This is a genomic window from Sporichthyaceae bacterium (assembly GCA_036269075.1).
Taxonomy (GTDB): domain Bacteria; phylum Actinomycetota; class Actinomycetes; order Sporichthyales; family Sporichthyaceae; genus DASQPJ01.
The window spans coordinates 1-57313 of record DATASX010000004.1; the positions used below are offsets into that span (position 1 = coordinate 1).

Consider the following 57313-nt stretch of genomic DNA (forward strand, 5'->3'; position numbering starts at 1 on the left):
ACTCCGCGTCGCAGCAGATCCGCCGCACCGCGGCATCGGAGAGATGCTCACCGCTCGCGGTGCTGGCCAGGGGCGCGTCGCCCAGGGTGATGACCAGGTGCGGGCGGACCCCACGCGCGGTCGGCAGCTCACCATGGCGCAGGGTCATCGAGACCAGGTCGACCAGCGCGTCAGCCCGACGTAGAGCGGGGTCACGGGGGTCGCGTTCCCCGTCGGGTCCGGGCTCGGGGCCGGCGAGCGGTTCGATCGCGGCCTGCAGCAGGGCCAGGTTCTCCTCGGCGTCGGTCCACTTCAACGTGCCGGTCCCGTCACCGTTGCGCAGCAAGTACGCGGCACGCTTGGCCTTGGCCCTGTCCTCAACCGGTTCCAGCCCGTCGGGATCCAGGTAGTGCGCCAGGACCTTCTCCAACCCGCGCATCTCCGCGGAGTTCAGTTCCCCGGCCCGTTCCAGCAGGAAGGTCTCGACCTCGACCTGCTGCTGCACCGTCGCCGTACGGGCCAACCGCTGCACGACCTCGACGATCGCCCGGGCCTGCTCCCAGTCGAGATGCCCGGCGGCCAAGGCCCCCCCGGTCTGCTGCCGCTGCTCATTCAGCGCCTGCGCCATCCGCGCGGTCACCGTCGCCTCGCCGGGCGACATCGTCAGCACCGAGCGCAACCAGGCCCGGGAATCCACCGCCCCGACCGCGGCGGGCATGCCTCGCTGCTCGCCCTCGGCGACCAGGCCGGCCCGCAGCCCCTGGACCTGCTCGACCAACCGGTGCACCCGACGCAGACACTCCACAAGATCGGAATCTCCCGCGCGCCAGATCTCCTCGCCGAGGAGCTTCTGCACGACCGCGAAATCGCTCTCCAGCAAGGCGATCGCCTCGACGGGAGCGGTGATTTCCATACCCCGAACATATCCGCCGCCACCGACATTTTCGCGGCCACCGATTCCTTGCACCCCCACGCCGTTGCCGGCCGACCGTCCGCAAGCGTTCCGAGACGCTGTTCCGTCGCCGGCGCATCCCCCGCCGTGGTCGGCTCAGGTGCCTCCGCTCCGCCGTTACTTCGGTGCACGTCCTATGAGGCGGACCGTTGTAGTGGCCGTATTTATCGGATCTACGTTTGTTCTCGGAATTCAGTCGTTCCCGCCGAACATGCCGCCCAGGGCCGCGCCGAGAATTCCGCCGGCGGCGGCGCCACGGAGCCCGCCGGCCGCTCCGCCGATCGCGGCGCCGGCTGCGGCGTCGGCAACCTCGCCGGTGTAGTAGCCCGACTGGAGGCCGACGCGGCCCGGCCCGGTGAAGCGGTTGAACACCAGGTTGCCGCCACCGCCGAGGAAGCCGGTCTTCAGGCCGAAGACCTGCTGCGTGTAGCCGACGCTCATCTCACGGTAGATCCAGCCACCGGGTTCGACGTCGATGACCTGTCCCGGAGCAAGGTTCATCTCGAAGGCGTTGCCGTGGGCGTGCAGCCAAAGGGTGGCAGGGCCCTGATTCGACTCGAAGCGATCGATGAAGAAGCCCTGCTGGCCGAACATCATGCTGCCGAAGCCGCCGGCTCGTTCGTAGGTGTACTCGAGGTTTCCGGTCGCGGCCAGGAACTGGTGCTCACGGACCAGGACTCCCCCGCCGGGCGGGAGGTTCAGCGTGACGATCTGGCCGGCGGAGTCGCGCGAGAACGCGATCTGGCCGGCGTTGCGCGCCTCGGTCATGAAGATCGGCATGCCGGAGATGACCCGCTTGAACGCGCCCTTGAGCTTCTTGATCGCGACGTCGACCTGCGGCTGCTTCCACAGGATCACGTGATGCTCGAAGAACACCGGCAGCGAGCCGTCGAGCGCCAGGTGCAGCACCGGCACCAACTGGCCCTCGATCCGGTAGTTCACGCCGGGGCCGCCGCCCTCGTGCACCTCGGTGGGAAGCAGCACGGGGAAACCACCGGGCTGGGCCGGGGTGGGGTAGTCGACCATCGGGACTCCTCGACGCGGGGCGGGCACTGCTCCCGACACTACAACTGTGCGGCCCGCCCCGCGGTGAACGGAGCGGGCCGCACAGGTGATTAGTGACGGTGCGTCACGGCGTCGTCGAGGACGAGGGCTTCGGTTCGGTGCTCTCCGTGGCAGACGGCGTGGGCGACGGCGACTTCGTGCTCTTCTTCGTCGCGGTCGGGCTCGGCGACGCCGAGGAGGACGGCTCGGCCGAGCTCGTGCCGGTGCTCCCGTAGGGGTTCGCCTGTGACTGGTAGTTCGAGTTCAGCAGCGCAGCCTTCGCGGCCGGGAAGGAGATCTTGTTCGGGTCGCCGTCGGAGGTGTACAGAACCGACGGGTTCTTCTTCCAGATCGGGAGGTAGTAGTCGGAGTTCAGCTCGACCGTCGGCGAGTCCGACCGCACGCGCGCGATCTTGAGCGGGTTGAACGACTTCGCGAACGGCGAGGGCGCCGGGTTCGCGCCGACCAGCATCACACCGGACAGGTTGTAGCTCTGCCCGTTGTAGGTACCTGCCGAGGCCAACGCGCGGTCGACCGGGAACACCCCGAACGGCAGCGCCATCGTCGTGATCTTGAATCCCGGCAGCGCCTTCTGGATGTCCTGGTAGTTGCCGCCGATCTCCTGCTGGACCTGCGCGTCGGAGTCCTTGCTCAGCACCGGGTGGGTCTTGGTGTGCACGCCGACGTCGTACCCGTGCTGAACCAGCCACGGCAGCACCTTCGGGTCCTGGAACGGGCTGTCGTTGACGTAGAACGTGGCGGTCGAGTGCCAGTCCGGGTGGGCCTGGCCGAAGGCCTCCATCATGCCCAGCGCCGTGTCCGGCTTCGGGTTGCCCGATGGGTCCAGGCCGGCCTGGCTGGTGGTGCCGTCGTCGAAGGTCATCACCATCGGGTGCTTCCCGGCCGGGACGTCGATCTTCCCGGCGACCAGGTCGGCCGCGGTGATCGGCCGGAAGTTCATGTCGTACAGGGTCTGCAGCTCGGCCTTGAAGTGGTCGGGGGTCTGGCTGTACTCGTCGCCCTTGGGCAGCGTGGTCAGGATCTGGTGGTACATGAACACCGGGACCTCGCCCAGCTCGTTCGCGTCGACCGAGGCGGGGTCGACCGAGCTCGCGGTCGGGGTCGCGGACGGGGTTGCCGTGACTACCGGCGCCGGCGCCGGCGGTGCTTGTGCGGTCGAACCCTTGCTGCCGCAGCCGGCGAGCAGGAGCCCGGCAGCAGCCACGGCCAGTACGGAACGGGGACGGCGCATCGTCGAATCTCCCTGCGGATCGGAATCGTTGCGCCCGATCATCTGCCGGCAATGTGCCGGTCGGGTGGATTACGCGCCGGCTTGGGACCGAGTTGTGACCGGTTGGCGGATAAGAAATTCCGGAACATGACAATTCATCCGATTTGCCGGTTCGTTCTCGCGACGGGTGATTCGCACCAAGGCCCAGGACAGCGCGATTCCCAGCGCGTAGGCCCCGAGCACATCCGAGAGCCAGTGGAACCCGGCGTACACCAGGCTGGCCCCCACGACCAACGCGACCGCGGACACCAATGCGAGACCGGCCCGACCCAAGCGACCCCGGATCAGCACCACCGCCGTCGTCCAGGTCACGATCGCGGTGGTCGTGTGGCCGGAGGGGAACGCCCCGCGGTGCATGAACGAGACGAACTGGTCGACCCGCCAGCCCGAGCTCACCGCGAGCTGACCCGCGGGCCCGCCCCGCCCGAAGGCCTCCTTGGTTCCCAGCACCACGACGCTCAACGCTGCGACGGCGATCGCCGCCACTCGGATCGGCTCCCAACTGCGGCGCCGAGCACTGAGCACACCGGCCAGCGCGAGCAGGACGAACGGCATCAGGTTGGGCTCACCCAGGTAGATCAGTCCGGTCGCTACGCGCAGCCCAGCCACCGAACGATGGACGACCAGCCAGTCGGCGATGCGGTGGTCGAGTGCAACCAGGCGGCCGCCGCGCTCGACCGCGACCGCGACCAACGCGAACGCCGCGAGGGCAAGTGTCGGGACGAGCGGGAGCCGTCGAGCACTGCGCCCGTACCGTTCCGCGACCGCAAGACTGACCACCCTTCGAACCTAGCCAGACGGGGACGGACCACCATTCCCCGATCGGCCAAGATCTGGTCAGCCGAACGCATTCGCCCGGACGGCCCTAGACCGGACAGCCCTAGAAAAGTCCCCCGCCGAGCGAACCGGACGAGTCGTCGTCGAGGTGCACGTTGACCGCGTCCCACGCCGCGTTCACCGCGGCCACCTGCGCCGACTTCGCCCCGTAGAGATCGGTGGCGGCGCTGACCACGGCCGCCCGCGCGGCAGCGTAATCGGTGCCCGAGGTGAAGTAGTGGGTCAACGCCCGGTACCAGATGTTGGCCGCGGTCTCCCGCCCGATCCCCCCGACCTTCTTGTTGTCGCAGGTCGGGCTGTCGTAGCTGATGCCGTTGACGGTCTTCTTCCCGCTGCCCTCCGAGAGCAGGTAGAAGAAGTGGTCGCCGATGCCCGCGGACAGGTGCACGTCGAGATTGCGGACCGACGAACTCCAGCAGTCCGGCGACGACTTGTCCTTCGACGGCTGGTCCATGTACCGGATAGCGTTGAGCTTGCCGTCCTTGTCGCGCCGTTCGATGAACGACGTCGAGCCGATCAGGTAGTCGCCGGGGTTGGCCGCGTTGTGAGCGGTGAACTCGACCATCGTCCCGAAGATGTCGCTGTTGGCCTCGTTCAGCCCGCCCGATTCGCCGTCGCCGCCGAGCTTGGCGGTGCGCGCGGTGACGCCGTGCGTGATCTCGTGTCCGGTGATGTCCAGTGAGACCAGCGGGCCGAGCTGCTTGCCGTCGCCGTCACCGTAAGTCATGCAGAAGCAGTCGTCGCTCCAGAACGCGTTCGCGTAGTTCTTGCCGTAGTGGACGCGGCTGAACACACCGATGCCGTCGTTGTTCACGCCGGACCGCTTGAACGTGTTCTTGTAGTAGTCCCAGGTCATGTCCGAGCCGTAGGTCGCGTCGACCGCGGCGCTCTCGCGGTTCGCGTTCTGCCCGTTGCCCCAGTCGTTGGTCTTCGAGGTGAACTGGGTGGCCGGGGCATTCGACGCGCAGAGCGAGGCCACCGGCAGGCAGTTGTCCTGGGTGTCCTCGGCGTCGCCGGTGAACGCGGCGCCCCGGGTCAGGTCCTTCAGCGCGTAGGTCCCGGACAGCAGCGCGGTCGAGAGCTTGACCTTGCCGACGTAGAGCGAGTGACCCTCACCGAGGGTGGGCTTGCCCTGCGCCTCGGTCGTGGCGCGCTGGGCCTGCGGACTCGACGCTCCCCCGCCGGAGGCCGGCCCGGACTGCCGACCGTCGGACTGCGGGCCGTCGGACTGGCTGGGCGGCTGCGGGTCGGCGGAACCGGCGGCCGGCGCGGCACTGCCACTGCCACCACCGGGCACCGGCTGGTCGGTGCGTCGCAGGCTTTGGACCTCCTCGGCGGCGTCGCGCACCTTGCCGGTCTGCGCGTCGACCAGCGTGTGCATCCGGCTCGGCGTCCCGTCCGGCTGGGTGCCGCCGGAGACGACCTCCCAGGCCAGCGCCGGACTGCCGTGCAAGGTGTCGACGACAAGGGTCGGGGTGCCGAGCAACCGCGCGACCCGGGTGCCGAGCCCGATGCCGGCAGTGGTGATCGCCGCGATCGGCGACAGTGCCGGGGTGACACCGAGGTTGTCCAAGGAACGCCGGAGGGTGGCGCTGGCGCCGACCCAACGTCCGTCCGCGATCCGGTGGACCACGAAGTCTCCGCCGAGCACCGGCAGGCCGGCGAAGGTCCGGTCCATGCGCACGAATGTGGAGCCGTCCGGGTCGACCATCACATCGGTGGCGGTGACCCCGTATTGCTTGCCCAGGCCCGCCGGACCCTGCCCGTCGTCGTCGAACCCGAGCTGGGACCCGTTGTCGCGCAGCGCCGCCAACGCCCCGGCGACCGCGTCGCCGTGATCGCCGGTATCGGCCCGGGCGGACGGACCGTGGACGGCCACCGCCGCGAGGCCCACCGCGAGCAGGCCTGTTCCGGCCGCGCCGCGGCCGGTCCACCAACGAGGTCGCATCAATTTCCTCCGTAGCCGGCGGTTCTCGGCGGACGGCCGGCGACCTGGCGGGATCGACCTGACCTACCCCCGCGGGGGCCGGAAGCCTGCACCGCGATGTCTGTCACGCTATCCCCCAATTGTTTCGAATCGTGACACTCGCACGCCGCCCACGCCATACACCTGCGCAACTCGGACAACGGATTACCCACGGCCCAAGGCGTAACACGACGATTTGTCCGGATTCCGTCAGACAACGACATTTGCACATCAACGCAAGCTTGGCGATGATGCCACGACGGTGATCGGCTACGGGGGTGGCGATTTGGGCGCCGGACGCGATTCGGTCGACCCCGAGGCGACAGTCGCGATGGTCCTCGACGGCCTGCGTTCCGGACGCGGCGATGAAGAGGTGGCTGCCGCGCACGGCACCGACCGGGCGACCTACGCGGCCTGGCGCGACTGCTACCTGGCCGGCGGACGAGCCGCCGTTGACAGGCGGCTGCACCACATCGAACGAAGCGGCCGGTTGCCGCACCTGGGCACCGTGCCGCACGTCTCGTCGGTCCCGGCCTGGCTGCGGCAGACCCGAGGCGAAGCCCGGTTGCCGGTCGTGCTGGCGGTCGTGATCGCGATCGTGCTTCAGGCGGTCCTGCCGGACAAGTTGGCTGTGCGCCCGACGTGGCTGCTGCCCGCGCTGGAGGGTGCTGCGCTGGTCGGCCTGACGATCTTCAACCCGCTACGGATGAACCGCACGCACCCGATCGCCCGGTTCGGTGGCCTGGGCCTGTGCGCCCTGATCGTGCTGGCCAACGCCTACTCGGCGCTACGGCTGATCCACGCGATCCTGGTCGGCCACGGCTCGAAGGACCCGACCGTGCTGTTCGGCAGCGGCGCCTCGATCTACGTCACGAACATCGTCGCGTTCGCGCTGCTCTATTGGGAGTTGGACCGGGGCGGCCCGGTCGCCCGGGCCGGTGCGCACGACCCGCACCCGGACTTCATGTTCCCGCAGATGGCCACCCCGGACGTGAGCCATCCGGACTGGGAGCCGACCTTCGTCGACTACGCGTACCTGTCGTTCACCAACGCCACCGCGTTCAGCCCCACGGACACGATGCCGCTGACCCGGTGGGCCAAGGCGCTCATGGCCGTGCAGTCCGCGGTGGCCCTGGCGGTGGTCGGCCTGGTCGTCGCCCGGGCCGTGAACATCCTGAGCTGAGCGCACCACCCGAACCGCCTGGCCGAACCACTTGTGCCGCGGGCCGCTCGGCCCGCGGCACAAGGTCAGGCGTGCGGGTCAGGCGTGCGGAGCCTCGCCGGTCTTGGTGGCGTCGAAGGCGCGCTGCTCGACCGACTGGGGGGTCGGCGGCGCGGCCTGCTCCTCGGGCCCGCGCATCGTCTTCTTGAAGATGTGCAGCGATTCGCCGAGCGACTTGGCCGATTCGGGCAACCGCTTGGCACCGAACAACGCCATGAACACCACGGCCAGAATCACCAGGTGCCACGGCTCGAGAGCACCACGAAACATTGGGACTCCTCCTGACCGCTTTAAACTGCTTCTTCCATCACATTACGCGCCAGAACGGCTCCGCGGTAAACCATGAGACGGTGAACGGCGTGAATGTGCGCCCGCCGTTGGACTCGGGCCGGATGCTCGCCGAGTGGCAACCGGCCCCCGGGGTCGTGTTCGCGGTCGCGGTTGCGATTGGCTGGTACCTATTCGCGTTGCACTTGCGACCGGGTAGGTGGCCGGTCACCCGCACCGCGAGTTTCCTGGCCGGTGCGCTGTCGATTCTCGCCGTCTGCTGCACCGGGATCGGGGTCTACGCCGACACGTTGTTCTGGGTGCGGGCGGTCCAGAACCTGGTCCTGCTCATGGTCAGCCCGATGCTGCTCGCGCTCGGAGCTCCGCTCACGCTGCTCCGCGACGTGCTGCCGGGGCGCGCGCGGGCGCGGTGCTCCCGGGTGCTGCACAGCCCGACCGCCCGGAGACTCACGTTCCCGCCCGCGATGGCGATCGCGCTGATCGCCCCGCTGTACGTCGTGTACCTGACCCCGCTGTACGAACCGACCCAGCGCCACGCCGTCGGCGCCGGCGCGGTCGGCGCCGGCCTGCTCGGTGCCGGATTCCTGTACTTCTGGACGCGCCTGCGCGTAGACCCGACCCCGCGCGCCGACCCGCACCTGATCACGGTGGCGATGAGCATCGCCGAGGTGGTGCTGGACGGGGCGTTGGGCGTCCGGCTGTGGCTCGGTCCGACGATCGCGGCCGGCTACTACTCCGCGGCCCATTCGTGGGGGCCCGACGCCCGACTCGACCAGACGATCGGGGCCGGGGTGCTCTGGATCGGCGGCGACCTCATCGGCCTGGTCTTCCTCGGGTTCGTGGCCCGCCGGCTGCTCGGCGAGGACAAGGAGCAGACGGCCCGGGTCGACGCCGCCCTGGACGCCGCCGAGGCCCGCGAAGCCGGCCGCCCGCAGCCAGGGGCGGAACCTGCCGCCGAGCCCACCGGTGCCCTGTGGTGGGAGACGGACCCCCGACTGGCCCACCGCTTCCGACAGCGCGGCGAGGACTGAGGCAGCGATGGACCCGACGATCCGGCCCGTGGAAGCGGGAGACACCGCGGCCGCCGCCCTGCTGCTGCACGAGTTCAACACCGAGTTCGACGAGGTCACCCCCGGCCCCGAGGCCCTGGGGATGCGGCTGGATGAACTGCTGGCCGGCGGCGACACCGTGGCGCTGGTCGGCGGCGCGGGCCCGGATGCGGTGGTGGTGCTGCGGTTCCGGCCGGCGTTGTGGACCACCGGCCAGGAGGCCTGCCTGGCCGAACTTTTCGTCCGCCCGGAGCACCGGGGGCGGGGGCTGGGCCGGGCCCTGCTGCAGGCCTCCCTGATCGCCGCCGTCGAGCGCCGGGCCGACTGGATGGAGATCTGCGTCGACGAACCGGATCTGGCCGCCCGGGCGCTCTACCAGAGCGCGGGCTTCCGCAACCGGACCGCGGACGGGAATCTCATGTTCTACTACGAGCGCGAGCTCTGACCAACCGTCAGATCCGTGCTCAGTGCGGGCGATTCGTACCCGGGAGCAGCGGCGGCAGCGGCGCGGACGGCACCGGCTCCGGTTGGGCCGGCCGGGGCCCGGCGGCCGGCGCCGGGTCGACGTTCGGGTGGTCGGCCGGGTGCAGAAGGTCCACCAGCGCCTGCGCGATCTTCCGGTGGCCGGCGGCGCTGAGGTGGTCGCCGTCGGAGGCCAGCATCGGGGTCACGTCGCGCTCCGCATGGAACAGTTTCCGGGTCGAGACGTAGTGCACGCCGGCCGAGTCGGCCGCCTTCTGCAATGCGCCGTTCGTGTACTTGGTGGCCGCGTCGGCGGCCGTGCGCTGCTTCGCGGAGTACTGGTGGCGGGCGACGGAGCCGTCCTTGAAGTCGTTCCAGTACCCGCAGACCACGATCCGGGCGCGGCTGTTGTGCTTGCGGACCTCGGCGACGACCGACTCGACGTTGCGCCGGACCGTCAGAGCGACCGGGGCGTAGTTCTTCTCCACCGAACCGCCGCCGGAGACCGTGCCGAACGCGGGGAAGAAGTCGTTGGCGCCGGTGAAGATCACCACCACGTTGGCCTGCGTGAGCTCCCCGAGCAGCCCCGGGTCGCCCATGCCCTTGCGCAGGTCGTCGCTGGTCGAACCGGCCTTGGCCTCGTTGCGGACCTCGACGTCGGACCCGGTGCGCCGGCCGGCCAGCAGGCCGTAGTCGGCCAGCAGGTCAGCACATCCGCAGTTCTGGTTGGTCAGGGCCGAGTCGCCGAGACCGACCGCCATCAACTGCCGGTCCCCCGGGCGTTGCGCGGCGTCGCGCGCGGCCGTCGCGGCCGGGACCCCCGTGCCGAGGATCAGCGACCCGACAGTGGCTCCGACCACACGCCGGACGACTCGGCGACGCCGCACGCGAAACCTGACCTCCGCACGGGACGTCCGCTCAGATGTCATGGCACCCATCGCTCTGATCGCCTCCCCGCCGAACTCCGCGCTGGCTTCCACCACGAACGCTTTCGGTGCCGACCCACGCCCAGATTGCCCTGTTCCAGACTGCCCTGTTCAGGCACCTGGCATGCCGCTCGACGGGCGTTTCGTGCATGAATTCCGTGAGAACTGCGAGGCCCGACGGCTCAGGAGTACTGGCAGACCTGGTCGAGGCTGACGATGGCGACGGCTCCTGGCGGGGCCGTGGTCGCGGGCTTCACCCGCGTCTTCTTCCCGTTCTTGGGTGTGATCCGACTCGCCGCCTCATAGGTCGGCGTCGTCGGCACCGCGTTCGATGCATCGATCGCCTGCCGGACGAGATCGCGAATCGGCTGGACCGCGGGGAACTGCGGGTCGATCAGCGGCGGCTGCAGCTGCAGGTCGGTGACGTTCGACTTCTTGGTCGCGGCGGCCGTCTTCACCAGGACGTCCAGCGCGCCCTGGGTGAGGTCCGTCTTGACCACGTTCTTGGCCGAGGAGACCAGCGACTTGTAGTGGGTGAGCACGGTCAGCGGGTCCATCTGCTTGAGGATCCCGTTGAGCACGCACCGTTCCCGCGACATCCGGTCGTAGTCGGTGGTGGACGACCGCGACCGGGCGTACCAGAGCGCGTGATAGCCGTCGAGCTTCTGCAGGCCCGGTTCGATGTAGCCGAGGATCGGGTTCGGCGCGCCCTCGCGGCAGCCGCCACCGGGCAGGTCGCAGGCACCGGTCTTGTGTCCGCCGCCGATCGGCAGGCGCTGCGCGACCCGGATGGTCAGCCCGCCCAAGGAGTCGATCAGGCTCGTGAAGCCCTGCAGGTTCAGCGTCACGTAGTACTGGATCGGGATGCCGAGCATCTGGGCCATCGCCGACTCGGTCGCGGTAGCGCCGGGATTGCGCGCGCCGGGGAACAACTCCGGGTGCTGCGAGCCGTACTCGTAGATGGCGTAGAAGAACTGCGGGAAGCCGTTGGGGAACTTGTCCGCCATCGTGCTGCCCGGCGGGAACTGGGCGTACTGCAGGTTTCGCGGGATCGAGATCAGCAATGCCTTGCCGGTGTGGACGTCGATGCTGGCGACCGCGTCCTGGTCGGTGCGGATCCCGCTGCGGTCCAGGCCACCGTCGCCGCCCAGGATCGCGATGTTCAACCGGCCCTCGTACAGCTTCGCGACGGGGCCGGGCTGGATCAGCGTGGTGATCAGGTCGCGCTGCGCGGAGGCCAGCTGGACCGCGTAGGTCACCGGGGTGCCGATCGCGGCGATCATGCCGAGCGCCAGCCCGGTGCAGAGCACCCGGGGTGCGACCCCCATCCCCCGCGGTCGGCCCAACCGCCACGCGTCGACCAGCAGCGCGGCCCAGCACAGCCCGAGCACCACCAGGGTGGCCTCGACGGCGGACAGCACCGCCGGGTGCAGCGACCACACCACGATCCCGTTGCGGCCCAGCCGCCACCAGACGGCCCCGGCTGCCACAGCCAGCAGGATCAGCACCCGGACGGCAGCGCGCCCGACGGCCTTGCTGCCGGCGAGCAGCTGCGCGGACCCGGGCAGCACCAGCGTCATTCCGATCAGCAGCAGCGCCCGGCGCATCCCGCCGGTCGGAGCGGCACGGTGCCGATGCGCCGCCCGCGGCGTTCCCGGGACGTCGTCGGGCCCGCCCGACTCGGACACCTCGACGGACGGCTCGGACCGCGCCTGGCGGGGCCGGTCCCAGAGGGAGTCGTCGTCGGTCACCGAGGGATTATGTCCAGCGACACGTATTGGGCGTACAAAACGTGACCGGTTCGAGTCCGGAAGCGGAACGGGGCATTGCCAGGCAATCCCTTGCGCACCCGCAGCAACCCGGGCAACAGCGACGTCAGTCGCAACCCTGCGTGTAGACGGCGGTCGTGGCGTCCGCGCCCTTGGTCGCGTCCGAGGCCACCTCGGTGGCGGTGAGCGCGTAGCCGACGTCGTTGGCGTCCAACGAGGCGGCGAACACGACGCCCGCCACGCTGCCCGAGGTGGTCAGCAGCGGCCCACCGGAGTTGCCCGGCAGCACCGTCCCGCGCACCGTGTAGACCTCACGGCTGACCTGTTTGCTCTGGTAGATGTTCGGGCCGGACACGGTCTGGTCGCCGGCGATGCGGGCGGCGGCCGGGGTCAACGGGCCGTCCTCCGGGTAGCCGGCGACGACCGCGTCGGCACCGATCTGCTGCGGACCGGCGAACGACAACGACTTGCGGTCCAGGCCGGGGACGTAGAGCACGGCGATGTCGCGGTTCGGGTCGAACAGGACGACCTTGGCGGTCAACGAACCACCGTTCGGGATCAGCACCGTCGGCGCGGAGTGCACCCCGGCGACCACGTGGGCGTTGGTCATCACGTGGTCGGGCGCGTAGACGAACCCGGAGCCCTCCACCGCACGGCTGCACCCGCTCGCGACGCCGTGGATCTTGACCACCGAAGGCCCGGCCGCGCTCAGCACGTCTGGCACCGGACCGGCGTCCGGCGAACCCACGAACGGCGACGGTGCCGGGAACCCGCCGAAGGGCGAGAGGAAGTACGGCATCGCGTGCTGCTGGAGTTCGCGGGACAGGGTGCCGGACAGCGTCCGCAGCGACTGGGGGATCACCGAGTTGATCTCGTCCAGCACCGCGGACCGACGGACCTGTGAACTGAGCCCGGCGAAGGGGGCCAGCGCGACCGCCGAGGCGAACAGCCAGGCCACCAGCAGCAGCACCCCGACCTCGAAGACCACACCGCCTGCCGAATCCAGCACCGCGACCGGGGTGGCCCGTACCACCCGCCGCGCCCGCAGGCCGACGGCGACCGCGATGGTCTCCCCAGCCAACGCGCACAGCCCGACGAAGACCAGCGTGACGACCCGTTGACCGATCACATGATTCGGCCCCGTGCCGCCGGAGCCGACCACGGCCTGGGCCAGGCCCGGGCCGAACCGCGCACCCACCGCGGCTCCGCCGAAGAACCCGACGGCCGAGCACGCGGCGAGCACCAGCCCGCGCCGGGCGCCGAGCATGCCCGCCCGGATCGCCAGCACGATCAGGACGAGATCCAACACATCGCCGCGGCCCGGGTGCACGACCGGGGCCGGTGCGGCCGACAGCGTCAGAAGGTCCACGGGTCCGTTCGTCCTCCCACGGGTGCTCCGCATCGATTCACCCGGGCGCTGCCGGGGGTGTCCGGCGGCGTCGTGCGGGCAACCGTGTCACACCCTCGCGCAGGCCCGACAAGGACATTGCGCCGTCATGGTCCACGCCCGAGAAGTTGGTCGGCGGACTCACAGCGCCCCCGTAGGCGTACGGCTGTCGACTGCCGAGAGCTGTGAGGTTGCTGTCACAGGAAGGCCGGGGTCGGCGCACAGGAATCCATAAGCCAGGACCGCCAATGTCTTGCCTGTGCACGTGGTGGGGACCGGTGCGCGACGGGGACGTGGGGGCGACGATGACGATCACGCTGGACCGGGTCGAACCGGGCATCTCCGGGCGCCGGCTGCCTGCTCCGCGCAAGCCGGTCGACGTCGCCGCGACCCCGGCCGACCCTGAGCCGGGGCATGCCGGCCGTCGCTGGCTGATGCTGCCGCTGGTCGCCTTACTGGTCTGGTTCGTGGTCGACAGTCGAGGCACGATCGCGGCCGGGTTCGCCGGCCTGGCCGACGCCTCGCCGGGTTGGCTGTTGGTCGCCGCCGCCGCCGGCGCGGCGCTGACGCTGGCCGCCGCGGTCGCCCAGAACGGCGCGCTCGAGACCAAGATCCCGCTCGGCACGATGTGCGCGGTCCAGCTGGCGGCCTCGTTGGTCAATCAACTTCTGCCCGCCGGGACCGGGGCCATGGCCGTGACCGTCCGGTTCCTGCGCCGACGCGGGCTCAGCCGCGCTGCCGCGGCAGCCGCGATGGGCCTCAACCAGATCGCCGGCGTGATCATCCACTTGAGCCTGCTCGCCACCGTCCTGGTCATCGAGCCGAGCACGGTCAAGCTCCCGCAGCCTTCGGTCGAAGCGGTCGTGGTCGGGCTGTTGCTGGCCGTGCTGGTCGGCCTCGGGATCGCTGCCGTCCGTCGGATGCCGCGGCGGCTGCGGGCCGGGCGCCCGGAGCAGCCCGGTCCCGCTGACCGGGTGCGTGCCGAGTTCGACCGGCTGCGGGTCGTGATGCGCGATCCGCGGCGTGCGGCCGCGCTGTGGCTCGGTTCGTTGGCCACGCCGCTGCTGCAGGCGGTCGTGCTCTGGGCGGTCGTCCACAGCGTCGGGGCGAACCTCAGCCTGTGGCACGTGACCGCGGTCTACCTGGCCGCTTCCACGCTGGCCGCGGTGGTGCCCACCCCCGGCGGGCTCGGCACGCAGGACGTGGCGATCGCGGCGATGCTGATGGCCGCCGGGATGCCCACCGCGAACGCGGCGACCGCCACCGTGGCCTTCCGCCTGATGACGAACTGGCTGCCGCTGCTGCCCGCGGGCCTGTCGTTGGTGATGCTCAGCCGACGCCGGCTGATCTGACCCCGGCTGATCTGACCCCGGACGTACGACACCGCGGCCCGGGGAACCGGACCGCGGTGTCAGGGGAGGACTAGCGGCCGCGGCCGTGTCCGCCGCTGTTCCCACCGCTGTTGCCGCGGAAGTTCCCGCCGCGGTTGCCACCGCTGAAGTTGCCGCGGTTGCCGCGGTTGCCGTGGTCGCCGCCACGGTTGAAGTGCCCGCCGCGGTGGAAGTTCCCGCCACCGCCGTAGTAGTTGTTGTCGTCGTTGTCGCAGACCAGGCGGACGTGACGGTGCCAGGAGCCGTCCCACCAGTGGCTGTAGTAGCAGTCGTCGCTCTGGACGTAGGCCGACGGCGCGACCGAGGCCGGAGTGATCTCGGCGGCCTGGGCCGTAGAGGTCGCCAGCGGAGCCAGCAACATCGCGCCGGCCAGGACACCGCCCAAACGGATGAACTTCATGTTCGTCACTCCTTCGACAGGTGCGCCCGTCCCCCGGGCGCTGCCCGACCGACCGGTCGGTTACGTATGAAGTTGACTCTTTCTCACGAAAGGAGCAATGCCGCACAAGGCAAGAATTCGGCCAATAACCGCTTTGTCGGGCGGCAGAATGGCGCTCGTGGGGCGCCCGTGAATGCAGCGACGTCGGTGACTGTGGGTCACCTGAATCTCGGCCTGCTGGTCGGCTCAGCGGTGCTGCTGGTTGCGATCGCGGCAATCCGCGTCGCCGCCTCGACGCCGCTGCCCACGCCGTTGCTGTACCTCGGGCTCGGAGTGCTGCTCGGCGAGGACGGGATCGGGATCCAGTTCGACGACAGCGAGCTGACCCGGACACTGGGCTACGCGGCCTTGATGATCATCCTGGCCGAGGGCGGCCTGACCACCTCCTGGCACACGATCCGCCCGGCGCTGCCGGCCGCCGCCGCGCTGGCCACCGTCGGGGTCGGGATCTCCACCGCAGTGACCGGGGTGGCTGCTCACGAACTGCTGGACCTGCCGTGGCGCACCTCGCTGCTGCTCGGCGCGATCGTCTCCAGCACCGACGCCGCGGCGGTGTTCGCGGTGCTGCGCCGGTTGCCGCTGCTCCCCCGGCCGACCGGGATCCTGGAGGCGGAGTCCGGGCTGAACGACGCCCCGGTGGTGCTGCTGGTGCTCGCGCTGTCCGGCAGCCGGCACTTCGACGCCGCCGGGCTGGGCACCACCGCGCTGGAGATCGCTGCCGAACTGGTCGGCGGCGCGTTGATCGGGATCGGCGTCGGGGTGGTCGCCGGGCGGGCCATCAGACAGGTCGCGTTGCCTGCCTCCGGCCTGTACCCGGTGGCGGTGCTCGCCTCGGCCACCTTCGCCTACAGCGCGGCGGCGCTGGCACACACCAGCGGCTTCCTGGCCGTCTACGTGGCCGGGTTGGTCCTGGGCAACTCCCGACTGCCGCACGGCCCGGCCACCCGCGGGTTCGCCGAGGGCCTGGCCTGGCTGGCCCAGATCGGGTTGTTCGTACTGCTCGGCCTGCTCGTCACACCGTCGCGGCTGGGCGACCGGGTGTGGCCGGCAGTCGGCGTCGGGGCGGCGCTGCTGCTGCTCGCCCGGCCGGTCTCGGTCGCCTGCACCGCGAGTTGGTTCCGCATCCCCTGGCGCGAACAGGCGTTCCTGTCCTGGGCCGGACTGCGCGGGGCGGTGCCGATCGTGGTGGCCACGATCCCGGTGGTCGACCGGGTGCCGGGCAGCGAGAAGCTCTTCGACGTCGTGTTCGTGCTCGCGGTGCTCTGGACGTTGGTGCAGGGCACCTCGTTGCCCTGGCTGGCCCGTCGCCTGGGGGTGACCGACACCGCGGACCTGCGCATGCTCGACCTGGAGGCCGCCCCGTTGGAGCGGCTGGGCGCCGACGTGCTGCAGGTCCGGATCCTGGAGCGCTCCCGGATGCACGGCGTCGCGGTGTTCGAGCTGCGGTTGCCGACCGGTGTGGCCGTCTCATTGGTGGTCCGCGACGGCAGCGCGCTGACGCCGACCGAACATACCCGGTTGCGACACGGCGACGACCTGCTCGTGGTCTGCCCGGGCGGGACCCGGGCAGCGACCGAACGTCGGTTGCGGGCCGTGGCCGAACACGGCCGCCTGGCGCGCTGGTTGTCCGGCCGACCCTCCTGATCAGTCTCGGTAGTAACGGCGCATCGCGCGTCGATCGGTGAGCGGCACGACCTGCTTGCCCAGCGGCGCCAACGCGACCCGGGCCAGCTTGAAGTTCGCGATCCCGAAGGGGATCCCGACCACGGTCAGGCACAACCCCACACCGATCGCCACATGAACCAGCGCGATCCAGAACCCGGCGAGCACGAACCACAGCACGTTGCCCAGCATCGGCATGGCTCCGGCGGTCGGCCGGTGCACCGTCGTGTACCCGAACGGCCACAGCACGTACCCGGCCAGCCGCAGCGCGGCCACCCCGAACGGGATCGTGACGATCAGCAGGAACATCAGCACGGCTGCCGCCAGATAGCCCAGGGCCAGCCACAGGCCGGCGCACAGGAACCAGATCACGTTCAACAGCGTCCGCACGGCGCAATTCTCCCACCGGACAGCGACGCGCAAAGCCGTTCACCGACACGGAAACGAAAGGAGTTGACGGCCGGTCCGAGCACGTCTAAGTTGCTTAGCGAGCGCTAGGTAGCCCAGCGCATCGTGCAGGAGCAGTCAACTGACCGGGTATCTGGGCACCCTGGCGAGCCACGGAACCTCCGCCGAGCTGTTCGCCCGCCGGCAGCTCGAGCGCGAGGGCCGGGCATGACCGCACCGCAGATCGTCGAAAGTCTCTGACCACGACCGGACAGCCACCATCGGGCTACACGAGGCGCCCGAACGGTCCGGCCTGATGATGCCCCCGGGACGGGACACCCGGCAGGCGTCGCACCGCCGGTCCGCGCTCGTCAGCACCACTGACGACGGGCGCGGCCCGGCGGTTTCTCCTTGTGCGGCGGGATTCTGACGGGCTGTCGGCGTCAGCTCTTCGCGCGGCGGCGCGGGGTGCGGGCAACCGCGGCGGACGCACCGACCGTCTGGCTGGCGATCTCCACGTAACGCTCGGCGAGCTGCGGCGGTTTGAGCAACCCGGCCGGGTCGTACCAGGTCGCCACGGCCTGGACCATGCCGAGCAGCGCGCGGACCGTGTCCTCCGGGTGGTCGACATGGAAGATCCCGGCCTCGGCACCGGCGCGGACGATCCCGAGCAGTTGTTCCTCGATCTGCTTGCGTACCTTGGCGTAGGCCCGCCGGTTGACCGCGGACAACGCCCGGATCTCGGTGTCGAGGTTGGCCACCTCTCGGCGGTAGGCCATGAACAGCACCACGCACTCGATGTAGTTCGCGAACTGATCGGCCGGGTCCGCGCCGGCGCCGTCGATTGCGAGGCACAGCCGGGCGTGCAGGTGCTGGACCGAGCCGGTGAGCAGCTCGACGAGCATCCCTTCCTTGCTGCCGTGGTGGTAGTACAGCGCGGGCACGGTCAGCCCGACCCGGTTGGCGACGTCTCGCACCGAGGTTGCGTGGTAGCCCTGCTCGTGGAAGGCCGCCATGGCACCGGTCAGCGTGGGCGCCAGTTCGAGCTCGTCGAAGCGGCGCCAGTCCTCCGGGACCGCCTCGAGCATCGGCGTCACGCGGTTCCCAACTGTCAGAGGTACTGAGCGAGCGTTACATAGATCAGGCGTGGGCGCCAGGGGCCGGCGATCAGGTCGAGCCCCAGCTCGCAGCGGCGGCGGCCAGTGTGTCCTGACCGGCCCGCGCGGTGGCCGCCACGGTCGCGGCGAGCAGGTCGCGGCCGGCGGCCGTCGGGTGGATGTCGCAGCTGTTCGGCGTCTCGACGAGCAGACCGGAGGCGCACAAGTTGCCGGCCGTCAGGGCGGCACGACCGGCGAACGCGGCGAGCACCGGGGCGACCCGGGCCCGGTAGGTGCGAGCCTCCTGGTCCAGCACCGCATCCAGGCTCGTGAACGCATCGGTCAGTCGGGTGTCGTTGTAGGACGGCGAGTACGCCTCCACCAGCACCAGTTGGCCGCTGTAGACCGCGCGCAGATCCTGCAGGATCGTGTCGAGGTTCGACCGGTAGGTCGCCAACGTGGCGGGCAGTTCCCGGGCGCATTCGTCGGCGGAAGCCCGCACGCAGCGCACGAGGTCGTTGGTACCGATGCCGAGGGTCACCAGGCTCGTCTGCGAATGGGCGGCCAGGAACGCGGTGGCGAAGGCCAATTGAGTGCCGGCGTACGGCACGTGCAACCCGTAGTCGGTGCGGAACGGCCGACAGCCCAAGTCGAAACCAGTGCCCGAGATGAACCCGGCACTGGTCTCTCCCGGGCAGGCGGCATTGACCACCGAGTCGGACAGGCCGGTACCGACCGCCGTCGGGTAGCCGATGAAAGCCGGGGTGTCTGCCGGGTTCAGCAGCGGGCTGTAGCCGAAGGCGATCGAGTCGCCCAGCGCCAGATACACCGGCGCCGAACTCTCAGCGGCCGAACCCGGGACCGCGGCCGCGGCCACCACGCGGACCGCCGATTCGCCGACCCCGGACGCGCCGTCGGAAACCCCCCACGACGATGACGCGGACGACCCGTCCAGCAACGGGCCGAGCGACAAAAGCCCTGCCAGCAAAGAGAAACCCGACACGTACCGGAATGCGCGACGCACCCGCACCCTGCCGAACACCGACACCCCCGCGCCCAGCGGCGCTGCTCCGCTGTCGACCTTGTGGCCTGGACACCGGGCCGTGTCCGATTCGTGACTGAATCCAGCCGAATTCTGCGGCAAAGATCGCCGGCGCGAATCATCCGTTCGGATGACCCCCCGGTTACCTCCCGGAGGGACTTCCGGGCAGCGCCGCCGCTCGAAGGGACCGCCAAACTTTCCTTCAGCGACCGCCAAACCGCGCCGCCGATCGTCAGGTCATGTCGATCACCAACGCCGCCCGTATCGGCGGCCAACGAACCGCCGCAGTCCAGCCGGTACCACCCGGCGCACCCACCGTCGACGTGGTGATCCCGGTCTTCAACGAGGAACGGGACCTCGCAGGCTGCGTGCGCCGCCTCCACAAGCTGTTGTCCGACTCCCTGCCCTACCGCTTCCGCATCACCGTCGCGGACAACGCCAGTACCGACGCCACCTTGGAGATCGCTCGTGCGTTGTCCGCGGAATTCCCCGACGTCACCGTCGTCCACCTGCCGGAGAAGGGCCGCGGCCGGGCCCTGCGCGCCGTCTGGTCCGCGTCCGACGCAGCGGTGCTGGCCTACATGGACGTCGACCTGTCCACCGACCTGGCCGCAGTCCTGCCGCTGGTGGCACCACTGATCTCCGGTCACTCCGACCTGGCGATCGGCACCCGCCTGCATCGCGGTTCCCGCGTGGTCCGCGGGCCGAAGCGCGAGGTGCTCTCGCGCTGCTACAACCTGCTGCTTCGCCGCACCCTCGGCGTCGGTTTCTCCGATGCCCAATGCGGTTTCAAGGCGATCCGGCGCGAGGTCGCGGCCCGCCTGCTGCCGCACGTGCAGGACGGAGCGTGGTTCTTCGACACCGAGTTGCTCGTGCTGGCCGAGCGTTCCGGGCTGCGCATCCACGAGGTGCCGGTGGACTGGGTCGACGATCCGGACAGCCGCGTGGACGTGATGTCCACCGCGCTGGCCGACCTGCGGGGCATCGCCCGCATGCGGCGGACGTTGGCCGGCGGGCGGCTGCCCACCGCCGAGGTCGCCGACACCTTCGCCCGCAACCCGTTGCCCGGCTCGACGAGCCGCCAACTGCCGCGGTTCCTGGCGATCGGGGTGATGTCCACTCTCGCCTACCTGGCGCTGTTCGCGGCCCTTCGCGGACCGGCGGGCGGGCAGGGCGCGAACGCGCTTGCTCTGCTGATGACCGCGATCGCGAACACCACCGCCAACCGGCGGTTCACGTTCGGGGTGCGCGGTCCGGCCGGGCGCGGCCGACACCAACTGCAGGGGCTCGGGGTGTTCGCGGTCGGCCTCGGGCTGACCAGCGCTTCCCTGGCGGGCCTGCAAATCCTCGACCCCAGCCCGGGTCGCGGCATCGAGATCGCGGCGCTGCTGCTGGCCAATCTGGCCGCAACCGCCGCACGGTTCGGACTGCTCCGCGGCTGGGTGTTCCGCCCTGCCGCAGCCCCAGCAAGCGTCGGAGGGACGCGATGACACTCGAACTCGACCGGGACCCGGTGGTCCCGACCGGCGGGCCACCGGCCATCGGCCGCGGCAACGCCGTCGCCGGCCGAGCCCGCCGATTCCTGCGCGGCCGACCGGAGGACCCGAACTGGGTGCGCCCGACATTGCTCGGGCTGCTGCTGCTGACCGGCGCGCTCTACCTGTGGGACCTGTCCGCCTCCGGGTGGGCCAACTCGTTCTACGCCGCGGCCGTCCAGGCCGGGACGAAGAGCTGGGAGGCGTTGTTCTACGGCTCCTCGGACGCGGCGAACTCGATCACCGTGGACAAGCCGCCGGCGTCGCTGTGGGTGATGGGCCTGTCCGCCCGGCTGTTCGGGCTGAGCAGTTGGAGCCTGCTGGTGCCGCAGGCGCTGATGGGCGTCGGCAGCGTCGGGTTGCTCTACCTGTCGGTGCGGCGCTGGTACGGCGCGGCGGCCGGCTTGCTGGCCGGTGCGGCACTCGCGCTGACCCCCGTCGCGGTGCTGATGTTCAAGTTCGACAACCCCGACGCGCTCCTGGTCCTGCTGCTGATCGCGGCCGTCTACGTGATGCAGCGGGCGATCGAGTCCGGCTCGACCCGGGCCGTGGCCCTGGTCGGCGTACTGATCGGATTCGGCTTCCTGACCAAGATGATGCAGGCGTTGCTGATCGTGCCCGGCCTCGCGCTGGTCTATCTGTTCGCCGGTCAGGGAACGCTGGTCCGGCGCTTCCGGCAGCTGCTGATCGGCTTCGCAGCGATGATCGCCTCGGCCGGTTGGTTCGTCGCGATCGTCGAACTGGTGCCCGCGGCGGACCGGCCGTACATCGGCGGCTCGCAGCACAACTCGTTGCTCGAACTCGTACTCGGCTACAACGGCTTCGGCCGGCTGTCCGGCAACGAGACCGGCTCGGTCGTCGGTGGCGGCGGGCGTGGCGGTCCCGGCGGAGGCGGCAGCATGTGGGGGGCGACCGGCTGGGGCCGGATGTTCAACGCGGAGAACGGTGGCCAGGTGTCCTGGCTGATCCCGGCCGCGCTGCTGCTCGGCGTCGTCGCACTGCTCTCGACGTGGCGGGCCGCGCGCACCGACCGGGCCCGGGCCGGCCTGCTGCTCTGGGGCAGCTGGTTGCTGACCACCATGGCCGTGTTCAGCTTCATGGCCGGCATCTACCATCCGTATTACACGGCGGCATTGGCTCCTGCCGTCGCCGCGGTGGCGGCTATCGGCGCGGTCTCGGCCTGGAAGCGGCGTCGGCAGCGCCCGATCCTCGCGGTGGCGTTGCTGCTGACCGTCTGGTGGTCGACCGATCTGCTCGGTCGGAGCACCGGGTGGCAGAGCTGGTTGGCCCCGACGCTGTGGGTGGTCGGCGCAGTCGCCGCGGTCGCTCTGGTGCTGCCGTCGCTGATGCCGCGGCGGCTGGCCTTCGTGGCGCCGGTGGCGGCGTTGGCCGTCGCCCTCGGTGGCCCGGCGGCCTATGCGGTGCAGACCGCGAGCACGGGCCACGCCGGGTCGATCCCCTCAGCCGGACCGACCGTCCAGGGCGGGCGCGGCGGCCCCGGCGGCATGGGCGGACCGGGCGGACCGGGCGGTTTCGGAGGCCGTGGCTTCGGCCAGACGCGGCGCGGCACCGGCGCGACCGGCTCCGGCGGCCAGTTCGGCGGCCAGTTCGGCGGCCAGTTCGGCGGCGGTGGCTTCGGTGGCCTGCTCGACGGCAGCACCCCGGACGTGGCGTTGACCAACCTGCTGAAGTCGGGCGCCAAGGGCTACACCTGGGTGGCCGCGGCGATCGGCTCGAACAGTGCCTCGGGCTACCAGTTGGCCAGTGGCGACCCGGTCATGCCGATCGGCGGCTTCAACGGAAGCGACCCGTCGCCGAGCCTGGTCCAGTTCCAGGAGTACGTCGCCGAAGGCAAGATCCACTTCTTTCTCGGCGGCGGCGGAGGCGGAGGAAATGGGCTGGGCGGCAACCAGATGGGCGGTAGCCAGGCCGCGTCGGAGATCGCCTCGTGGGTGGAGTCGAACTTCAGCTCCTCGACGGTCGGCGGCGTCACCGTCTACGACTTGACCGCCCCGGGCAGCACCGCCTGACGAACACTCCGATCATCGATGATCGCAGGGCGCACTCTCATACGCAGGACGTCATCGTAGGAGCACTCTCATACGCGGAAGGTCATCGTAGGAGCACTCTCATACGCAGGAGGTCGTTGAGCCGGGAAAATCGGGCGCCGGGATGACGTCTCGCGTATGAGAGTCAGCGCTCCGCTCATCGATGAGCGGAGCGTCCCGCGTTTTTCGCGGGTCAGTAGGCGTTCAGCAGGTTGCGGCGCGAGATCGCGCGGCGTTCGGCGTCGCGGCGGCGGGCCGCGCCGGTGCGGCTGCGCACCACGCGCATGCGGTCGAGCTCGGTCAGGCATAGGTTCCGCCGCTTCAGCCGTGCGGTCGCGCCCTCGTCCTTCGCCATGCCGAATCCCCTCCCCGAGGTTCCTGGGGCCGGCCTACCCGATGTGGCGAAGTCAACCTTCGGCTTCACCCGCACGGCGCATTGTCGGATTCCTGGCCACGCGTGACTCAGTTCATCCCGACGCCGCAACCGTCGCTGCGGCGGGCCCGGCCCGGTCGCGGACGTCCTCGACCGAGGCATCCCCGAGCACCGCCGCGGTGCGCGCGGCGCTGGCCCGAGCGCGGGCCGTGGTCGTCGCCAGGCCGAGCACGGCCACGGCCACGCCACAGCCCAGCACCACCGACTGCGCGGTCGCGACGTGATCGACCAAGCCCGCCCCGGGTGCCGTGTCCGCGCCGGCGTTGAGGATCGCCCCGATCACCGCCACCCCGAGGGTCGCCCCCACCTGGCGACTGGTCGAGGCGAAAGCCGCGGCCACCCCGGCCTGCGAGCGCGGCATCCCGGCGACCGCGGCATTCGTGATCGGGGGGTTCACCAGCCCGAACCCGGCGGCGAAGACGGCGAAGGCGACGACGATCCGTAGGTAGCTCGTGGTGTCCGACAGGCTGAGCAGCAGCGCCGAGCCACCGGTCATCAGCAACCCGGCGCAGACCATCGGCAGGCGGGGCCCGCGGTTGCCCACCATCCGACCCGACAGCGGCGCGCCGACCAGGACCATGACCGCCATCGGCGTGCTGACCAGTCCGGCGTGCAGCGGACTGAGCCCCCGCACACCCTGCAGGTACAGCGTGCCGAGGAACAGGAAACCGCTGTACGCGCCGAAGGCGCACACGCCGGTGACCGTGGCCCCGGCGAACGGCAGGCTGCGGAAGAACCGGAAGTCGATGAGCGGCTCGGCGCGCCGCGGCTCGTACAACGCCAGCACGATCGCCGCGACCGAGGCCGCGTAGACCGCGCCGAGGACCTGCGGCGACCCCCACCCGGCCCGGGGCGACTCGATGATCGCGTAGGTCAGGCTGCCCAGCAGCGCGACGATCAGGAGCTGGCCCAGCGGGTCGACGCGGCGGGCGTGGCCGGCCCGGGACTCCGGGACGAACAGCGCGGTCAGCACCAGTGCGAGCAGGCCCACCGGGACGTTGACCCAGAAGATCGACCGCCAGCCGACGGCGTCGGTCAGCGCGCCGCCGACAATCGGCCCGACCCCGAGGCTGAGCCCGACGACCCCGCCCCAAACCCCGATCGCCCGGGACCGCTCCCTCGGGTCGGTGAAGACGTTGGTGATGATCGACATCGCCACCGGGTTCAGCATCGACCCACCGACGGCCTGCACCATCCGGAAGGCCACCAGCCAGCCCAGTCCCGGCGCGAAGCTGCACAGCAACGAGCCTGCGGTGAACACCACCAGCCCGGTCTGGAACGTGCGCTTGCGGCCGAGGCGGTCGGCAGTCGACCCGGACAGAATCAGCAGGCTCGCGATCACCACCGTGTAGGCGTCGACCACCCACTGCAGGTCGGCGACGTCGGCGTGGAAGGAGCCAGCGATCGAGGGCAACGCGACGTTCACGATCGTGTTGTCCATCCCGACGATCAGCAGGCTCAGACAACAGATCGCCAGCACCAGGTACTGCCGTCTCCGACTCAACTCCGGCAACCGCCACCCCCGCTTTCGTCCCCGCGTCCATTGGTACGACAACACGGACGGCGGGCCGCATTCCCCGTTCGGGGGTTCCTGCGCGGAAGCCGGATGCCCACCCGAGAGCAGGGTAAGAAAAAGCTGAGAAACCGTACTCTTCGAAAGGGTTCATCGTGTCCAGCCGACTCGCCACGCGCACAGGCGTGGCCGCCGTCGTGTCCTCCACCCTCTGCCTGGTTGGCCTGGCCGTTCCCAGCGCGGCGCACGCCGCCAACGGCTTCTTCCTCTACACCGGACCGGACGGGCAGCAATCGATCCCGTTCCCGGACGAGGACAAGTGCTACCCCGCCAAGGGCGCCAAGATGGCGGCCAACTACACCCCCGGCGACGCCTACCTCTACACCGACAGCAGCTGCACGATCGGCAAGGACGCCGGCAACGTCAAACCGTTCGCGAACAACACCGTGGAGTTCAACAGCTTCCGGATTCACACCTCGAACTGAGGCGCCGGATCTGATCGAGCGTCACTTCCGGACGCACACCGGACGGCTGCCGTTCGGCGCGGTCCAGCCGGACGTCCCCAGCAACTCGTAGAAGATGCACCCACTGCTGGTGCCGCTCTTCTCCCCGGCGTGGAACGTCAGCTTGGCAGTCAGCCCGCCCAGCGACTCGTCGTGGACCGCGCCGAGTCCCTCGAGGATCAACTGCGGGGTGATCGGGCCGCTGCGGGCCTGCCCCGCGACGTGATCGATCACCGACTCCAGCATCTTCGCCGACGTCCAGGCCATAGTGGCCGCGCCGAGCAGTGCGGCGTTGGGGGCGTAGGCGGAGAACGCCCGGTGGAAGGCCGTCAGACCTGGGGTGTCGTCGAGGAACCAGGGCGCCTCGGCCGTGACGGTAGCGATGCCGAACGAGCGCAGCAAGGTGTCGGCGGCCTGGGCCGGGCCCAACAGCGCACCTTGGGTACCGAGCAACGGCTTGTAACCGATCGCGGCGCACGACCGTCCGACCCGGGCGATGGACGCGCCGTCCATGCCCAGCAGCAGGAAGTCGACCTTGGCGTCGCGGGCGTTGAGGCACTGCGCGGTGTAGTCCGGTTGGGTGATCGAGATCGGGGAGTCGTAGACGACCTGCCCGCCACCTTGCGCAGCCAGACCACCGTGCAGGCGCTTGTCGAAATCACCGCAGGCACTGATCTCGACGCAGTACAGGTATCCGATCCGGTGGTGCCCGAAGTCCGAGCCCTCCCGGATCAGCCCCAGGCCCTGGTCATCGATCGAGGACCCGTCCGGGAAGAACCAGGGGCTGCTGTACTCCTCCTCGCTGCCGCCGCCGCCCAGCGCGGGCACCTTCAACGCCTCCACGGCCGGTTTGAAGCCCGACATCCCCAGCGTCACCACGCCGACGAACGCGGCGACGTGGTGCTCGGCGACCATCTGGTTCGCCAGCGCCGCGGCCCGCGACGGGTCGCCGCCGTCGTCGGCGGAGTACACCTGTACGGGGTGACAGGCCAGGCCGCCGCGGGAATTCACGTCCTGCGCCCAGGCCGCCAGCATCGTGCGCGCCACGCCGGTGAGCGGCCCGGCCACGCCGCCGAAAGTGCCCACCTGGCCGATCGGGACCGGTGCTCCCGAGGCGACGCACGCGGCGCCGGCCTTGGCCGGGACCCCGGCTGTCGGTGCGCTCGCCGCCGCGGCGGCCGCAGCGGCCGCAGCAGACTTGGCTCCGCCTGCCGAACGGACGGCTGCGACCGGCGCGGCAGCGGGGACCGACGCAGCCGCCGCGACGCCGACCGGCGCGGCAGCCGTGCCCGCTTCGACAGCGGGCGCGGCCGCGCGGGCCTGCGTGAGTTGCTTGATCGTCTCCGGGGTCAGCGAAACGACGTCGGTGGAGGCGGACGCAACCACGTCGGAATGGCTGACGCGGGTGCCGCAGCCGGCCAGGAACGTCACGCAGACGACCGCCGAAGCCACGGCGCGCAACGCGCGCATCGGCATCGGCCTCGCCTCCTCACCCGGAACGCAGGCCTCCATGTTGCGGACCGAACGGGTGAAAGGCAACGGAAGGTGGGTTGCTTTCGGATCCGCTCAGCGGTGATGGTGCCCGTGGCGGTGATGCCGGTAGTGATGCCGGTAGTGGTGGCGCACGTAGCGATGGCCGCCCGGGTGGCCACCGGCGGCGCCGCCGGTTTGGGGGTCGGCATAGATGCGGACCCCGCTCACCGGGCCGTCCGGCACCGCCGCGTCGGTCTGCCCGGGCACGTACTGGGCGTAGATGCCTGCGACGTCGCACGGTGTCGGATAGTTACCCCGGAAGAGGAACAGGTGCAGCGGGAACGGCGAGTGGCCGGTTCGGTTGGACACCGACCCGATCGGGGCGTGCATCGCCCGGCAACGGCCGCCGAGATCGGCCTGATCGGCGAAGACCGTCCGCTGTCCCGAGAATTTGGGCCCGGTCCACACGCACAAGTTCCCGCGGGGGCACTCGCCCTTGTTGTCCTGGCCCTTGTCGTCGTGGGCCTTCGGCGCGACGGTCGAGGCTACGGCCGCCGGAACGACCGCCGAGGCCGCGGCGAACGGCAGCACCAGCGGCACCGCCGCGACCAGCACGGCCACTCGAGACCACATCGGCCCGACTCCTCCACGCCACACCGTTGGGCGCGGGCCGCGACGCAACTTGCGAGCAGGGCGGGTCCGCGCGCACATCGTGCCCGGGAAGGGCCGGACCGCAAAGGGCAATGGGCTTTCCGGGGGGAATCTTTCAGACGTTGCGGACCATCAGGACGTGCGGGATCCCGTCCTCGTCGAACTCCGAGCCGCTCTCGGTGAAGCCCATTCGGCGGTAGAACTCCCCCACCGCGCATTGGGCATGCAACATCCAGGACGAGCCCGGATACCGGTCCAGTGCCGCCCGCATCAGGCGGGCCGAGTGGCCCTGGCCGCGCTGGTCCGCGGCCGTGCACACCCGGCCGATGCGCCAATCCCGAAGCTCACCAGGGAACACCCGTAGACAACTGAGGACTCGGCGGTGGGCGTCCTCGACCCAAAGATGGGTGGTCGTCGGGAGCAGGTCGAGGCCGTCGAGTTCCTGGTAGGCGCACTCCTGCTCGACCACGAACACCTCGGAGCGCAACCGCAGCAGGTCGTACAACTGCGCCGCGGACAACTCGTCCCCGGCGCTGTGCAAGACCTCCGACACCGCCCGAGCATCGCACGGACCCGACCGCGCCCAGGCAGGTGCAAGCCGTTGACCGGGCCTGGTTCCTCCGCCACGCCTGGGGTAGGAATTGTCCGTGCCGAGGACACGAATTCTTGCGAGCGGGGCTATTGACCGGAGCCGGCTGCGCCGGTTGGCCGCGGCTGCGACGGTTCCGGCCCTGACCGTCGGTTGGATGTGCCCGACCGTGCGGCCCTCCGCCGCGGCGGACGGCATCGACCCGCAGTGCCTGGACGGCCGGGTCGTGTGCATCGACAAGACCACACACACCTTGCGCTGGATCGTCGACGGCGAGACCCGGATGACGCTGCCCGTCCGGTTCGGTCCGGACCGCAAGCCCACCCGCGAGGGCGCTTTCTCGATCCAGTGGAAGGACGCGGAGCACGTCTCGAGCCTGACCCACGAGCCCATGCCGTGGTCGATGTTCTTCAGCGGCGGCGAGGCCATCCACTACTCGCCCGACTTCGCCGAGAACGGCTACGACGGCGCGAGCAGCGGTTGCGTCGACACCGCTGACGAGCACGCCACCGAGGACCTGTACAACGCCACCGACGTGGGCGACATCGTCATCGTCTACCGCAGCTGAGCTGCCGCAGGGTCAGACCCGCGCCAGGATCTCGCCGTGCAACAGAGCTATCCAGCCATCGGCGTGCCTCGCCCACGCCCGCCACGCCGCCGCGATCCGGTCGAGGTCCGCCACGGTGGCCCAACCGGCGTCGACGGCCTGCCGAGCCAGCGCCGAGTTCACGATCCGATCGGCCCACATCCCGCCCCACCACGCCCGGTCCTCGGGGTTCGCGAAGCACCACGTGCTGGCGGTCGCGGCCACCTCGGTCAGGCCCGCGGCATGTGCCCAGGCGAGCAGGTAGCGCCCCGCGTCGGGCTCACCGGAATTGGCTCGCGCGCACCGCTGGTAGAGGGCCATCCACTCGTCGAGCTCCGGCAGCCGGGGGTACCAGGCGAACGCCGCGTAATCGCTGTCCCGGGCGGCGACCACGCCACCCGGACGCGTCACCCGGAGCATCTCGCGCAGCGCCTGGACCGGGTCGGCCACGTGCTGGAGCACCTGATGGGCGTGGACCACGTCGAAGGAGTCGTCGGGCAGGTCCAGCGCGTGCACGTCGCCGACCGCCAACTCGATGTCGGGCCCGCGACCCTCGAGCCCGGCCGCAGTCGTCGCCAAGGCCTGCGCGGTGGCCTCCAGCGCAACGACCCGTCCCGGCGCGACCAGCTGCGCCAGATCTGCCGTGATCGTGCCGGGGCCGGCACCGACGTCGAGCAGGCGGTCGCCGGGACGCAGGTGCGGCAGCAGGTATGCCGCGGAGTTCTCCGCCGTGCGCCACCGGTGCGACCGCAGCACCGACTCGTGATGACCGTGCGTGTACGTACCCACCCCGATCCGCCTCCTCGCTCGTCGTCGGCTCGAGATTAGCAGTGTCTCATATCCAGAGACACTTCTTCTCATATCTCGAGACGTCAGGCTCCTCGCGAAATCTGACTGAGCCTCAGATGACTTCGGGACCAACGTGGGAACGTCGGGGAAACTCCCCGCGAAATTCCCCGCCGACAGGGCATGTTCCAGCTTTCTACGGGGAGGATCCTTGCCGTCCAACGGCCGGGCCCCACCGACCACGGGGTCGACCGAGCGCGGCCGCCATGCCCCCTTCGGGGACAGCCTCCAGGAGAACCACATGCGAGTCGGTAGACCCTCGACCTTGCTGGCCGCGGCAGTCACTGCCATCAGCCTGTTCGGCGCGCCCACTGCCGCCGCGGCGGCCCACAAGCCCAAGCCCGACCCCACGACGGCGTGCCTGAAGGCCGCCAAGGCCGACCATGTCGGCAAGTCCTACCGGACCACCGCGTGCGGAGAGGCGGCCGGCGGCGACGACGCGGACTGTGCGTGGCAGATCATGCGCCACTCGACGTCCAACACCGACTCCACCGCCCGCGATGTCTGCAACAAGGCCCACAAGGGCTGACGAAGTCGCAGGAACTCCCATCGGTGCCCGGGGCGTGACGCGGCGCGCCGGGCACCGCGCGGTCGCCCGTCGATCAGGGCGCGCGATGCTTCTGGTTGCCGCCGGAGGGCGCCGCGTTCCCGGGAGTCGGATGCGGCTGCGGGAAGTGCCCGGTGCTCGGTGGGGTCACCGGACCCGGAGCCGTCGGATTCTGTATCCCAGGCATGGTGGGCGCCGGGGCACCACCGGAGTCGGACGACCTGCTCCCCGCCGAGCGGTGGCAGGAGTGCGACGACCGGTGGTGCGCGGCGTGCCGGCAGGACCGGTCCGGCTGGGCAGGAGCGCTCCGGGGCGCTACAGCCGCCTGCGCCGGCGCGACGGACACGATCAACAGCGCGGCCACACCCCAAGCGACGTCTCGGAACCCGTTCATTCGCCTCACACCTCCTGAGCAATCCCGGAGGGGATACCCCAGAACCGGCGCCGAACACCTGGCCACACGCGGGATGGCTCGGACTGCGGGTTCAGCCGAGGATCAGCACGTCGTCCGCGTCAAGGAATGCGCGGCGGTGGTTGAACGAGATCTCGATCAGCCGGCGATGTCCGACCACGTGGATCCGACCGGTCGGGTCGGCCGGGTCGCCCGACTTGGCGTAGTCGTCGCCCGGAACGTATTGCATGGCCACGTAGAACTGCCCGGCCTGGATCGTCTCGCGCAGCGGCACGATGTGGGTCGCCTCGACGCCGGACGGGTATGCGCCCAGCTCCGGGTATGCGGCGCCGTAGACCGGGATCGAGCCGCGCTCCAGGCGCGGTGTCACCACGATCCGGTGGACCGGGTAACCGTTGCAGCCGTGCGGGTTCTCGAACCAACCGAGCCGACCGTTGAACCAGATCCCGGTCCAGCCGCGGGCGCGGGCCGCGATCACGTACGGGTCTCCGGTCAAGGCCCGGGCCGACCAGTCGGAGAGGTCGGTGGTGCCCGGGGCCCCATCCGGGTGCAGGTCCGGGTCGGAGATCAGCGGCGCGTCCGGCCGTGGTTCGGTGTGCAGGTAGACGATGTTGCTGCCCTGCTGCGGGAGCACCGTGCAACCGGTCGCGGTGCAGTCCTGGAGCGGCTCGACGTTGTCCTCGAAGCGCGGGGCGATGACCACCACCCGCGGGCCCGGCAACGGCAGGTGCGGGAATCCGCGGTTCGGCCGGGACAGCGGGGCGCGCAGCAGGTCGAAGTAGTGCGCCCAGTCCCAGTACGGGCCTGGATCGAAGTGCATGCCGGGAACCGTGGCCGGTTCCTGCCCCGGGATCTCCTCGTGGCCCAGGATGTGGTCGCGGTCCAGCGGGATGTGGAACCGGCCGGCCAACCACCGCACCAGACGCGCCGAGGACCGGTACATCGCCTCGGTGTACCACTGGCCGCCCTGCGCCAGGAAACCTTCGTGCTCGATGCCGATCGAGTGTGAGTTGAACCAGAAATTCCCTGCGTGGTAAGCGACGTCGTGTGTGGGGATGAACTGCGTGACCTGGCCGTCGGAGGAGCGCACCAGGTAGTTTGCGGCCGCTCCCGGGCCGGGACCCGCGAACAGCGCGACGGTCTTGTCGTAGGTCACCTCGGTGTCGTGGATGACGATGAACCGGATGCGCAACCCGTCGTGAGGTCGGTCGGCCGGCGCGAAGCGACCAGCGCCGGCCTGCACGAACCGGCAGTCCAGAACCGACGGGCACTCCGGTCCACGCTGCGGCTGCGCCTGTTCCTGCGCCCACGCTGTCGATCCCGGGCCCACCGCGGCCACCAGTGCCGTGATCGCGGCGACCACCAACGACATGGCGGCCCGGACGGCCCGGCGGCGGCGGAACGCTCCGCCCCGGCCCGGGGCGCCGTGCGTCGGGTGTCGGCGTTGGTCGCGCATCCGGCAATGGTCGCAAACGTTCGCCACTCACCCCGCACTGCGCCGCGCCGAAACGGCCCGCTTCCCAGGGCGCGCTGCTGTGCGGCCGTCATCGACCGCACAGCAACTCCGCTGAAGTCTGGACCCGGCGCAACGGCCCAGTGCCAGGGCCGGTAGTCCCGACAGGCCACGTCCCCACGTCCCTGCCGATCGCGCCGGGCGCCGGGGACCTGCCCGGTCCCGCCCCACCCAAACCTGCCCTGGTGAGCGCGGCGGGCCGCTCCCGTTCCGACGCCCGCCGAGCGCGTGCGCGAGCCCCCGGCGTAGCGTCGGAACGAACGGCTGGGGAGGCTGGAGGCGACATGGCAGAGAAGGTGGCGGTGCCTGCAGGCTGGTGATGTCCACGCTGCTGCGCTTCGACCACGCGGCGGCCGCAGCGGCCTGGCGGTTGATGGCACCCGCCCATCGCATGACCGCCCGGTATCTGCTGAACACCGCGCTGCGGCGCTCCGCGGGCCACCGACAGCCTGCTGCGTAAGCGTTCTGACGGTCGGTCAGCGCACACGAACGGCTCGGAAGGCGGAGGATCACCCCTTGGCTCCGCCACGCGGCAGGCCCGGTTCACCGGGCGAACTGTCCCCGATGCTGGCCACGCCGGGCACTCTGGAGATGCTCGGCTCCGACGCCGACTGGGCGTTCGAGATGAAGTGGGACGGTGTTCGCGCGCTGATCCACGTCGCGTCCGGGCAGGTGCGCCTGGTCTCCCGCAACGACCTCGACATGACCGTCGCGTATCCGGAGATCGCCGCGCTCGGCCGCGCCCTCGACCACTCGGCGGTGCTCGACGGCGAGATCGTCAGCCTGGATGCGGCAGGCCGACCGAGCTTCGCCCGCCTGCAGAAGCGGATGCACGTCGCCGACGCCGTCGCGGCGAACCGCCTGGCCGGCAGCGACCCGGCGGTTGTGTTGCTGTTCGACGTGCTCCGAGTGGACGACGAGTCGCTGTTGAGCCGGACCTGGGGAGCGCGCCGGGAATGCCTGGAGTCCCTGGGGCTGACCGGACCGGCATGGCAGACGCCGCCGGTGTTCGTGGGCACCGGCGCGGAGGCCGTCGAGACGAGCCGCGAGCACGGCCTGGAGGGTGTGGTCGCCAAGCGACTGCGCTCGACGTACACGCCCGGGCGGCGGTCCGCCGACTGGGTGAAGATCAAGAACATCCGCACCCAGGAGGTCGTAGTCGCCGGGTGGACGCCGGGCCACGGGCGGCGGATCGGGACCATCGGGGCCCTGCTCCTCGGTGTGCCGGAGGCCGACCGGCTGCACTACGTGGGGAAGGTCGGCACCGGGTTCGCAGAGGCCACGCTGCGCGACCTGGCGGGCACGCTGCTGCCGCTGGAGATCACCGCCTGTCCCCTCGACTCGGTCCCCCGGCCCGACGCCCGCGAGGCGCACTGGGTCGAACCTGTGCTGGTCGGCGAGGTGGCGTTCGCCGAGTGGACGGGTGACGGTCGACTGCGGCACCCGGCCTGGCGCGGGCTGCGGCCGGACAAGACCGCCGCCGAGGTCGTCCGGGAGACCTGACTCACACGCCGGGCGGCTCCGCGGCGTGTCGCGCACGTGGCCGGTCGATGAATTCCCGAGCAGATGACAAATGACACTCCCGCGAACGGCCGCACGGAGTTGTGCTGGATCCGAGGGCGGGACCCGCTCTCACCTATGAGTGCGCGGACGTCGGGTCGACAGCCGAGGCGTTCGCCGACAGTAGTGGCACGAACACGGGTGGTGAATAACCATGACCAACAGCTCCAACTCGCTTCTCGCGGCTTCCGGCGAGCCGGCGACGCACCAGGTTGCGGTGGAGATGGCCGCGATCCGGGTGGTGCTGGTCGAGGGCCGGGCCCTTTATGCCTGCGCGTTGGAGGCGCTGCTGTCGGCCGAGCCGGACATGCAGGTGACCGCGGTCGTCAGCCCCGACCACCAGTTCGTCGACCGGGCGGCCGGGGCCGACGTCGCGGTGGTCGACCTGGACATGGCCGACGGCGACCGCGCGGCCGCTTACGAACATCTCAACCGGATGGCACCGGGATGTCGTCGGATCGCACTCAGCGGCCGGCCACTACCCGCCCAGTTGCTCGGCGGGATCGCGGGCGACGTCCACGGTCTGGTCAGCAAGCACTCCTCCACCCGGGTGCTGCTGGAGGCCGTCCGGCAGGTCAGCGCCGGGCGGGACGTGGTCGACCCGAAGTTCGCCGCCACGGGTCGCTCCGGGTCGGCGCAGGGGCTGTCCCGCCGGGAGATCGAGCTGCTCAGCCGCGCGGCCGACGGCAGTTCGATCGCCGACCTGGCCCGCCAGGTGGTGCTGTCCGAGGGAACGGTGCGGAACTACCTGGCACGGGCCGCCTCGAAGCTCGGTGCCCGCAACCGCCTCGAGGCGATCAACCTGGCTCGCGCCGCCGGCTGGCTCTAGCAGGTCTCCGCGCCCGCGTCGAGCCGTCTGGCCCGGCTGACCGCGAAGTGCTCCTGCGCCCACACCAGCACACCGGCGCCCGCGAACACGCCACCGAGCGCGCAGACCTCGTCCCAGCCGCCGGCGTTCCACGCCGCGGCCGAAGCCGCCGAGGCCAGCGCGCCGATGACGAAGTTGACCGACAGGTAGAGCGTGGTCACCCGGCTGCGCGCGTCCGGACGCAGCGCGTAGATGATGCTCTGGCTGCTGACGTGCATGCCCTGCATACCGAGGTCGAGCACCACGAGGCCGACGATCACCTCGACCATGGCGTGCCCGCCGCCCCACAGCAACAGCCAGCCCACGCCGATGCACAGCTGGAAGAACCCGGTGGCCAGGTGCACGTGGCCCTTGTCGGCCAGCCGTCCGGCGCCGCGCGCCGCGGTCGCCCCCACCACCCCGGCGAGCCCCAGCAGGCCGGTGACGGCCTGGCCGTAACCGTAGGCGGGCGAGGCGATGAGGAACGCCAGCGAGGTCCACACCACGCTGAACGAGGACATCCCCAGCGCCCCGTAGAGCATCCGCCGCCGCAGCGCGGGTTCGCTGCGGAACAACGGCCACAGACTGCCCAGCAGCCGCCGGTACGTCAGCCCGGTGACCACCGGCACCTCGCGCGGCAGCATCCGGTGCAGCACCAGCGCCAGTACCGCGACGACGGCGGCGGCGGTCGCGTACACCCAGCGCCACCCGAACGCGGCGGCCAGCAGCCCGGAGACGATCCGGCCGGACAGGATCCCGAGCAGCAGGCCGCTCATCACCGTGCCGACCACGGCACCGCGCTCGTGGTCGCCGGCCAGCATGCCGGCCAACGGCACGAGGATCTGCGCCACCACCGAGGTGACGCCGATCAGCACGCACATCGCCCACAGCACTGCGATTCCGGGCGCGCAGGCGGCCCCGAGCAGGCCGACGACGCAGATCCCGAGAAGCGGTGGAATCAGCTTATGACGCTGCATCACATCACCCAGCGGCACGATGAACAGCAGGCCGATCGCGTACCCGATCTGCGCCGAGGTGACAACGAGGCCGATGGATCGCGGCGCGGAGTCCAGGTCGTGGCCCATCCGGTCCAGCAACGGCTGCGCGTAGTACAGGTTCGCCGCGCAGATGCCGCAGGCCACGGCGAACAGCGCCACCAACCGCCGGTCCATCCCAGCCCCCGATTGCATGCGCGCAGCATGTCGCACCGCCGCGGCGCCGGCGTCCGCCAGGTCGGTCAGCGCCCGAGTGGTTGCTGCAGGACGACCAACGAACGAGCAGTCACGGTGTGCGCGGCCCCGGCCGGCAGCACCGGCGCGATCGCGACGGGTGTCGGCGGGGCCGGGTCGGCGGTGTCCAGCACCAGATGCCACACCTCGCCCCAGTACTTCGGCACGGTCCACTCGATGTCGACGTCGGCGGCGTTGAACAGGATCAGCAGCGAGTCGTCGAGCACGGTGCGGCCGCGCTCGTCCTTGTCGGTGACGGCCCGCCCGTTGAGGAACATCCCCACGGTGCGGGCGTGCGTGGTGTCCCAGTCCTCGTCGGTCATCTCCTGCCCGTCGGGCCGACACCACCCGAGGTCCACGGTGCCCCGGATCGGCCGACCGGAGAACCAGCGCCGCCGCCGCAGCACCGGGTGCTCCTTGCGCAAGCCGATCAGCCCGGAGGTGAACTCGACGAGTTCACCGTCGACTGCGGCCCAGTCGTACCAGGAGACCTCGTTGTCCTGGCAGTAACCGTTGTTGTTGCCGTGCTGGGTGCGGCCGAGTTCGTCACCACCGAGCAGCATCGGCACGCCCTGGGAAAGCAGCAGGGTGGCCAGGAAGTTGCGTTGCTGCCGCGCCCGCACCTCGAGCACCGCCGGGTCCACCGACTCGCCCTCAGCACCGCCGTTCCACGAGCGGTTGTGCGACTCACCGTCGGCCCCGCCCTCGCCGTTGGCCTCGTTGTGCTTCTCGTTGTACGACACCAGGTCGCGCAGGGTGAATCCGTCGTGCGCGGTGACGAAGTTGATCGAGGCGTGGGGCCGGCGCATGTCCCCGGAGTACAGGTCCGACGAGCCGGTGAGCCGGGTCGCGAACTCGGCCACCGTGGAGAACTCGCCGCGCCAGAAGTCGCGGGTGACGTCGCGGTAGCGGCCGTTCCACTCCGACCACAGGGCCGGGAAGCCGCCCACCTGGTAGCCGCCGTCGCCAATGTCCCACGGCTCGGCGATCAGCTTGACCTGGGACACGATCGGGTCCTGCTGGACCAGTTGCAGGAACGCGGAAAGTTTGTCGACCTCGTGGAACTGTCGGGCCAGGCTGGCCGCCAGGTCGAAGCGGAACCCGTCGACGTGCATCTCGGAAACCCAGTACCGCAGGGAATCCATGATCAGCTGCAGCGTGTGCGGGTGGGCCACGTTGAGACTGTTGCCGGTGCCGGTCGTGTCGTAGTAGAACTTCCGGTCCTCCTCGACGAGCCGGTAGTAGGCGCCGTTGTCGATGCCCTTGAACGACAGCGTCGGGCCCAGGTGGTTGCCCTCGGCGGTGTGGTTGTAGACCACGTCGAGGATCACCTCGATCCCGGCGGCGTGCAGGGCGCGAACCATCGCCTTGAACTCCTGCACCTGCTGCCCGTCGTCGGAGACCGCGGCGTAGTCGTTGTGCGGCGCAAAGAACCCGATGGTGTTGTAACCCCAGTAGTTCCGCAGGCCGCGTTCCAACAGGTGCGAGTCATGCACGAACTGGTGCACCGGAAGCAGTTCCACCGCGGTCACCCCGAGCCGGTGCAGGTGTTCCACCGCCGCGGGGTGCGCCAGGCCGGCGTACGTGCCACGCAACTGCTCGGGGATGTCAAGGTTGCGCGCGGTGAAGCCCTTCACGTGCACCTCGTAGATCACCGACTCGTTCAACGGGGTCTCCGGAGTTCGGTCGGTGCCCCAGTCGAAGTACGGGTCGTGCACCACCGAGCGCGGCGCGTGCGGCGCGGAGTCTGCGTCGTTGCGGGAGTCCTCGGCACCGAAGTCGTAGGAGAAGCAGGCCTGGTCCCAGTCGACCCCGCCGTCGATCGCCTTGGCGTACGGGTCTAGCAACAGCTTGTTCGGGTTGCAGCGCGCGCCGGCCCCGGGATCCCAGTCGCCGTGCACCCGGTACCCGTAGCGCTGCCCGGGACGCACCCCAGGCAGATAAGCGTGCCAGCAGTGGGCGTCCAGCTCGTCCAGCCGCACCCGCGACTCCACGCCGGCCGCGTCGAACAGGCACAGTTCGACACTGTGCGCGGCCTCGGAGTACAGCGAGAAGTTGGTCCCAGCACCGTCGTAGGCCGCGCCCAGCGGGTAGGCGCGGCCGGGCCAGACCTCCCCGGCCCAGGCTGCCGGCTGCACGGCTGCTGCGGTCATGACTGCTCCTCGAAAATCGTGGCCAGTGCGGGGGTCCGGTCGGGCACTGCCGCGGTGGACGAGACGAGGCGATGGACGAACCGGAGCTTCTCGATGACTGCGGGGCTGAGCAGGAACGGGTAGAGGTCGTCCTTACCCATCGAGCGGTTGACGGCGTTCAGGGCGTAGGTCAGCGGAAGCCAGGTGTCGACGAGCGCACCGAATCCCCCGGTGGGCTCCTCCAACGGCACGGCGACCAACGGCGCGTCAGGGTCCGGCGGGGTCTCCAGTTCCGGCCCGGTGACCACGATCCCGAAGGCCGCCGCAGTCTGCAGGGTGTCGCGGATGTGCAGGTAGTGGGCGAAGGTCTCCGCCCAGTCCTCCCAAGGGTGGGCGGTGGCATAGACCGAGACGTAGTGCTGCTCCCAGTCGAGGGGCGGATCGCCCTCGTAATGGGCCTGCAACGAGGCGCCGTAGTCGGCCCGTTCGTCGCCGAACAACTGCCGGAACGGCTCCAGAGCCGCGCTTGTTTCGATCAGGCGCATCCAGTACCAATGGCCGACCTCGTGCCGGAAGTGGCCCAGCAAGGTCCGGTACGGCTCGGCCAGCCGGACTCGCAAGGCTTCTCGGTGACCGTCGTCGCCCTCGGCGAGGTCGATGGTGATGACGCCGTCGACGTGGCCGGTGATCACGTTCTCGCCGGCGGAATGCAGCAGGTCGAAGGCCAAGCCCCGCACCGGGTCGACCGTGCGGCCCACTACCGGCAGGCCCAGGTCGTCGAGTTGGTAGAGCAGCCGCCGAGCGGCGGCCTGCGCTCGGGCCCACGCGGCCATGCCCGGGCCGTCGTGGTCATTCGGACGGGCGCGGGTCAGCGCGCAGCAGTCACACCAACCGGACCCGGCACCGGCGAGCCAGTTGCAGCTCACCACGAAGCGGTTCGGGCAACCGGCCGAGAGTTCCCCCAGCACGACGAACCCGGCCGTGGCGCGGTCGAACCCGAGCACCGATCCGCAGGCCAGGCACTCGGAGTTCTCGAAGAACAACAGCGCACCGCACGTCGGACAACTGAACGAGCGCACCTATCACCTCTCGGACTTCACATCGACACCGCCGTCTGCCCGAAAACCGCCGCCGTCAACCAACGCGGCGGCCCGGCTACGTCACGTCGCCAGCAGGATCGCCACAGTGTCCGCCGGGAGCTCGACGACCGCGCCCGCCAGGCGGATCCCGGGGTCGCTGGTGGCAAGCGCCACCGAGCCGTCCGGCACGTCCACCCGCGCGGTTGCCCGGCCCAGGTTGACGGTCACCAGGACCGGTCCACGCCGCACTTTCAGCACGTCGGCAGCGGCTTCGACCGAGACCGCATCGAGTCGCGGATCGGTCAGCGCGGGAATGCGTCGACGCAGTGCGATCAAGTTCCGGTACCAGTCGAGCAGGCCGCGGTGGGGGGCGCGCGCCGGCTCGGTCCAGTCCAGCCGGGACCGCTGGAACGTCGCAGGGTCCTGCGGGTCGGGCACCTCCTCCGGGTTCCAGCCGAAGGCCGCGAACTCGGTGCGCCGCCCGGCACTGACCGCGGCGCCGAGTTCGGCGTCGGGGTGGTCGGTGAAGTACAGGAACGGAGCGCTCGCGCCCCACTCCTCACCGGCGAACAGCATCGGGGTGAACGGGCCGGTGAGCAGCAGCGCGGCGGCGATCCGCAGTCGGCCGGGGCTGGTCAGCTCGGGCAGCCGTTGTCCGATCGCGCGGTTGCCGACCTGGTCGTGATTCTGGGTGGAGACCACGAACTGATGGCCCGTCAGACCGGTTGGCGGGCGCCCGTGGATCCGCTCGCGGTGGGCGGACCAGCAGCCGTCGTAGACCCAGGCCTGCCGCAATGCCTTGGCGAGCAATTCGACCGGGCCGAAGTCGCGGTAGTAGCCGTCGGTCTCCCCGGTCAGCGTGGCGTGCAGTGCGTGGTGCCACTCGTCGGCCCAGGCCGCGTCCAGGCCGTATCCACCGTTTCCGCGCGGGCGCACGAACTTCGGGTCGTTGAGATCGGACTCGGCGATCAGGAAGAGCGGCCGGCGGACGTGTGCGCCCAGGGCCGTGACCTCGGCAACCAACTCCTCGAGCAAGTGGGTCGCGGAGTCGTCGATCAAGGCGTGGACGGCGTCGAGGCGCAGCCCGTCGCAGTGGTAGTCGCGCAGCCACAGCAGGGCGTTGTCCACGAAGAACCGGCGCACCTCGACCGAGCCGGGACCATCGAGGTTGACCGCGTCGCCCCAGTTGGTGTGGTGCCGATCGCTGAAGTACGGGCCGTACTCGCCCAGGTAGTTCCCGGCCGGACCGAGGTGGTTGTAGACGACGTCCATGATCACGCCGATCCCGGCCGCATGCGCCGCGTCGACGAAGCGTTTCAGGCCCTCCGGGCCGCCATAGGCGGCGTGCGGAGCGAACAGGTCAACGCCGTCGTAGCCCCATCCCCGGCGGCCCGGGAACGCAGCCACCGGCAGCAGTTCGACCGCGTCGATGCCTAGTTCCACCAAGTACGGGAGCCGTTCGATCGCGCCGTCGAAGGTTCCGGCGGGCGTGAACGTGCCGACGTGCAACTCGTAGAGCACGGTCCCGGGCAGCGCCAGTCCGCGCCAGTGCTGGTCGGTCCAGGCGAACGCGGTGTGGTCGACGACTTCCGAGCACCCGTCGACGCCGTCGGGTTGGGCCGCCGATCGGGGGTCAGGACGCACCGGACCGCAGTCCAGGCTGAACCCGTACCGGGTGCCTGGACCGGCCTGCTCCACCACCGCGGTCCACGTGCCGGGCCGGTCCGCGGCAGGGCGCATGGGCAGCCGAACGCCGGCGCCGTCGAGCACGACCTCGACGGCGCCGGCGTTCGGTGCCCAGACCGTGAACGTGTGCACTGCTGCCTCCCGGCTCGGCACCGCGCATTATCCCGGGCGGCAGCCCCGGATCGGGACTCAGGACTTGTCGGCGGCCCGCTGCTTGTTCTCGTAGACGCGGGCCTTGGCCAGGTGCGATTCCGCCTTGGCCTGCTCGCGCAACGCGCGCAGCTTCTCGGTGCCCTTGCCCTGCTGCGCCTCGCCGGACTGGATCAGACCCTCCCGGTTGAGCACATGGCCGATGATCTCCTTGTTGAGTCCGACGACCTTGTCCAGCAGACCGATCGCGTGACCCGGATTGATACGGGTGTCCATTCGACATCCCCCTTCTCCAGTCGGAAGCAACGTTCGCTGTCGTGCTGCCCAGTCGGGTCCGGTGCAAACAACTGCAAGCACCCAGTTCGCGTCGCCCACGTCACGCCCGGACGGTCGGCTACTCCATGCCGAATTCAGATCTGACGCGATGTCAGACGTAATCGACGTCGGCCAGGGTGGCCAGGCCGCAGATCTCCACCACGGTCGCGACCACCGATCCGGCGCGCACCCGCAGGCGCAGCGACCGCGCCGCCTGCTCGACCAGCACCGACACTCCGGCGCTGTCGAGGTAGTCCACGTCGAGCAGGTCCACGGTCAACGTGGTGTCGCCCGGCGCGGCAGCGGCGAACGCCTCCCGCAGGGCCGAGCATCCCGTTATGTCGATCTCACCGCTGAGCGCCACCGCGGCCGGGCCGGATTGCTGGATGCGCAGTCGCGGCGGGGCATCGTCCACCGGCGAGCCGCCGAAGTCCCGCGAACCCTGTACCAAGACGCGCTCCTTATGCAGTTCGACGACCGTACCGGCCGCGCCGGTTCGGAGGAGGCAGCGGTCCGTCAGGCCCTTCATCAGCAACAGACCGCGTCCTCGGTTAACGCAACTACCCGGATCCGGTGCCTTCCACCGCCCGTGGTCGACTACCAGCAGGCGCGCCCGGTCCGCCGCCAGCGCGGCCTGCACCCAGGCCCCGGAGTGACCGTCCACCGGCCCGGCTCCGGAATGATCCACCACGTTCGCACACGCCTCGCCCAGCGCGATCAGCAACTCGTCGAAAGCTCGGCCGTCCGCGCCGGCCGCCCGCAACCAGGCACCGACCCGATCGCGGACGGCGACCACGGCCGCCGCCCCGCCCGCCGGGTCGAACTCCACGCGCAGCGCCCCGACCGGCTCCGGCGAACCACTCACTGCCATGGCCGACCCCCCGGGCACTTCGCCCTCCGTCCCCCGTCGGCGACCGGCGCGGACCCGGCCCGTGGAGGCCATTCGGAGTCCGGACAGGGGCGGCTGCGGTGTATCGAGCATGGTCGGGCCAGTTCCGGCAACCAGTTTCGCTTTGTGTACCGGGTTCGGGCCGGGGCGAACAGGCTACGGCTTATCGTGCCCTGCCACCCAGCCGATCCGCGCAGCGTGGTGGATGCGAGTGTGGTCCTGCACGTCCTTTGGTCCTGAGGAATGAGGTCTCGGTGTCCGGTGCGACTGGGTCACTGAAAGGTTTGTTGACTGACCGCGAGGAGATCCTCGACGACTGGGTCGCGATCACCGGTCAACGGCTGCGTGGTCGGGTGACCGAGGCGGAACTGCGCCGCGAGCAGGCCACCCTGCTCGACGCGGTGACCGCCGGGCTGGACTCCGGCGCGCTCGAGGTCGACGACGAGGCCTTCGCCGGGGCGCGGGCGCTGCTCGAGGAGCTCTCCTACACCCGAGCCCGGCAGGGATTCAGCCCGACCGAGACCTGCACGGCGGTCTTCGCCCTCAAGCAGGCGACGCAGAAAGCGTTGCAGGGCTCCGCCGGGGGCGTGCCGGAGTCGTTCCACGAGTTCGGCCGGATCATCGACCAGTTCGGCATGTTCACTTTCGAGGTGTTCACCGCCGCCCGGGAACGCATCATCGCCGAGCAGGCCGAGCAGTTGCTGGAACTGTCCACACCGGTGGTCAAGCTGTGGAACGGCGTGGTTGGCGTGCCGTTGGTCGGCACGCTGGACTCCGCCCGCACCCAGGTCGTCATGGAGAAGCTGCTACAGGCGCTGGTCGACACCGGCAGCGACCAGGCGATCATCGACATCACGGGGGTGCCGGCCGTGGACACGCAGGTGGCGCAGCACCTGCTGAAGACGGTGGTGGCCGCCCGCCTGATGGGCGCCGAGTGCATCATCAGCGGCATCCGCCCGCAGATCGCCCAGACAATCGTGTCGCTGGGCATCGAGTTCGGCGACATCCGGACCAAGTCCAACCTGGCCGACGCACTGTTGCTGGCGATGCGCAACCAGGAGACTCGGGGTACACGCGCGACCGGCAAGTCCTGATGCAGTCCATCCCGATCCTGAAGCTGGGCTCGTTCCTGCTGGTGTCGGTCCAGATCGACCTCGACGACTCCAGCGCCCTGGGGCTCCAGGAGAGCTTGGCCGCCCGGATCGCGGAGACCCACGCCGCGGGCGTCCTGATCGACATCTCGGCCCTGGAGATCGTCGACAGCTTCATCGGCCGGATGCTCGCCACGATCGCCGCGACCTCCCGGGTGCTGGACGCCCGCACCGTCGTGGTCGGGATGCGCCCGGCCGTGGCGATCACCATGGTCGAACTCGGCCTGAACCTCGACGGCGTGCACACGGCGCTGGACACCGAGCGTGGTCTGGAGCTGCTGCGCGCCCTGACGGAGCTGCCGACCGACGCGAGTGCGAAGCAGCAGACGGACCCCGCCGAAGACGGCGCGGCGGTCCGCTAGTGGCCTCGCCCAGCGTGGAGACGCAGGACCTGCCGATCCGCGCGGATGAGGACGTAGTTCGAGTCCGCCAGGCCGTCCGGGTGCTGGCGGTGAGCGCGAAGCTTTCGCTGGTGGACCAGACGAAGCTGGTCACGGCGGCCAGCGAGCTGGCCCGCAACACCCTGATCCACGGTGGGGGCGGCAGGGCCCTGCTCGAGCTGGCCGTGGACGGGCGCCGCAGCGGCGTGCGGGCCGCGTTCGTCGACTCCGGGCCCGGCATCCCCGACGTGGCGCTGGCCCTGACCGACGGCTGGACCAGCGGATCGGGCCTGGGCCTGGGACTGTCCGGAGCCCGGCGCCTGGTGGACGGGTTCGTGCTGGGCGCCGAGCCGGGCGGCGGCACCCGCGTGGAGATCGTCAAGTGGGCCAGGTGAGCGCGTCGGCGCCACCGGTCCACGTCGAGGATCAACCGTGGATGCGCATCGAGCATCCCAGCGCGGTCGGGACCGCCCGGCGCGCGGCCGCGGCCCTGGCGGATCGGCTCGGTCTGGGCGAGTCGCGTGTGCACGAGATCGAGTTGGTGGTCAGCGAGGTCGCCGACAACCAACTCAAGCATGCGGGCGGCGGACGGCTGCTGCTGCGCGCGTTCCGGTCCACCGCCGGGCCGGGGCTCGGCCTGGTCGCCGTCGACGGCGGCCCGGGTATCGCCGATCTCGACTCGGCCACCCGCGACGGCCACTCCACGGCGGGGAGCCTGGGCATCGGGCTGGGCGCGGTGCTGCGGTTGTGCGACACCTGGGACGCGCACACCGCCCTGGGTCGTGGCACGGTGCTGTCCGTCGGCTTCGGCAACTGCGCGACCGTCGACGGGACGGGCCCGGGCGACGGCGGCGGCCTGACCCGTCCGATGACCGGGCAGGAGGCCTGTGGCGACGCCTGGGCGGTCCGCCGCGACGGCGCGACGGTCACCGGCCTGCTGGTCGACGGCCTCGGCCACGGGCCGCTGGCGGCGTCGGCGGCACAGACGGCCGTGCGAGCGTTCGTGGACGCCGATGCCGCGCCGCCCGCGGAACTGCTGGCCCGGATTCACCGGGCCCTGCAGGGCACCCGGGGAGCGGCGGTCGCCCTCGCGCAGATCAGCGAGGCGTCCGAACTGAGCTACGCCGGTATCGGCAACATCGCCGGCCACCTGCTCGGCGACGAGCGGCCGCGCCGGCTCACCTCGTTCCCGGGGATCGTCGGCGGCGCGGCCCGGACTCCCCGCGAGATCGCCTACCGACTGGAGTCCGACACTGTGGTGGTGCTGCACACCGACGGAATCAGCGAGAAGGTGAAACTCGACGCGGCCAGCGGCATCCTGCGCCGCACACCGACGGTGATCGGCGCCACCGTGCTGCGCGACCACGGCGTACGCAACGACGACGCCGGCGTTCTGGTGCTGCGCCCGGGCGCGGAGCCGTGACTGCGCTCGTGGGTGAAATCCTCCGTCTGGACTGGTTGACGGAGGCCGACATCTTCCGGACCCGACAGCGCGCCCGGGACGTGGCCGCCGCGGTCGGCCTGGACCGACAGGACCAGGTCCGGGTCGCGACGGCGGTGTCCGAGATCGGCCGACAGCTGTTCGGCCCGGAGCCGTCCAGCGTGGTTTTCCGGGTCGCGGGCGACCCGGCCCGCCTGCTGGTCGAGCTGTCCGCGCCGGCGCCCGCCGGTCCCGGGGGTGCGCTGGAGGAAAGTCCGGCCGGTCGGTTGGTCGACTCGCTGGAGGTGTACCGCGGGCCCGACCGGGTCGAGGTGCTGCTGATCAAGGGGTTGCGCCGGGCACCGAGCGTGCCCGAGACGGAGCAACTGCGCCTGGCCCTGCGCGCCGAGGAAAGCCGGTCCACGCCCCTGGAACAGCTGCGGGTGCAGAACGCCGACCTCATCGAGACCCTCGAGGAACTGCGCTCCCGGCAACGGGAACTGGCCGAGCTCAACATGGAACTGGTCTCCACCAACCAGGGCGTGCTGGCCATGTACTCGACGCTGTCGGCCGAACTCGACGCGACCAACCGTGGCGTGGTCGCGCTGTACGCCGAACTCGACGAGAGCAGCCGGCAACTGGCCGAGGCCAACGACGCCAAGTCGCGGTTCCTGCGCAGCGTCAGCCACGAACTGCGCGCGCCGGTCAACGCCATCATCGGGCTGACCGGACTACTGGTCTCCGGTCACCTCGACGCCGAGCAACGCCGCCAGGTCGACTACGTGACCGCCAGCGCCCGAACTGTGCTCGACCTGGTCAACGAATTGCTCGACCTGGCCCGGGCCGAGTCCGGCCGGCTGAACATCGAGGTCACCGAGTTCGAACTGCGACCGCTGCTGGAGGAGCTGGCCGCCACCGCGCGTCCCCTGCTCGTCGGGCGTGGCGTGGCGATCGTCGTCGACGGGTCCGAACCGTCCACCGTGGCCTGCGACCGTGACCTGCTCACCCGCGTGCTGCGCAACCTGCTGACCAACGCGCTGGCGTTCACCGTGCAGGGCGAGATCAGCATCAGTGCCCGGCAGGCGAGCGAGGGGATCGTGGGGATCGCGGTGGCCGACACCGGCATCGGGATAGCGCCGGAGCACATCGAGAGTGTGTTCGAGGAGTTCTTCCAGGTGCCCAACCATCTCCAGTCCAGCCGCCACGGGACCGGCTTGGGACTGGCCTACGCGCGGCGGGTCACCCGCGCGCTGGGCGGGGACCTGGAGCTGGACAGCGTCCCCGGCGTAGGCAGCACATTCACGGTGACACTGCCCGCGGCCACCGGGCAGCCCCTCGAGCACCCGACCGAGGTTCGGGTCGGGCACGTCCTGCTGGTCGACGACGACCCGGCATTCCGCCTGCGGCTGCGCGAGCTGCTGAGCGGTGTCGCCGGGAAGGTGTCCGAGGCCGGGGACGGTGCCGGTGCTTTCGCCGAGATCGCCGCCGAGCGCCCCGACCTGCTGCTGCTGGACCTGCGCATGCCCGACCGCAGCGGTGCCGACCTGTTCGCGCAGCTGCGATCGGACCCGGAGCCGGCGGTACGGGACCTACCGACCATCCTGATGACCAGCGTTCCCATCGACGAGGCGGTGCGGCGCGCGGCCGAACCAGCCGCCGGGCTGTTGAGCAAGCGCAACCTGGACCGCTCCGGGCTGACGCGAGCGATCGCCCGGGCGTTGGGAGGCAGGGAGGAGTTGTGACGACTGCCGGACGGGTTCTGGTCGTCGACGACGTCGAGGCCAACCGATACGTGATCGCCAGCTGGCTGCGCCGCGAAGGATTCGAGGTCCTGGAGGCCGCCAACGGCGCCGAGGCGATGACGCGGGTGCGCGCCGAGGTCGACGTTGTCGTGCTGGATGTCCACCTGCCCGACATGTCCGGGTTCGAGGTTTGCGCCGCGATCAAGGCGGATCCCACGACCGCGGCGGTCCCGGTGATGCACGTCTCGGCGACCTCCGTCGACCCCGACTCCCGGACCCGCGGGCTCGACGCCGGCGCCGAGGCGTACCTGATCGAGCCGCTGGACGTGGAGGAGTTCCTCGCGACGGTCCGCTCGCTGGCCCGTTCCGGGGAGTCCAGGAGGCGCAGCGACCGCTCGGTGGATCAGTTGACCCGCCTGGCGAATGCCACCACCCGGATCAACGCGGCGGACAGCCTGGGTGATCTGCTCTCGGCCCTGGTCACCGGTGCCGCGAGCATCCTCGACCGGCCGGTGCTGGCCGAGGCCAGCTTCGACGAGGCGCGCGGCGCCCGCGCGGTATGCGCCGCACCCGGTGTGGCAGCGGTCGTGGAGAGCACGACCGAACCGCCGGCCGACGCCCCGGGTGCCGGCTTCACCCTGCTCGAGCATCCGCCGTCGACCTGGACCCGAGCCCTGTCCACCGCGGGTGTCGGGGCCCGGCGCTGGCTGCTGTGCCCGGTCGCCGGGCAGCGCCGCCCCGCCGCGGCGCTGGCCGTGGCGATCGACGACGAGGCGCCGCTGCCGGGCTTCGAACTCGGTCTGCTGCGTCAGTTGACGATCGCCGCCGGTGTCGCCCTGGACAACCTGCGCGCCTACACCACCGAGCACCTGATCGCGCTCACCCTGCAACGTGCGCTGCTGCCCGGGGCGCTGCCGGTGGTCGAGGGCCTGGACCTCGAGGCCCGCTACTTCGCCGCAGAGGAAGGCATCAGCGTCGGCGGAGACTTCTACGACGCGTTCGGCCTGGACGACGGACGCACCGCCGTCGTCGTGGGCGACGTGCAGGGCCACTCGCTGCATGCCGCGACGGTGATGGCCGAACTGCGCTTCTCGTTGCGCGCGTTCCTCAGCGAGAATAACTCCGCGGCCCGCGTGCTTACGCTGCTGGACGACCTGATGCGCCGCAACCACCCGCGCGAGACCGCGACCCTGGCCCTGCTGGTGATCGACGCCGACCGACGCGGTGTGGAGGTCGCCAACGCCGGGCACATCCCGCCCCTGCTGCTGAGCTCCGGCGAGGCAAGGTTCCTGCGCGAGTCCAGCCCGCTGCTCGGCATCATTCCCAAGGCCCACACCGCGCACCGGGTGCATCTGCCCGAACCCTGCGTGCTGGCCCTGGTCACGGACGGTCTGGTGGAACGCCGGGGGCAGAACCTGGCGGACGGCATGGAGACCATGCGCGCGGCGCTGCTGGGGGCCGCGACCCTGGACCCGATCACGCTGGCGGACGTGCTCGTCGAGCGGTTCGCCACCGGTCCCGCCTCCGACGACATAGCACTGCTGCTGGCCTGCATCCACCCGGCCTGAAACTGGCGTCGGGCCGCGCATCTGACGCCGTGTCACCGCGCAGCCGTACCTACCCGCCGGCGCGGATTCCATGAGTCCGCGCCGGGCCCGCGGGGTTCCCACCCACCGCGCCGGGGAAGACGCCCCGCATCGACCAGACGGGCAGCTTGGGAGCGGCACGCGATGGATCTTCCGGTGATCGGGCTGAGTCTGGGGTCTGCGGCCGCGACAGCCGCGTCCACGGTGCTCAAGCAACGCACCGCGACCCGGACGCCTCCGGTGCGGGGCGCCGGTACGGCCGGGCTGCGCCGGTTGATCTCCGCGACCGTCACCCAGCCGTTGTGGGCGGCTGCCCTGGTCGCGGACTTCCTCGGGGTCGGACTGCAGGTGGTGGCGCTGCACTACGGGGCACTGGCCCTGGTCCAGCCATTGCTGGTGACCGGGTTGCTGTTCGCGCTCCTGCTCGGCCACATCGGGCGAAAGCCGCCGAGCGTCCGCGAGATCGGCTGGGCGCTGACGGTAGGCGGCAGCCTCGTCGGATTCCTGCGGGTGTCCGGAGCACTGGATACCGCGCCGCGGGTGCACGTCCACCCGATTCACGCCACGATCTTCGCCGCCTGCCTCGGATTGGCCGTGGTGATCCTCGTCGTCGGCGGGCAACGGGACGTCCCACCGGCCGGACGGGCCGGGATGCTCGGGCTCGCGGTCGGAGCGATCTACGCGGTCACAGCCTCCTTGATCAAGGCGGCGACCGGAGTGTTCGCCGACCACGGAGCACTGGCACTGCTGCTCGGTTGGCAACTGTGGGCGGGCCTCGCCGTCGGCACGGTCGGTCTGATCCTCGGTCAGATCACCTTCCAGGCCGGGCCGCTGACCGCCAGCCTGCCCGCTATCTCGGCCGTCGACCCGTTGCTTTCAGTACTGATCGGCGTGGTCGTCTACGACGAGCACCTGCACCGCGGACCCGGCCACGGACTGCTCATGCTCGGCCTGGTCGCGGTCCTGGTCGTGGCCATCATCGGCTTGTCACGAATCGAGTCCACCGGGCGCACGGAGTCCGAGATGGCACCGGGCCGGTTCACGTCCAGGTGTGCCCCGGCGGGGGAACCTCAGCCGAGCGCCCGGTCCGGGTCGCATGGAGCATCGCCACCGTGACCGTCGCGGCGTGGTCGCGGCGCCGGGCCACCGCGGTGCGGGCACCGAATCCCGCGGCGCGGTCGGTGTACCAGGCCACCGAACCCAACGTCGGTCCGGCGCGGAACGTCAGCGGTTCGACATGCGCAGCCGCCAGGCCGTACCGGGCCGCTGCGGTCGCCCGGAACACCGGCCAGCGCTCCTCCCGGACGAGGTCGCCGACCAGCACCCCGCGGCGACTGCGGTCGGCCAGCACCCGCGGGCCCTGGCGCACCCGGGACTGGAGCAATTCGCACTGCTCGGCAAGCAGATTGCTGAACACCTCCACCGCATCCACGACCGGCGCGGCACCGGCCGGGCCCCCCGTACCGGGAACGAAAAGGCGGACCGCCACTCCCGCGGCGCCCAGGCGGCCGGCCCGCGCGCAGATCGCCTCGGCCATCACGACCCACCGCTGCACCCACCCGGCCCCCGCGGTCGCCCGCGCCGGTTCGACCACCAGCACCTGACCCACCCCCGTACCGATGCACCCCCGCGGCCATCGGTCTCGACCAACCACCCGGTTGGCCCGACGAAGCTGCGGACCGCAGGTGCTCCGGTCGGAGCACTCCCGGCACGCCTTCGCCGACACCCGTTACCAACTGATTGGTTGGAACTTCTGGGTCCACTGTGCGCGGGCGGCACCGTTCGGGCCAATGCGCTACTCCGGACGGTGTGCCTCGGGAGCACCGAACGGCGGGAAGCTTCGCCCCCGGGTGATCGCTTCGCCCCCGGACAGCCGGCGGTGGCAGGTCTCACACGTCAGCCGAGCGTTTGTTCGGCGGTTCTGGGCAATCTCCGACCCGGGGACAGACGAATCAGCTCCGACCGGTGGAGCAACGAGGGGAATCGGCGATGACGTTGTCGCAGCAGGAACGTCAGCGCCTGCGGGAGATCGAGGCCGCGCTGTCCGCGGACAGCCCTAACCTGGCCCGCCGAATGCGGGCGTTCGCCGTCGCACGGTCCCCCCACGCCCCCGGACTGTGCGCAGCCGGACGGACCAATGCGGACGGCCCGACAGCGCGCCGAATCCTCGCGGTAGCCGTGATGGTGGTCGTCATGCTGTTGACGATCGGCGAACTCTGCCCCTCCGGGGCCAATGCCGGGTCCTGCGGGAGCGTGAGCGCGTCGCTGGGCTCCGCCGTGCAGGTCCCTTGCTCGGCCCCGGCCTGCCCGGGACCCGACTGCGTTCTCTGAGCCGGGACTCAGTTCGCCCGCGCGGACACCCAGGTCCCGACCGGCTGCCACCCGGCGGTGTCGTGGAACCAGACCATTGCCCGGTAGGTCGAGTCCTCGTCGAGTTGGTCGAAGACCACTGAGGTGGCCGTGTGCGGCAGGTCGCGGTGCCGTTCACGCCGGCACTCATCCCACTGGTGCGCCTCGGGGTGGTACTTGCCCAGCTCGACGCGGATCGCGTCCACCCCGGGTCCGGCCGGCGACCAGGACACCGCCAATGACGCGGTGCCCGCATTCAGGCCCACCCAGCCCATGCCGGACGACCCGGGCATCGCCGTCCGATGCGCGGGCAGGCACGAGTCGGAGCCGGCCGGCAGCACGTAGTGCTTGGGCATGTCGTCGATGCGGCGGACCACACCGAGCGCCAAGGGCCACGCCTGCACGCCCCCGGTCGTGCAGGCCAGCAGGTTGCCGTCGGGTTGCCCGGCGCCCTTGGTGCTGAACGGCACCGACGGGCCCTCGATCCCGTTGTGCCGCACCTGGAAGTCCAGATAGGTCTCGTCGCAGAACAACTTGCTCGAGTCCCCGGTGTTGCCCACGGTGCCCAGTCGGTCCCCGGCGGCCACCGCTTGGCCGTCCCGAATGGCGATCTGCGACAGGTGCCCGTACTTGGACACCACGCCACCGCCATGGTCCACCCAGACCCAGGTCCCGAAATCCGTCTTGTCGCCAGTGCCGCACGCGTGGCCGTGCGCCTCCCCGATGTGCGCGATCCCGGCCCCCATCGCGAACACCCCGGCCTGCGAGGCCGGCCGCCCGTCGCGCTGCCCGGTCGGGATGACGTCGACGCCCCAGAACGTGTGGTGGAGCGGGCATCCCGGGTTGGTCATCGTGCAGTCGACCCGGGACTCCACCCGCAGCGGCCAGTACACCGGGTCGGAGAACACCACCCCGGGGGCCGGGTTGCCGGTCGCCTGGGCAGGCTGAATCAGCCAGCCGCCCAACAGCATCGCCAGAGCCACCACCGCCGGCCGGCGCGCACGAGTACCCACGGTCCCCCCAGACCGATCGCCGGTGCCGCCGGGCCCCCGTCCCGGCTCTGACGCACCGCCAGATCAGCAGCACCATGACCGAACCGACGGGCGCCCGGCGGCCGGACCGGAACGGACGTGAGGATCGACTGCGCCGTCCGGGCGACGGCAGGAGCGCACGCTCTATGCCCGGCACATGAAGCTGCGCGAGCTGCTGGCCTCCCGGGGTGACAACATCGGCCCGACCGCGATCCTCGACCACGGCGCGAATCCGGGCCTGGTCTCGCACTTCACCAAGGCGGCGCTGCTCGACATCGCGGAGAGGTGCCTGGCCGACGCCACGCTCCTTGAGCCCGGCGCACGGCGCGACGCGGTGACCGGCGCGGTCGCCGATCGCGACTGGGCCCGGCTGGCCCAGTCGCTCGGCGTCGCCACCATCCACATCAGCGAACGCGACACCCAGATCAGCGCGGAACCCAAGCGGGTCAACGAATTCGTCAACACCTGGTCGGTCGAGGGCTTCTACGAGGAAGGCATCGCCCCGGCCGGGATGGGCTGGGGAACCCACGAGCGCACCTTGCCGCCGGGAACCCGCACGCATGACGCGGGGCCCCGCAACCAAATCTGCATCGCCCACCCCGGAGCCCGCACCTGGGTGCGGTCCTGGGTGCCGTGCGGGGAGATCGTCGGCATGGTCATCCGCCACGGCGAGGCTTTCAGCATCTCCGACCGACTGACGGTCTGGGCGGACGACGCAGCCGTCTACCGGCCCACCGTGCACTACGCGTACTGCCCGGCCGACGCGGCGATCGCCAGCCTCCACGAGTTGGCGATGCGGGGCGACCGGCTCCAGACCGAGCAGCGCATCATGGGCGACGACATCATCGAGGGCCGCGACGAACTCGGAGTGCTGCTGATGGGCCACCCGCTGCGCTCCTGGTGGTACGGGTCGCTGCTGGACATCCACGAGACCCGCACCCTGGTCCCGCACCAGAACGCCACGACGCTGCAGGTCGCCGCCGCCGTACTGGCCGGCGTGCAGTGGATGTTGGACAACCCGAGCAGCGGCGTCCTGCTGCCCGACGACCTCCCGCACGAGGAGATCCTCGAGATCGCTCGGCCCTACCTCGGCCCGGTCGTGTCGGAGTCCGTCGACTGGAGCCCGCTCGACGACTGGCAGGAGCCGTTCCCCGGTGCGCGTCCCCGCCCGGCCGATGCCGACGCCTGGCAGTTCGGCACCATCCTGGTCCGCGGCTCGCAGGGCTGAGCCGGACGGGTGCGCCGTCGATAGTTTGCAACTAGACTATTTGGCGGCGCACGTGTCCGGGAGGTGACGGGTTGGTCTTCCGCCTGGAGCACCCCTTCAACGGCGCGATCTACGCCGCGCGCGAGGACGGCACGGTCGAGGTCAGCAAGGACGGCAGCACCGGCATCTTCGACATGTTCGGGTCCTGGGTGCGCGGCGAACTGCGGACGGCCGACCCGGAGTTGTGCCGCTGGGTCGGCACCCACGGGTACTCCCCCGCGTCGCGGCACCGCGCCGGGTTCGTCTCCGACGGCGGCGGGGAGCAGTCGTGACCGAACGCTCGCCGGGCCTCAGCTACGCGGACCTGCTGGACCACGACACCCACGAAGTACCGGATTTCCTGCGTCGCATGGGGCGCAGCGACTTCGGCACCGCCGACATCCCGGCCCGGTTCTACTTCGACCCGGAGATCGCGGCGTTGGAGAAGGACCGGATTTGGAAACGGGTCTGGCAGTTCGCCTGCCGTGAGGAGCGGCTGCGCAACCCCGGCGACCTCGAGGTCTACGAGGTCGCCGATCTCTCGATCCTGCTGGTGCGCGGCGAGGACGGCCGGATCCGCGGTTTCTGGAACTCCTGCCTGCACCGCGGCCGTCGGCTGCGCGACGCGGCCGGCGCGGCTGGTGAGCTGCAGTGCCAGTTCCACGGCTTCTGCTGGGATCTGACGGGGAATCTGAAACGGGTTCCGGCCCGGTGGGACTTCCCCCAGGTGACCGAGGAGAACTTCGAACTGCCGCAGGTGCGGGTCGACACCTGGGGCGGATTCGTGTTCGTCTGCCTCGACGACGCCCAGGTGCCGCTTCACGAATACCTGGGCGAGCTGACCGAACTGGACCACTGGGACCTCGCGGGCCGGTACACCGAGGCCCACGTGAGCAAGGTCCTCCCGTGCAACTGGAAGGTTGCGCAGGAGGCGTTCATGGAGTCCTTCCACGTGGTGACCACGCACCCGCAACTGCTGCGCGGCATCGGCGACGCGAATTCGCAGTACGACGCCTGGGACTGGGTGAGCCGGGCGATCACCCCGCGCGGGACGCCCAGCCCGCACCTGAACCATGAGCCGACCGAGCAGCAGATCTTCGACACGATGATGGGCCTCGGTCTGGACGACGCCCCACTGCTCACCCTGCCCGAGGACACCAGGGCCCGCACGGTGATCGCCGCGGCGACCCGCAAGCGACTGGCCCACTCCGTGGGCGATCGCGCCGCGACCCTGTCCGACTCCGAGTGCGTGGACACCTTCTTCTACACGGCTTTCCCGAACTTCCACCCGTGGGGCTCGTACAACCGGACCTGCTACCGGTTCCGGCCGAACGGCGCCGATCCGGAGACCTCGGTCATGGAGATCCTGGTGCTCTCCCCATTCCAGGGCCGGCGGCCGCCCGAGGCTCCGGTGCGCAGGCTGGGCCTCGCGGACTCGTTCCTCGATGCCGCCGAACTCGGCCCGCTGGCGCGGGTGTTCTTCCAGGACGAGTACAACGTCGGCGCGGTGCAGCGGGGCCTGCACTCACTGGTGGAGCACAAGTCCGGGGTCAGCTTCGCGGCCTACCAGGAGACGAAGATCCGGCACTTCTACGAGATCTACCGGGAACTGATGAAGGTCTGAGCCGGCGTCAGTTCCCGCCGGCCTCGTCGAGTTTGCGGAAGTCCGGGGCACGGCGGGCCAGGAATGCGCCGATCCCCTCCTTGGCCTCAGGCGATTTGAAGCACATGGCCTGGGCCACCGATTCGGCTTCGATCGCCGCCGCGAACGAGGTCTGTGCCGCAGCGTTGATCTGGGCCTTCATCAGCGACAGCGCGCGCCGCGGCCCGGCCGCGAGTCGCCTCGCCCAGTCCGCGGTCAGCGCGTCGAGTTCCGCGTCCGGCACGGCCGCGTTGACCATCCCCAGGTCGGCGGCCTGACGGCCCGTCAGACTCTGGCCGAAGAATGCGATCTCCTTGGCCTTCTGCGGCCCGAGCAGATGTGGCAGCGACCACGAACCGCCGCCGTCCAGGCCGATGCCCCGGGCGGCAAACACCTCGCCGAACACGGCGTCCTGCGCGGCGAGCACCAGGTCCGCGCACAGCGCCAGGTTGGCGCCGAGCCCGATCGCCCCGCCACGCACCGAGGCCAGCGTCGGGATCGGCAGGTCGCGCAGGGTGCGGCAGAGCACGCCGACGCGGCGCATGAACGTCAGCTCGTCCGGCGTGACCCGTTCGGTCAGGTCCATGCCCGAGCAGAACGACCCGGCCGCGCCGGTGAGCACGAGCACCCGGTCCGCCGGGGTCGCCGCGATCTCCTGCAACGCCGCGACGAACACCTCGACCAACTCGACCGTGATGCCGTTGCGGCGTTCCGGACGGTTCAGGGTCAGCACGACCACGCCGTCGGCGCGATCGACGAGCAGGATGCCCACGGTTCAGACCCCCAAGGTCGCGGCCAGTCGGACCCGGTGCGTGGCGGGATCGCCCAGCACCAACTGGTTGGCCAACGCGCGGCGGTAATACAGGTGCGCGTCGTGCTCCCAGGTGAAGCCGATCCCGCCGAAGATGTGCAACGACTCCCGGGCCAGCAGGACACCGGCCTCCCCGCACAGCGCGGCCGCCATGCTGGCCGCGGCCCGCAGCTCCCGCGCGGATCCGGGGGTCCGTTCGGCCAGGTGCCGATCGGCCGCGGCGATCGCCTCGTCGCGGGCCGAGCGGGCCAGTTCCACCTGCAGCAGCAGGTCGACGAGTCGGTGCTTGATCGCCTGGAACGACCCGATCTGCCGGTCGAACTGGACGCGCTCCTTAGCCCAGGCCACGGCCGTGTCCAGGCACTGCTGAGCCAGGCCCACCTGCTCGGCTGCCAGCACCGTCAACGTCAGGTCCAGGCCGACGGCCAACGCATCGGCGCCCCCGGCCGGCCCGATCACGATCGTCGCGCGCGCGCGGTCCAGGGCGATCTCGGCCATGCCCCGGGTGAGGTCCAACGTGGTCATGTCGCGGCGCAGCACCCCGGAGGCCCGGACGTCGAGGGCGGCCAGCACCACCCCGTCGCCGAGGTTCGCCGGCACCAGGAGTTCGTCGGCCGCGGTGCCGTCGACCACGAACGCGGTGCTTCCGGTCAATCGCACCCCACCGCCGGCCGGTTCGGCGTCGACGCTCGGTGCGAGCAACCCACCGCCGTGCGCATGCACCGGCGGCCACAGCACGGCCACCAGGGATCCCTGCGCGATCCGGCCGAGGACTGCGCCGGCCGCCGCCTCGGGTTCAGCCCCGAGCAGCACACCGGTAGCCATGCCCAGGCACGCCAAGGCCGGCACCGGCGCCAACGTTGCGCCGATCGCGTCGAAGCCGACCGCGAGATCGACGTAGCCACCGCCGAAACCCCCGCAGGACTCGGGAATCACCAGCCCACCGAGCCCGATCTGCTCGATCAACGTGCGCCACAGTTCGCGGTCGATCCGCGGCGGGCGCTCGTCGCCGAGGAACTGGCGCGGGCCGGGATGCCGGTCCAGACAGGCCCGGATCGTCGAGGCCAGGGCGACCCGGTCGGCGGCCGAGGAGGACGGCGCGACCGTCATCGGTCGGCCCGGGCCCGATCCCGTGCCGGGTTCGCGCCCTCGCGGGTCGGCAGCGCCACGGTGGCCGTGCCCGGCATGACGTCATCGCCGCGCTGATTGCGCGCGAACGTGCTGACGTCCACGAGGTGCTGGCCGTCGACCACCCGCTTGCCGGTCACCTCGCCGCCGAGGGTCACCGCGTCGGAGAGGTAGACGAAACCGCGGTACTGCGAGGTGAGCGCGCCGACCCAGCCGTCGTCACCGCACCAGTGCGTCATCAGCTGGATCTGCCAGCACTGCCGCTGGAATCCCACGTCGTACTGGAAAGCCACGCCCATCGCGTTGGCGGCGGCTTTGTTGTAGTGCACGGCGTAGATCGGTTCCTGGGCCCCCGTCAGCGGGTCGCGGAACGACCAGGCCGGGTGCAGGGCATAGTCGTGCAACGCGGCGGCGTGTGCTTTGAGCCGTGGGATCGGCGTCCCACCGCCGGCGATGAAGGCCACCTCGTCGGTGAGCCCGATCGGGCCCTTGGTCAAGGTCTCCAACGGCTGGCCGACGCTGACGTCCTCCCAGTAGCGCGGTTCCGCGCCGCGGGGCTGCTCGGCGAGCACCTGCGCCTCGATCGCGGCGACCTCGTCGGCCGTCCACGGGTGTGGGATCTCCAGGGCCCGTTCCCCGCTGCGCCCGCGGGCCTGCGCGCGTTCGAAGTTCATCACCTGCCAACGGATCTCGGCGACGGCCTCGCCACGCTGGTTCGTGTAGCGGTTCACGATCTGGTCGGTGACCATCCGGCCGGCGAAGCTGGACTGCGTCGGCCCGCTGAACCCGTCGTAGTGGCAGGTCGGCACGATCGAGTCGCCCCAGTAGATCGGCGCGAGCAGCTCCATCTGCGTTGCGCAGTGGAAGGAACCCAAGCCGGGCCAGCCGAACTGGATGCCGGAGAAGCAACTGATCACGAAGGACGGCGGGGCCACCGGGGCCCCGTAGGCGGAGGCTCGGCCGCGGTCCGCGTCGGTCCACAACGGGTTGATGTCGCCGATGCCGCCCGCGAACTTCGCCACCGCGATGCGGGTGACTTCCTCGTTGTTGATCGAGTGCTCGATGCGCATCTGCGCACCGACCTTCTCCTGCATCCGGGCC

Annotated in this window: 55 protein-coding genes (1 of these 55 cut by a window edge); 24 read left to right on the forward strand and 31 right to left on the reverse strand. The window is 70.7% G+C overall.

The features are described from left to right. From VHU88_00435 to VHU88_00455, 5 genes are all read right to left on the reverse strand, one after another. The coding region (locus tag VHU88_00435; GenBank protein HEX3610128.1) for a DUF222 domain-containing protein at positions 1–892 on the reverse strand (892 nt) is incomplete at its 3' end. Between the two features lie 231 nt (positions 893–1123). After that, complete coding sequence (locus VHU88_00440) at positions 1124–1957, reverse strand: AIM24 family protein (protein ID HEX3610129.1); 834 nt, start codon at positions 1955–1957, stop codon at positions 1124–1126. 103 nt (positions 1958–2060) lie between these two features. Beyond that, positions 2061–3227: a polysaccharide deacetylase family protein gene (locus tag VHU88_00445; protein HEX3610130.1), complete on the reverse strand. Its 1167-nt coding sequence runs from the start codon at positions 3225–3227 to the stop codon at positions 2061–2063. Positions 3228–3296: 69 nt separating this feature from the next. Beyond that, on the reverse strand, positions 3297–4046 hold the full coding sequence (locus VHU88_00450; protein HEX3610131.1) for a phosphatase PAP2 family protein: 750 nt from the start codon (positions 4044–4046) through the stop codon (positions 3297–3299). Positions 4047–4146: 100 nt separating this feature from the next. Then, complete coding sequence (locus VHU88_00455) at positions 4147–6051, reverse strand: M4 family metallopeptidase (protein ID HEX3610132.1); 1905 nt, start codon at positions 6049–6051, stop codon at positions 4147–4149. Positions 6052–6331: 280 nt separating this feature from the next. On the opposite strand from VHU88_00455, the gene VHU88_00460 reads away from it, so the two are divergent. Then, a complete protein-coding gene (locus VHU88_00460; GenBank protein HEX3610133.1) occupies positions 6332–7252 on the forward strand; it encodes a helix-turn-helix domain-containing protein in 921 nt (306 codons plus the stop codon). Positions 7253–7330: 78 nt separating this feature from the next. On the opposite strand, the gene tatA is transcribed toward VHU88_00460, so the two are convergent. Beyond that, positions 7331–7561, reverse strand: a complete 231-nt coding sequence (gene tatA / locus VHU88_00465) for a twin-arginine translocase TatA/TatE family subunit (protein HEX3610134.1) — start codon at positions 7559–7561, stop codon at positions 7331–7333. Between the two features lie 80 nt (positions 7562–7641). Here tatA and VHU88_00470 point away from each other — a divergent pair, with 80 nt between their 5' ends. Both VHU88_00470 and VHU88_00475 read left to right on the forward strand, forming a co-directional pair. Then, positions 7642–8610, forward strand: a complete 969-nt coding sequence (locus VHU88_00470; protein ID HEX3610135.1) for a cytochrome c oxidase assembly protein — start codon at positions 7642–7644, stop codon at positions 8608–8610. A 7-nt stretch (positions 8611–8617) separates the two neighbouring features. After that, positions 8618–9073 carry a GNAT family N-acetyltransferase gene (locus VHU88_00475; protein ID HEX3610136.1) on the forward strand — a complete coding sequence of 152 codons (456 nt, stop codon included), beginning with the start codon at positions 8618–8620 and terminating at the stop codon, positions 9071–9073. A gap of 19 nt (positions 9074–9092) precedes the next feature. On the opposite strand, the gene VHU88_00480 is transcribed toward VHU88_00475, so the two are convergent. The 3 genes from VHU88_00480 to VHU88_00490 all read right to left on the reverse strand — a co-directional run bounded on the left by VHU88_00480 (position 9093) and on the right by VHU88_00490 (position 13154). Further along, entirely contained in the window at positions 9093–9950 is an 858-nt protein-coding gene (locus VHU88_00480) for an SGNH/GDSL hydrolase family protein (GenBank protein ID HEX3610137.1), read from the reverse strand. Between the two features lie 248 nt (positions 9951–10198). Then, positions 10199–11767, reverse strand: coding sequence for an LCP family protein (locus VHU88_00485; protein HEX3610138.1), 1569 nt, complete (start codon positions 11765–11767; stop codon positions 10199–10201). Positions 11768–11891: 124 nt separating this feature from the next. Then, positions 11892–13154: a MarP family serine protease gene (locus VHU88_00490; GenBank protein ID HEX3610139.1), complete on the reverse strand. Its 1263-nt coding sequence runs from the start codon at positions 13152–13154 to the stop codon at positions 11892–11894. 296 nt (positions 13155–13450) lie between these two features. Between VHU88_00490 and VHU88_00495 the strand changes: the two genes are divergently transcribed. Continuing rightward, entirely contained in the window at positions 13451–14524 is a 1074-nt protein-coding gene (locus tag VHU88_00495) for a lysylphosphatidylglycerol synthase transmembrane domain-containing protein (protein HEX3610140.1), read from the forward strand. Positions 14525–14594: 70 nt separating this feature from the next. On the opposite strand, the gene VHU88_00500 is transcribed toward VHU88_00495, so the two are convergent. Next, on the reverse strand, positions 14595–14963 hold the full coding sequence (locus VHU88_00500; protein ID HEX3610141.1) for a hypothetical protein: 369 nt from the start codon (positions 14961–14963) through the stop codon (positions 14595–14597). 168 nt (positions 14964–15131) lie between these two features. On the opposite strand from VHU88_00500, the gene VHU88_00505 reads away from it, so the two are divergent. Continuing rightward, complete coding sequence (locus tag VHU88_00505; GenBank protein HEX3610142.1) at positions 15132–16646, forward strand: potassium/proton antiporter; 1515 nt, start codon at positions 15132–15134, stop codon at positions 16644–16646. On the opposite strand, the gene VHU88_00510 is transcribed toward VHU88_00505, so the two are convergent. From VHU88_00510 to VHU88_00520, 3 genes are all read right to left on the reverse strand, one after another. Next, positions 16647–17054 (reverse strand): YccF domain-containing protein, encoded by a 408-nt coding sequence (locus tag VHU88_00510; protein HEX3610143.1) that lies wholly within the window; start codon positions 17052–17054, stop codon positions 16647–16649. A 440-nt stretch (positions 17055–17494) separates the two neighbouring features. Next, the gene (locus VHU88_00515; GenBank protein HEX3610144.1) at positions 17495–18139 is read right to left on the reverse strand and encodes a TetR/AcrR family transcriptional regulator; all 645 of its coding nucleotides are present in this window, start codon (positions 18137–18139) and stop codon (positions 17495–17497) included. A gap of 79 nt (positions 18140–18218) precedes the next feature. Further along, positions 18219–19136 carry an SGNH/GDSL hydrolase family protein gene (locus VHU88_00520; protein ID HEX3610145.1) on the reverse strand — a complete coding sequence of 306 codons (918 nt, stop codon included), beginning with the start codon at positions 19134–19136 and terminating at the stop codon, positions 18219–18221. A gap of 293 nt (positions 19137–19429) precedes the next feature. On the opposite strand from VHU88_00520, the gene VHU88_00525 reads away from it, so the two are divergent. Both VHU88_00525 and VHU88_00530 read left to right on the forward strand, forming a co-directional pair. Then, positions 19430–20680, forward strand: coding sequence for a glycosyltransferase (locus VHU88_00525; protein ID HEX3610146.1), 1251 nt, complete (start codon positions 19430–19432; stop codon positions 20678–20680). Beyond that, positions 20677–22755 (forward strand): glycosyltransferase family 39 protein, encoded by a 2079-nt coding sequence (locus VHU88_00530; protein HEX3610147.1) that lies wholly within the window; start codon positions 20677–20679, stop codon positions 22753–22755. Before VHU88_00525 ends, VHU88_00530 begins: the two co-directional genes overlap by 4 nt. A 211-nt stretch (positions 22756–22966) precedes the next feature. Here the strand turns inward: VHU88_00530 and VHU88_00535 are convergent, their stop codons facing one another. Next, positions 22967–23128, reverse strand: a complete 162-nt coding sequence (locus VHU88_00535; protein HEX3610148.1) for a hypothetical protein — start codon at positions 23126–23128, stop codon at positions 22967–22969. A gap of 112 nt (positions 23129–23240) precedes the next feature. Next, positions 23241–24710, reverse strand: coding sequence for an MFS transporter (locus tag VHU88_00540; GenBank protein HEX3610149.1), 1470 nt, complete (start codon positions 24708–24710; stop codon positions 23241–23243). Between the two features lie 164 nt (positions 24711–24874). Here VHU88_00540 and VHU88_00545 point away from each other — a divergent pair, with 164 nt between their 5' ends. Further along, positions 24875–25204: a hypothetical protein gene (locus VHU88_00545; protein ID HEX3610150.1), complete on the forward strand. Its 330-nt coding sequence runs from the start codon at positions 24875–24877 to the stop codon at positions 25202–25204. A gap of 21 nt (positions 25205–25225) precedes the next feature. On the opposite strand, the gene VHU88_00550 is transcribed toward VHU88_00545, so the two are convergent. The 3 genes from VHU88_00550 to VHU88_00560 all read right to left on the reverse strand — a co-directional run bounded on the left by VHU88_00550 (position 25226) and on the right by VHU88_00560 (position 27899). Further along, positions 25226–26698, reverse strand: coding sequence for an ABC transporter substrate-binding protein (locus VHU88_00550; GenBank protein ID HEX3610151.1), 1473 nt, complete (start codon positions 26696–26698; stop codon positions 25226–25228). 90 nt (positions 26699–26788) lie between these two features. Continuing rightward, positions 26789–27328 carry a peptidase inhibitor family I36 protein gene (locus VHU88_00555; protein ID HEX3610152.1) on the reverse strand — a complete coding sequence of 180 codons (540 nt, stop codon included), beginning with the start codon at positions 27326–27328 and terminating at the stop codon, positions 26789–26791. 133 nt (positions 27329–27461) lie between these two features. Further along, positions 27462–27899 carry a GNAT family N-acetyltransferase gene (locus VHU88_00560; GenBank protein ID HEX3610153.1) on the reverse strand — a complete coding sequence of 146 codons (438 nt, stop codon included), beginning with the start codon at positions 27897–27899 and terminating at the stop codon, positions 27462–27464. Between the two features lie 193 nt (positions 27900–28092). Between VHU88_00560 and VHU88_00565 the strand changes: the two genes are divergently transcribed. Then, complete coding sequence (locus VHU88_00565) at positions 28093–28503, forward strand: L,D-transpeptidase (protein ID HEX3610154.1); 411 nt, start codon at positions 28093–28095, stop codon at positions 28501–28503. A 12-nt stretch (positions 28504–28515) separates the two neighbouring features. On the opposite strand, the gene VHU88_00570 is transcribed toward VHU88_00565, so the two are convergent. After that, positions 28516–29310, reverse strand: a complete 795-nt coding sequence (locus VHU88_00570) for a methyltransferase domain-containing protein (GenBank protein ID HEX3610155.1) — start codon at positions 29308–29310, stop codon at positions 28516–28518. A gap of 298 nt (positions 29311–29608) precedes the next feature. On the opposite strand from VHU88_00570, the gene VHU88_00575 reads away from it, so the two are divergent. Further along, positions 29609–29896 (forward strand): hypothetical protein, encoded by a 288-nt coding sequence (locus VHU88_00575; protein ID HEX3610156.1) that lies wholly within the window; start codon positions 29609–29611, stop codon positions 29894–29896. 503 nt (positions 29897–30399) lie between these two features. Here VHU88_00575 and VHU88_00580 read toward each other — a convergent pair. Further along, positions 30400–31782: an N-acetylmuramoyl-L-alanine amidase gene (locus VHU88_00580; GenBank protein ID HEX3610157.1), complete on the reverse strand. Its 1383-nt coding sequence runs from the start codon at positions 31780–31782 to the stop codon at positions 30400–30402. A 376-nt stretch (positions 31783–32158) separates the two neighbouring features. On the opposite strand from VHU88_00580, the gene VHU88_00585 reads away from it, so the two are divergent. The 3 genes from VHU88_00585 to VHU88_00595 all read left to right on the forward strand — a co-directional run bounded on the left by VHU88_00585 (position 32159) and on the right by VHU88_00595 (position 34228). Further along, positions 32159–32299, forward strand: coding sequence for a hypothetical protein (locus tag VHU88_00585; protein HEX3610158.1), 141 nt, complete (start codon positions 32159–32161; stop codon positions 32297–32299). A gap of 56 nt (positions 32300–32355) precedes the next feature. Further along, positions 32356–33342, forward strand: a complete 987-nt coding sequence (gene ligD / locus VHU88_00590; protein HEX3610159.1) for a non-homologous end-joining DNA ligase — start codon at positions 32356–32358, stop codon at positions 33340–33342. Between the two features lie 211 nt (positions 33343–33553). Further along, the gene (locus VHU88_00595) at positions 33554–34228 is read left to right on the forward strand and encodes a response regulator transcription factor (GenBank protein ID HEX3610160.1); all 675 of its coding nucleotides are present in this window, start codon (positions 33554–33556) and stop codon (positions 34226–34228) included. On the opposite strand, the gene VHU88_00600 is transcribed toward VHU88_00595, so the two are convergent. From VHU88_00600 to VHU88_00625, 6 genes are all read right to left on the reverse strand, one after another. Beyond that, the gene (locus tag VHU88_00600) at positions 34225–35436 is read right to left on the reverse strand and encodes an MFS transporter (GenBank protein HEX3610161.1); all 1212 of its coding nucleotides are present in this window, start codon (positions 35434–35436) and stop codon (positions 34225–34227) included. The two genes, VHU88_00595 and VHU88_00600, sit on opposite strands and share 4 nt — an antisense overlap. Positions 35437–35483: 47 nt before the next feature. Next, positions 35484–37628 carry a glycogen debranching protein GlgX gene (gene glgX / locus VHU88_00605; protein HEX3610162.1) on the reverse strand — a complete coding sequence of 715 codons (2145 nt, stop codon included), beginning with the start codon at positions 37626–37628 and terminating at the stop codon, positions 35484–35486. After that, positions 37625–38686: a putative zinc-binding metallopeptidase gene (locus tag VHU88_00610; GenBank protein HEX3610163.1), complete on the reverse strand. Its 1062-nt coding sequence runs from the start codon at positions 38684–38686 to the stop codon at positions 37625–37627. Before VHU88_00610 ends, glgX begins: the two co-directional genes overlap by 4 nt. An 81-nt stretch (positions 38687–38767) precedes the next feature. Continuing rightward, positions 38768–40504: a malto-oligosyltrehalose trehalohydrolase gene (gene treZ, locus VHU88_00615; protein HEX3610164.1), complete on the reverse strand. Its 1737-nt coding sequence runs from the start codon at positions 40502–40504 to the stop codon at positions 38768–38770. 57 nt (positions 40505–40561) lie between these two features. After that, the gene (locus tag VHU88_00620) at positions 40562–40798 is read right to left on the reverse strand and encodes a hypothetical protein (GenBank protein HEX3610165.1); all 237 of its coding nucleotides are present in this window, start codon (positions 40796–40798) and stop codon (positions 40562–40564) included. Positions 40799–40949: 151 nt separating this feature from the next. Then, entirely contained in the window at positions 40950–41708 is a 759-nt protein-coding gene (locus tag VHU88_00625) for an ATP-binding protein (protein ID HEX3610166.1), read from the reverse strand. Between the two features lie 305 nt (positions 41709–42013). Here VHU88_00625 and VHU88_00630 point away from each other — a divergent pair, with 305 nt between their 5' ends. The 7 genes from VHU88_00630 (at position 42014) to VHU88_00660 (ending at position 49121) form a co-directional block, all read left to right on the forward strand. Then, complete coding sequence (locus VHU88_00630; GenBank protein ID HEX3610167.1) at positions 42014–42820, forward strand: STAS domain-containing protein; 807 nt, start codon at positions 42014–42016, stop codon at positions 42818–42820. Beyond that, complete coding sequence (locus tag VHU88_00635) at positions 42820–43239, forward strand: STAS domain-containing protein (GenBank protein HEX3610168.1); 420 nt, start codon at positions 42820–42822, stop codon at positions 43237–43239. Before VHU88_00630 ends, VHU88_00635 begins: the two co-directional genes overlap by 1 nt. 14 nt (positions 43240–43253) lie before the next feature. Beyond that, positions 43254–43652 (forward strand): ATP-binding protein, encoded by a 399-nt coding sequence (locus VHU88_00640; GenBank protein ID HEX3610169.1) that lies wholly within the window; start codon positions 43254–43256, stop codon positions 43650–43652. Continuing rightward, positions 43640–44680: an ATP-binding protein gene (locus VHU88_00645; protein HEX3610170.1), complete on the forward strand. Its 1041-nt coding sequence runs from the start codon at positions 43640–43642 to the stop codon at positions 44678–44680. Before VHU88_00640 ends, VHU88_00645 begins: the two co-directional genes overlap by 13 nt. An 8-nt stretch (positions 44681–44688) precedes the next feature. Further along, positions 44689–46419 (forward strand): ATP-binding protein, encoded by a 1731-nt coding sequence (locus tag VHU88_00650; GenBank protein HEX3610171.1) that lies wholly within the window; start codon positions 44689–44691, stop codon positions 46417–46419. After that, the gene (locus tag VHU88_00655) at positions 46416–47987 is read left to right on the forward strand and encodes a fused response regulator/phosphatase (GenBank protein ID HEX3610172.1); all 1572 of its coding nucleotides are present in this window, start codon (positions 46416–46418) and stop codon (positions 47985–47987) included. The genes VHU88_00650 and VHU88_00655 overlap by 4 nt, the downstream gene beginning before the upstream one ends. A 162-nt stretch (positions 47988–48149) precedes the next feature. Continuing rightward, a complete protein-coding gene (locus tag VHU88_00660; GenBank protein HEX3610173.1) occupies positions 48150–49121 on the forward strand; it encodes a DMT family transporter in 972 nt (323 codons plus the stop codon). Here VHU88_00660 and VHU88_00665 read toward each other — a convergent pair. After that, positions 49045–49614, reverse strand: a complete 570-nt coding sequence (locus VHU88_00665; protein ID HEX3610174.1) for a hypothetical protein — start codon at positions 49612–49614, stop codon at positions 49045–49047. The two genes, VHU88_00660 and VHU88_00665, sit on opposite strands and share 77 nt — an antisense overlap. Positions 49615–49994: 380 nt before the next feature. Between VHU88_00665 and VHU88_00670 the strand changes: the two genes are divergently transcribed. Continuing rightward, entirely contained in the window at positions 49995–50336 is a 342-nt protein-coding gene (locus tag VHU88_00670) for a DUF3040 domain-containing protein (protein ID HEX3610175.1), read from the forward strand. Between the two features lie 8 nt (positions 50337–50344). On the opposite strand, the gene VHU88_00675 is transcribed toward VHU88_00670, so the two are convergent. Beyond that, on the reverse strand, positions 50345–51367 hold the full coding sequence (locus tag VHU88_00675; GenBank protein ID HEX3610176.1) for a M23 family metallopeptidase: 1023 nt from the start codon (positions 51365–51367) through the stop codon (positions 50345–50347). A gap of 175 nt (positions 51368–51542) precedes the next feature. Between VHU88_00675 and VHU88_00680 the strand changes: the two genes are divergently transcribed. The 3 genes from VHU88_00680 to VHU88_00690 all read left to right on the forward strand — a co-directional run bounded on the left by VHU88_00680 (position 51543) and on the right by VHU88_00690 (position 54255). Then, complete coding sequence (locus VHU88_00680) at positions 51543–52613, forward strand: saccharopine dehydrogenase C-terminal domain-containing protein (protein HEX3610177.1); 1071 nt, start codon at positions 51543–51545, stop codon at positions 52611–52613. Between the two features lie 71 nt (positions 52614–52684). After that, the gene (locus tag VHU88_00685; protein HEX3610178.1) at positions 52685–52924 is read left to right on the forward strand and encodes a hypothetical protein; all 240 of its coding nucleotides are present in this window, start codon (positions 52685–52687) and stop codon (positions 52922–52924) included. Continuing rightward, on the forward strand, positions 52921–54255 hold the full coding sequence (locus VHU88_00690) for an aromatic ring-hydroxylating dioxygenase subunit alpha (GenBank protein HEX3610179.1): 1335 nt from the start codon (positions 52921–52923) through the stop codon (positions 54253–54255). Before VHU88_00685 ends, VHU88_00690 begins: the two co-directional genes overlap by 4 nt. Positions 54256–54262: 7 nt before the next feature. Here VHU88_00690 and VHU88_00695 read toward each other — a convergent pair whose 3' ends face one another. The 3 genes in view from VHU88_00695 to VHU88_00705 are tightly spaced (at most 3 nt apart) and all read right to left on the reverse strand, a layout consistent with a single transcriptional unit that may run on beyond the window. Next, positions 54263–55045, reverse strand: coding sequence for an enoyl-CoA hydratase-related protein (locus tag VHU88_00695; protein HEX3610180.1), 783 nt, complete (start codon positions 55043–55045; stop codon positions 54263–54265). 3 nt (positions 55046–55048) lie between these two features. Further along, positions 55049–56194, reverse strand: a complete 1146-nt coding sequence (locus VHU88_00700) for an acyl-CoA dehydrogenase family protein (protein HEX3610181.1) — start codon at positions 56192–56194, stop codon at positions 55049–55051. Further along, positions 56191–57313, reverse strand: partial view of a MaoC family dehydratase N-terminal domain-containing protein gene (locus VHU88_00705; protein ID HEX3610182.1) — the 3' portion only. The gene runs 68 nt beyond the window's last position; the window shows 1123 of its 1191 coding nt (coding positions 69–1191); the start codon falls outside the window, past its right edge — the gene reads right to left on this strand; it ends in the stop codon at positions 56191–56193. The genes VHU88_00700 and VHU88_00705 overlap by 4 nt, the downstream gene beginning before the upstream one ends.

Coding starts and splice junctions, on each gene's coding strand:
- VHU88_00660 (HEX3610173.1), top strand. CDS start 48,150: ATGGATCTTCCGGTGATCGGGCTGAGTCTGGGGTCTGCGGCCGCGACA.
- VHU88_00515 (HEX3610144.1), bottom strand. CDS start 18,139: ATGCTCGAGGCGGTCCCGGAGGACTGGCGCCGCTTCGACGAGCTCGAA.
- VHU88_00635 (HEX3610168.1), top strand. CDS start 42,820: ATGCAGTCCATCCCGATCCTGAAGCTGGGCTCGTTCCTGCTGGTGTCG.
- tatA (HEX3610134.1), bottom strand. CDS start 7,561: ATGTTTCGTGGTGCTCTCGAGCCGTGGCACCTGGTGATTCTGGCCGTG.
- VHU88_00595 (HEX3610160.1), top strand. CDS start 33,554: ATGACCAACAGCTCCAACTCGCTTCTCGCGGCTTCCGGCGAGCCGGCG.
- VHU88_00600 (HEX3610161.1), bottom strand. CDS start 35,436: ATGCAATCGGGGGCTGGGATGGACCGGCGGTTGGTGGCGCTGTTCGCC.
- VHU88_00475 (HEX3610136.1), top strand. CDS start 8,618: ATGGACCCGACGATCCGGCCCGTGGAAGCGGGAGACACCGCGGCCGCC.
- VHU88_00525 (HEX3610146.1), top strand. CDS start 19,430: ATGTCGATCACCAACGCCGCCCGTATCGGCGGCCAACGAACCGCCGCA.
- VHU88_00445 (HEX3610130.1), bottom strand. CDS start 3,227: ATGCGCCGTCCCCGTTCCGTACTGGCCGTGGCTGCTGCCGGGCTCCTG.
- VHU88_00565 (HEX3610154.1), top strand. CDS start 28,093: ATGTGCCCGACCGTGCGGCCCTCCGCCGCGGCGGACGGCATCGACCCG.
- VHU88_00625 (HEX3610166.1), bottom strand. CDS start 41,708: ATGGCAGTGAGTGGTTCGCCGGAGCCGGTCGGGGCGCTGCGCGTGGAG.
- VHU88_00700 (HEX3610181.1), bottom strand. CDS start 56,194: ATGACGGTCGCGCCGTCCTCCTCGGCCGCCGACCGGGTCGCCCTGGCC.
- VHU88_00500 (HEX3610141.1), bottom strand. CDS start 14,963: ATGAAGTTCATCCGTTTGGGCGGTGTCCTGGCCGGCGCGATGTTGCTG.
- VHU88_00455 (HEX3610132.1), bottom strand. CDS start 6,051: ATGCGACCTCGTTGGTGGACCGGCCGCGGCGCGGCCGGAACAGGCCTG.
- VHU88_00575 (HEX3610156.1), top strand. CDS start 29,609: ATGCGAGTCGGTAGACCCTCGACCTTGCTGGCCGCGGCAGTCACTGCC.
- VHU88_00620 (HEX3610165.1), bottom strand. CDS start 40,798: ATGGACACCCGTATCAATCCGGGTCACGCGATCGGTCTGCTGGACAAG.
- glgX (HEX3610162.1), bottom strand. CDS start 37,628: ATGACCGCAGCAGCCGTGCAGCCGGCAGCCTGGGCCGGGGAGGTCTGG.
- VHU88_00535 (HEX3610148.1), bottom strand. CDS start 23,128: ATGGCGAAGGACGAGGGCGCGACCGCACGGCTGAAGCGGCGGAACCTA.
- VHU88_00555 (HEX3610152.1), bottom strand. CDS start 27,328: ATGTGGTCTCGAGTGGCCGTGCTGGTCGCGGCGGTGCCGCTGGTGCTG.
- VHU88_00585 (HEX3610158.1), top strand. CDS start 32,159: ATGTCCACGCTGCTGCGCTTCGACCACGCGGCGGCCGCAGCGGCCTGG.
- VHU88_00580 (HEX3610157.1), bottom strand. CDS start 31,782: ATGCGCGACCAACGCCGACACCCGACGCACGGCGCCCCGGGCCGGGGC.
- VHU88_00440 (HEX3610129.1), bottom strand. CDS start 1,957: ATGGTCGACTACCCCACCCCGGCCCAGCCCGGTGGTTTCCCCGTGCTG.
- VHU88_00530 (HEX3610147.1), top strand. CDS start 20,677: ATGACACTCGAACTCGACCGGGACCCGGTGGTCCCGACCGGCGGGCCA.
- VHU88_00550 (HEX3610151.1), bottom strand. CDS start 26,698: ATGCCGATGCGCGCGTTGCGCGCCGTGGCTTCGGCGGTCGTCTGCGTG.
- VHU88_00670 (HEX3610175.1), top strand. CDS start 49,995: ATGACGTTGTCGCAGCAGGAACGTCAGCGCCTGCGGGAGATCGAGGCC.
- VHU88_00680 (HEX3610177.1), top strand. CDS start 51,543: ATGAAGCTGCGCGAGCTGCTGGCCTCCCGGGGTGACAACATCGGCCCG.